The 56,726-nt window shown below is 58.4% G+C and carries 48 protein-coding genes, 1 tRNA gene and 1 pseudogene (1 of these 50 running past the window's edge); 25 read left to right on the top strand and 25 right to left on the bottom strand.

The features are described from left to right. From G5287_RS17160 to G5287_RS17140, 5 genes are all read right to left on the bottom strand, one after another. Window positions 1-1,012, bottom strand: partial view of a bifunctional molybdopterin-guanine dinucleotide biosynthesis adaptor protein MobB/molybdopterin molybdotransferase MoeA gene (locus G5287_RS17160; protein ID WP_421231605.1) — the 5' portion only. The gene continues 752 nt to the left of window position 1, outside the view; 1,012 of the gene's 1,764 nt are visible here — the first part of the coding sequence; its start codon is at window positions 1,010-1,012; its stop codon lies off the left edge, out of view. Then, on the bottom strand, window positions 1,009-1,653 hold the full coding sequence (mobA, locus tag G5287_RS17155) for a molybdenum cofactor guanylyltransferase MobA (RefSeq protein ID WP_111900511.1): 645 nt from the start codon (window positions 1,651-1,653) through the stop codon (window positions 1,009-1,011). Before mobA ends, G5287_RS17160 begins: the two co-directional genes overlap by 4 nt. After that, window positions 1,625-2,320, bottom strand: coding sequence for an energy-coupling factor ABC transporter ATP-binding protein (locus tag G5287_RS17150; protein ID WP_005362120.1), 696 nt, complete (start codon window positions 2,318-2,320; stop codon window positions 1,625-1,627). The genes mobA and G5287_RS17150 overlap by 29 nt, the downstream gene beginning before the upstream one ends. Before the next feature lie 34 nt (window positions 2,321-2,354). Beyond that, complete coding sequence (locus G5287_RS17145) at window positions 2,355-3,056, bottom strand: ABC transporter permease (RefSeq protein ID WP_019446238.1); 702 nt, start codon at window positions 3,054-3,056, stop codon at window positions 2,355-2,357. Window positions 3,057-3,179: 123 nt separating this feature from the next. Beyond that, window positions 3,180-4,022: a substrate-binding domain-containing protein gene (locus G5287_RS17140; protein ID WP_421231604.1), complete on the bottom strand. Its 843-nt coding sequence runs from the start codon at window positions 4,020-4,022 to the stop codon at window positions 3,180-3,182. Between the two features lie 251 nt (window positions 4,023-4,273). Here G5287_RS17140 and G5287_RS17135 point away from each other — a divergent pair, with 251 nt between their 5' ends. Both G5287_RS17135 and G5287_RS17130 read left to right on the top strand, forming a co-directional pair. After that, window positions 4,274-5,629, top strand: coding sequence for a sigma-54-dependent transcriptional regulator (locus G5287_RS17135; RefSeq protein WP_111900509.1), 1,356 nt, complete (start codon window positions 4,274-4,276; stop codon window positions 5,627-5,629). A 25-nt stretch (window positions 5,630-5,654) separates the two neighbouring features. After that, a complete protein-coding gene (locus G5287_RS17130; protein WP_421231603.1) occupies window positions 5,655-7,733 on the top strand; it encodes a sensor histidine kinase in 2,079 nt (692 codons plus the stop codon). An 80-nt stretch (window positions 7,734-7,813) separates the two neighbouring features. On the opposite strand, the gene G5287_RS17125 is transcribed toward G5287_RS17130, so the two are convergent. Together G5287_RS17125 and G5287_RS17120 are read right to left on the bottom strand one after the other, a co-directional pair. After that, the gene (locus tag G5287_RS17125; RefSeq protein ID WP_205759339.1) at window positions 7,814-8,680 is read right to left on the bottom strand and encodes a helix-turn-helix transcriptional regulator; all 867 of its coding nucleotides are present in this window, start codon (window positions 8,678-8,680) and stop codon (window positions 7,814-7,816) included. A gap of 15 nt (window positions 8,681-8,695) precedes the next feature. Further along, window positions 8,696-9,553, bottom strand: coding sequence for a formate dehydrogenase accessory sulfurtransferase FdhD (locus G5287_RS17120; protein WP_167566285.1), 858 nt, complete (start codon window positions 9,551-9,553; stop codon window positions 8,696-8,698). Window positions 9,554-9,799: 246 nt separating this feature from the next. Between G5287_RS17120 and G5287_RS17115 the strand changes: the two genes are divergently transcribed. From G5287_RS17115 to G5287_RS17070, 10 genes are all read left to right on the top strand, one after another. Further along, complete coding sequence (locus G5287_RS17115; RefSeq protein WP_167566283.1) at window positions 9,800-10,843, top strand: hypothetical protein; 1,044 nt, start codon at window positions 9,800-9,802, stop codon at window positions 10,841-10,843. A 445-nt stretch (window positions 10,844-11,288) separates the two neighbouring features. After that, window positions 11,289-11,843, top strand: coding sequence for a DUF3305 domain-containing protein (locus G5287_RS17110; RefSeq protein WP_337072385.1), 555 nt, complete (start codon window positions 11,289-11,291; stop codon window positions 11,841-11,843). Next, a complete protein-coding gene (locus G5287_RS17105) occupies window positions 11,836-12,435 on the top strand; it encodes a DUF3306 domain-containing protein (RefSeq protein ID WP_421231602.1) in 600 nt (199 codons plus the stop codon). Before G5287_RS17110 ends, G5287_RS17105 begins: the two co-directional genes overlap by 8 nt. 103 nt (window positions 12,436-12,538) lie before the next feature. Then, window positions 12,539-14,278, top strand: a complete 1,740-nt coding sequence (locus G5287_RS17100) for a 4Fe-4S dicluster domain-containing protein (RefSeq protein WP_421231601.1) — start codon at window positions 12,539-12,541, stop codon at window positions 14,276-14,278. Window positions 14,279-14,287: 9 nt separating this feature from the next. Beyond that, window positions 14,288-14,905 (top strand): TorD/DmsD family molecular chaperone, encoded by a 618-nt coding sequence (locus G5287_RS17095; protein WP_076491393.1) that lies wholly within the window; start codon window positions 14,288-14,290, stop codon window positions 14,903-14,905. A 117-nt stretch (window positions 14,906-15,022) separates the two neighbouring features. Beyond that, window positions 15,023-15,226, top strand: a complete 204-nt coding sequence (locus G5287_RS17090) for a transcriptional initiation protein Tat (RefSeq protein WP_005303194.1) — start codon at window positions 15,023-15,025, stop codon at window positions 15,224-15,226. 23 nt (window positions 15,227-15,249) lie between these two features. Continuing rightward, window positions 15,250-18,126 carry a formate dehydrogenase subunit alpha gene (locus G5287_RS17085; RefSeq protein WP_421231600.1) on the top strand — a complete coding sequence of 959 codons (2,877 nt, stop codon included), beginning with the start codon at window positions 15,250-15,252 and terminating at the stop codon, window positions 18,124-18,126. A 4-nt stretch (window positions 18,127-18,130) separates the two neighbouring features. Beyond that, on the top strand, window positions 18,131-18,757 hold the full coding sequence (fdh3B, locus tag G5287_RS17080; RefSeq protein WP_005334799.1) for a formate dehydrogenase FDH3 subunit beta: 627 nt from the start codon (window positions 18,131-18,133) through the stop codon (window positions 18,755-18,757). After that, window positions 18,754-19,725: a formate dehydrogenase subunit gamma gene (locus tag G5287_RS17075; protein WP_005334792.1), complete on the top strand. Its 972-nt coding sequence runs from the start codon at window positions 18,754-18,756 to the stop codon at window positions 19,723-19,725. Before fdh3B ends, G5287_RS17075 begins: the two co-directional genes overlap by 4 nt. A gap of 159 nt (window positions 19,726-19,884) precedes the next feature. After that, a complete protein-coding gene (locus tag G5287_RS17070; RefSeq protein WP_235633874.1) occupies window positions 19,885-20,295 on the top strand; it encodes a DNA breaking-rejoining protein in 411 nt (136 codons plus the stop codon). A gap of 87 nt (window positions 20,296-20,382) precedes the next feature. Here the strand turns inward: G5287_RS17070 and G5287_RS17065 are convergent, their stop codons facing one another. Beyond that, on the bottom strand, window positions 20,383-21,147 hold the full coding sequence (locus tag G5287_RS17065; protein WP_421231599.1) for a substrate-binding periplasmic protein: 765 nt from the start codon (window positions 21,145-21,147) through the stop codon (window positions 20,383-20,385). Between the two features lie 274 nt (window positions 21,148-21,421). On the opposite strand from G5287_RS17065, the gene G5287_RS17060 reads away from it, so the two are divergent. Further along, window positions 21,422-23,137, top strand: a complete 1,716-nt coding sequence (locus G5287_RS17060) for an NAD-dependent malic enzyme (RefSeq protein WP_421231598.1) — start codon at window positions 21,422-21,424, stop codon at window positions 23,135-23,137. A gap of 87 nt (window positions 23,138-23,224) precedes the next feature. On the opposite strand, the gene G5287_RS17055 is transcribed toward G5287_RS17060, so the two are convergent. Then, window positions 23,225-23,566: an RT0821/Lpp0805 family surface protein gene (locus G5287_RS17055; protein WP_216953134.1), complete on the bottom strand. Its 342-nt coding sequence runs from the start codon at window positions 23,564-23,566 to the stop codon at window positions 23,225-23,227. Next, window positions 23,563-24,795, bottom strand: a complete 1,233-nt coding sequence (locus tag G5287_RS17050; protein ID WP_421231597.1) for a hypothetical protein — start codon at window positions 24,793-24,795, stop codon at window positions 23,563-23,565. The genes G5287_RS17055 and G5287_RS17050 overlap by 4 nt, the downstream gene beginning before the upstream one ends. 305 nt (window positions 24,796-25,100) lie before the next feature. On the opposite strand from G5287_RS17050, the gene G5287_RS17045 reads away from it, so the two are divergent. From G5287_RS17045 to G5287_RS17035, 3 genes are all read left to right on the top strand, one after another. Continuing rightward, complete coding sequence (locus G5287_RS17045) at window positions 25,101-26,339, top strand: uracil-xanthine permease family protein (RefSeq protein ID WP_005347636.1); 1,239 nt, start codon at window positions 25,101-25,103, stop codon at window positions 26,337-26,339. A gap of 549 nt (window positions 26,340-26,888) precedes the next feature. Beyond that, a complete protein-coding gene (locus tag G5287_RS17040; protein ID WP_216953136.1) occupies window positions 26,889-27,620 on the top strand; it encodes a substrate-binding periplasmic protein in 732 nt (243 codons plus the stop codon). A 40-nt stretch (window positions 27,621-27,660) separates the two neighbouring features. Further along, window positions 27,661-29,187 carry a methyl-accepting chemotaxis protein gene (locus G5287_RS17035; protein ID WP_421203055.1) on the top strand — a complete coding sequence of 509 codons (1,527 nt, stop codon included), beginning with the start codon at window positions 27,661-27,663 and terminating at the stop codon, window positions 29,185-29,187. 154 nt (window positions 29,188-29,341) lie between these two features. Here G5287_RS17035 and G5287_RS17030 read toward each other — a convergent pair whose 3' ends face one another. Then, window positions 29,342-29,764 (bottom strand): GNAT family N-acetyltransferase, encoded by a 423-nt coding sequence (locus G5287_RS17030; protein ID WP_266134392.1) that lies wholly within the window; start codon window positions 29,762-29,764, stop codon window positions 29,342-29,344. 155 nt (window positions 29,765-29,919) lie between these two features. Between G5287_RS17030 and G5287_RS17025 the strand changes: the two genes are divergently transcribed. Beyond that, window positions 29,920-30,420 (top strand): SRPBCC family protein, encoded by a 501-nt coding sequence (locus tag G5287_RS17025; protein WP_005347626.1) that lies wholly within the window; start codon window positions 29,920-29,922, stop codon window positions 30,418-30,420. Between the two features lie 205 nt (window positions 30,421-30,625). On the opposite strand, the pseudogene glk reads toward G5287_RS17025, so the two are convergent. Continuing rightward, window positions 30,626-31,597: pseudogene (gene glk, locus G5287_RS17020) on the bottom strand (glucokinase); the annotation flags it as partial. Window positions 31,598-31,941: 344 nt separating this feature from the next. Between glk and G5287_RS17015 the strand changes: the two are divergent. The 4 genes from G5287_RS17015 to G5287_RS17000 all read left to right on the top strand — a co-directional run bounded on the left by G5287_RS17015 (window position 31,942) and on the right by G5287_RS17000 (window position 38,039). Further along, window positions 31,942-32,799, top strand: coding sequence for a MurR/RpiR family transcriptional regulator (locus tag G5287_RS17015; protein WP_005347620.1), 858 nt, complete (start codon window positions 31,942-31,944; stop codon window positions 32,797-32,799). Between the two features lie 174 nt (window positions 32,800-32,973). Continuing rightward, a complete protein-coding gene (gene pyk / locus G5287_RS17010) occupies window positions 32,974-34,413 on the top strand; it encodes a pyruvate kinase (RefSeq protein WP_421231596.1) in 1,440 nt (479 codons plus the stop codon). Window positions 34,414-34,626: 213 nt separating this feature from the next. Beyond that, window positions 34,627-35,403 (top strand): beta cell expansion factor BefA, encoded by a 777-nt coding sequence (gene befA / locus G5287_RS17005; RefSeq protein ID WP_323912847.1) that lies wholly within the window; start codon window positions 34,627-34,629, stop codon window positions 35,401-35,403. A gap of 224 nt (window positions 35,404-35,627) precedes the next feature. Then, complete coding sequence (locus tag G5287_RS17000) at window positions 35,628-38,039, top strand: YgiQ family radical SAM protein (protein WP_421231595.1); 2,412 nt, start codon at window positions 35,628-35,630, stop codon at window positions 38,037-38,039. A gap of 88 nt (window positions 38,040-38,127) precedes the next feature. On the opposite strand, the gene G5287_RS16995 is transcribed toward G5287_RS17000, so the two are convergent. The 3 genes from G5287_RS16995 to G5287_RS16985 form a co-directional block, all read right to left on the bottom strand. Beyond that, entirely contained in the window at window positions 38,128-39,852 is a 1,725-nt protein-coding gene (locus tag G5287_RS16995) for an NACHT domain-containing protein (protein WP_421231594.1), read from the bottom strand. 441 nt (window positions 39,853-40,293) lie between these two features. Next, a complete protein-coding gene (locus G5287_RS16990) occupies window positions 40,294-40,551 on the bottom strand; it encodes a hypothetical protein (protein ID WP_421231593.1) in 258 nt (85 codons plus the stop codon). A gap of 657 nt (window positions 40,552-41,208) precedes the next feature. Further along, window positions 41,209-42,708: a histidine-type phosphatase gene (locus G5287_RS16985; protein WP_421231592.1), complete on the bottom strand. Its 1,500-nt coding sequence runs from the start codon at window positions 42,706-42,708 to the stop codon at window positions 41,209-41,211. A 345-nt stretch (window positions 42,709-43,053) separates the two neighbouring features. Between G5287_RS16985 and G5287_RS16980 the strand changes: the two genes are divergently transcribed. The 3 genes from G5287_RS16980 to G5287_RS16970 all read left to right on the top strand — a co-directional run bounded on the left by G5287_RS16980 (window position 43,054) and on the right by G5287_RS16970 (window position 45,452). After that, entirely contained in the window at window positions 43,054-44,004 is a 951-nt protein-coding gene (locus G5287_RS16980; RefSeq protein ID WP_216953146.1) for a transposase, read from the top strand. A 208-nt stretch (window positions 44,005-44,212) separates the two neighbouring features. After that, entirely contained in the window at window positions 44,213-44,410 is a 198-nt protein-coding gene (locus G5287_RS16975) for a hypothetical protein (RefSeq protein WP_421231591.1), read from the top strand. Between the two features lie 127 nt (window positions 44,411-44,537). Beyond that, entirely contained in the window at window positions 44,538-45,452 is a 915-nt protein-coding gene (locus G5287_RS16970; protein WP_421231590.1) for a Gfo/Idh/MocA family protein, read from the top strand. Window positions 45,453-45,563: 111 nt separating this feature from the next. On the opposite strand, the gene G5287_RS16965 is transcribed toward G5287_RS16970, so the two are convergent. The 3 genes from G5287_RS16965 to G5287_RS16955 form a co-directional block, all read right to left on the bottom strand. Beyond that, window positions 45,564-45,914, bottom strand: coding sequence for a TusE/DsrC/DsvC family sulfur relay protein (locus G5287_RS16965; protein WP_235463163.1), 351 nt, complete (start codon window positions 45,912-45,914; stop codon window positions 45,564-45,566). A gap of 24 nt (window positions 45,915-45,938) precedes the next feature. Beyond that, a complete protein-coding gene (yccS, locus tag G5287_RS16960; protein ID WP_421231589.1) occupies window positions 45,939-48,092 on the bottom strand; it encodes a YccS family putative transporter in 2,154 nt (717 codons plus the stop codon). A 249-nt stretch (window positions 48,093-48,341) separates the two neighbouring features. Then, entirely contained in the window at window positions 48,342-48,998 is a 657-nt protein-coding gene (locus G5287_RS16955) for a Bax inhibitor-1/YccA family protein (RefSeq protein ID WP_227342215.1), read from the bottom strand. Window positions 48,999-49,206: 208 nt separating this feature from the next. On the opposite strand from G5287_RS16955, the gene G5287_RS16950 reads away from it, so the two are divergent. After that, window positions 49,207-49,294 (top strand) — tRNA-Ser (locus tag G5287_RS16950). 82 nt (window positions 49,295-49,376) lie between these two features. Here the strand turns inward: G5287_RS16950 and chbG are convergent. The 7 genes from chbG to G5287_RS16915 form a co-directional block, all read right to left on the bottom strand. Continuing rightward, on the bottom strand, window positions 49,377-50,141 hold the full coding sequence (gene chbG / locus G5287_RS16945) for a chitin disaccharide deacetylase (RefSeq protein ID WP_421231588.1): 765 nt from the start codon (window positions 50,139-50,141) through the stop codon (window positions 49,377-49,379). 53 nt (window positions 50,142-50,194) lie between these two features. Next, entirely contained in the window at window positions 50,195-51,541 is a 1,347-nt protein-coding gene (locus G5287_RS16940; protein ID WP_421203070.1) for a 6-phospho-beta-glucosidase, read from the bottom strand. 145 nt (window positions 51,542-51,686) lie between these two features. Then, window positions 51,687-52,514: a transcriptional regulator ChbR gene (chbR, locus tag G5287_RS16935; RefSeq protein ID WP_069554568.1), complete on the bottom strand. Its 828-nt coding sequence runs from the start codon at window positions 52,512-52,514 to the stop codon at window positions 51,687-51,689. A gap of 54 nt (window positions 52,515-52,568) precedes the next feature. Then, on the bottom strand, window positions 52,569-52,922 hold the full coding sequence (gene chbA, locus G5287_RS16930; RefSeq protein ID WP_005350025.1) for a PTS N,N'-diacetylchitobiose transporter subunit IIA: 354 nt from the start codon (window positions 52,920-52,922) through the stop codon (window positions 52,569-52,571). Between the two features lie 36 nt (window positions 52,923-52,958). Beyond that, entirely contained in the window at window positions 52,959-54,341 is a 1,383-nt protein-coding gene (locus G5287_RS16925; protein ID WP_421231587.1) for a glycoside hydrolase family 1 protein, read from the bottom strand. Window positions 54,342-54,409: 68 nt separating this feature from the next. Next, window positions 54,410-55,771 (bottom strand): PTS N,N'-diacetylchitobiose transporter subunit IIC, encoded by a 1,362-nt coding sequence (gene chbC / locus G5287_RS16920; RefSeq protein WP_421231586.1) that lies wholly within the window; start codon window positions 55,769-55,771, stop codon window positions 54,410-54,412. A 14-nt stretch (window positions 55,772-55,785) separates the two neighbouring features. After that, the gene (locus G5287_RS16915) at window positions 55,786-56,103 is read right to left on the bottom strand and encodes a PTS sugar transporter subunit IIB (RefSeq protein ID WP_421231585.1); all 318 of its coding nucleotides are present in this window, start codon (window positions 56,101-56,103) and stop codon (window positions 55,786-55,788) included. Window positions 56,104-56,726: the final 623 nt, after the last annotated feature.

Below are 56,726 nucleotides of genomic sequence, written 5' to 3'. Positions count from 1 at the left end.
CGCCAAGCCAGGTTCCGGCCGGGATGGCGACCGCACCTTTGGCGAGATCTTCCCCGGCGAGGCGCACATTCTGCCCTGCGCGGATCGGTGCGGTGACCGTGACCCACTCACCTTCAATCAGCGTCTCTTCCCGCATCACCACGGTATCCACACCGGGGGGCAGCGGAGCGCCGGTCATGATCTGCACCGCCTGACCGGCCAGCACAGGCTCGTGGCGCTGCTGGCCTGCCAGCACTTCCCCCACCAGCTGCCAGCGACCGGTGGCGAGATCGTCGCTACGAAGGCCAATGCCGTCCATCGCCGAGTTGGCGTGGGGCGGCACATTGATGGGGCTTATCAGATCGGCGGCCAGCACGGCGCCGTGGCACTGGGCCAGCGGTTTTTCGGAGCAGGCCGTGCTCGGGGTGAGGGCCGCCAGAATGGCGTTGCGGGCCGCTTCGACCGAGAGAAAGCCCTTGCCCGCCTCCGGCTCCTTGCTCTGGCAGCCGTCAAGCCAGCGGCAGACGAAGTCGGCAATGGCCGCCAGATCGTTGATATCGAGTCGGGGCAGGCTTGTCTGCTGTTGTTCGCCACTCTGTTGGGGCTGATCGCTGGCCAGCGCGATGATGTCGCTGTCTTCGGGGAAGAGCTGCGGCTTGCCAATCTCGGCGCGGTGCAGCTCGATTTTCGGGAAGTGCTCGTGCTTGAACCCCTCTACCAGCAGCAGGTCGAGTTCACTCTGATCAAAGCTTGCCAGCAGCTGGCGAAAGTCGGCTTCGGCCAGTTCCGTCTCAATGATACGGGCATGACGACGACGGGAGGCGACCATCATCTGCTTGGCACCCGCCTTGCGCAGGCGATAGCTGTCTTTGCCCGGCTGGTCGATATCAAAGTCGTGGTGGGCGTGCTTGAGCACCCCGATGCGCAGGCCACGACCCACCAGCAGGGGGATCAACTGCTCCAGCAAGGTGGTCTTGCCGGTGCCGCTCCAGGCGGCGAAGCCTAGCAGGGGAAGAGTGGGGGCCGGGGTCATGAGGTGACTCCTTGTTGGGGGTCGATAGCCGGGGCAAGCAGACGGGCCTCGTAGGCGGCCAGCTCGGCAGGGCTATTGAGATTGATAAAGGCATCCGGCTGATCGGCAAAGCTCACCACCGCCATATTGTGGCGGGCAAACCAGATATCGATTTTGCGCTCTCCCTCTGCCAGCGCGGCGGTGAGGGAGGGGAGCAGGGATTTGTGCAGCAGGGCCACCACGGGTTGCAGCCAGTCGCCATCGTGGGCTACCACCAGCTCGGTATCCGGGGTCAGGGCGGCGCGAAAGCGGCTCATCAGATCCAGCGGCAGGGCGGGGCCATCGCAAGGGACAAACAGCACCCAGTCGTGACGGGCGGCAGCAAGACCTGCCTGCATGCCCGCCAGCGGGCCGAGATAGTCGTTGTTGTCATCGCTGATGACCGGGGCCAGCGCCTGATAGCGGGCCTGACTGCGGTTGGCGTTGATCAATACCTCATCTACCTGGGGGCGCAGGCGCGCCAAAACATGGTCGATAAGAGGGCGTCCCGCCAGTGCTACCCATCCCTTGTCTTCGCCCCCCATCCGGGTGGCGCGGCCTCCTGCCAGGATCACTGCTGATACGGCAACGGGATCAGAGTGGCTGTCGCTTTTTGAAGTCATGTCGCTCGATGATTTTTAAAGGGGTCGTCTCTTGCAGCTGGCCACGGGCGAGGGTCCATTGCCGCTCGCACAGGTCGGTCAGGGCATTGCTCTGGTGGCTGATGACGACCAGGCCGCTGCCATGTTCCCGCAGATCTTGCGCCAATGCGGCCATCAGGGCAACCGAATGTGTGTCCAGATTGGCGGTGGGCTCATCCATCAGCAGAAAGGCCGGTTGCAGCGCCCAGGCGCGGGCCATTGCCAGCCGTTGCCGTTCGCCACCCGAGAGAATGCTGATGTGCTCCCGCGCCAGCCCCTCCAGCTCGACCCGGCGTAGCGCCTCGAACACCCGGATCTCGCTGCCGAGCTGTTTATCGAGCGCCCAGGCCACGTTGTCGTGAACTGTGCGATCGAACAGATAGGGGGTCTGGTGCAGATAGGTGACCCGGCCCGGCCCCAGATCCCGCTTGAGCAGCCGGTTGAGCCGCTGCTGCCAGCGTCCCGGCAGATTGGTGTGGCCGCGGGTGGGGGCCAGCAGCCCCGCCAGGATCTTGAGCAAGGTGGTCTTGCCTACCCCGTTGGCTCCGTGCAGCCAGATGGCATCCCCCGGTGCGATGGCGAGCCGGTCAATCTCGAACAGCTGGCGCTCGCCAAAGCGCATCGTCAGCTGGTGGGCGGTCAGGGCCATGGGGTACTCCTGTTGGTACACAGTGGGGGCATGGTCAGTTCTTCAGATAGCTGTGGCCGCGACAGGCCGTCAGCAGCAGGTTGAGCAAGAGGGCGAGGGTGAGCAGCACTATGCCGAGCGCCACCCCTTGGGTGAAGGCCCCTTTCTGGGTCTCCAGCGCGATGGCGGTGGGGATATTGCGGGTAAAGTGCAGGATATTGCCCCCCACCATCATGGAGCAGCCCACCTCTGTGACGATGCGGCTGAAGGCGCCGATGATGGCGGCCAGCAGACCAAAACGGCACTCGTGCATCAGGCCGATCAGCGCCTTGGGCCAGGAGACCCCCAGGGTCAGGGCGGTCTCCCAGGCGCGCCGGTCACTCTGGACAAACGCCGCATGAGCCATGGTGGCGATCACCGGAAAGGCGATCAGCATCTGCCCCACCACCATCGCCTGCTGGGTAAAAAGCAGCTTCCAGTCGCCAAAGGGGCCGGCCCGCGACAGCAGCATATAGAGCAAGAGGCCAATCACCACGGTCGGCACCGATTGCAGGGTATTGATGCAGGAGAGCCAGAGCCAGCGGCCGGGCAGCGGCAGATAGGCCAGGGCAAAGCCCAGCAGCAAGGCGGGCAGCAGCACCAACAGCAGGGCGATGCAGGAGACGGAGAAGGAGACCCCCACCACCTGCCACAGTTCGGTGTCACCACTGAACAGCAGGGCGAGAGCCGCCAATGTCGTGTCGATCAATGTCGGCATCAGACCTCTCTCTCATCGTGCAGGGCGAGGGCCGTCAATACGGTCGTGTCGAGCAGGGTCGGCATCAGGCGCCTCCCTCAGCGAACCGGGGGAGGGCCATCAAGGTCATCGCAGGGGTTGCCATTATTTCCCGTTGGCATCCGCTACAAACAGCGCCTGACCCGCCACCTTGAAGTCACCGATCAGCTTCTGGCCATGCTCGGAGACCAGCCAGTTCTTCAGGGTGCGGGCCCCTTCGGTGTTGAGATCCGGGTAGCGGTTGGGGTTGACCAGGATCACCTGATAGGGGTTGAACAGGCGCTTGTCACCCTCCAGCAGCACGGCGAGATCCAGCTTGCTCTGGTAGGCGAGCCAGGTGCCGCGGTCGGTCAGGGTGTAGGCACCGAGCTCCGAGGCCATGGTCAGGGTCGGCCCCATCCCCTGGCCGATGGACTTGTAACCGGCAAACTCGGGTTTGACGTCAGCCGCCTGCCACAGGGTCTTCTCCTTGATGTGGGTGCCGGACTCGTCACCGCGGGAGATAAAGATCTGGCCCTGCTCCTTGATGGCTTGCAGCCCCTTGGACGCGTCGTGCAGTTTGCCGAGACCCGCCGGATCTTTCGCCGGGCCGACGATAACGAAGTCGTTGTACATCAGGTGCACCGGCTCGATGCCAAAGCCCGCATCAACGAACTTCTTCTCGGCAGACGGTGCGTGGGTCATCACCAGATCCGCGTCGCCGTTTTCGCCCATCTTCAGGCTCTGGCCGGTACCGGCCGCCATCACCTGCACCGGATAACCGGTCTCTTTGGTGAACTGGGGCAGCAGCCAGCCCAGCAGACCGGACTGCTCGGTGCTGGTGGTGGTGGCGAGGCGGATCGGCGCTTTTGTGGCATTAGTATCCGCTTCGGCGTGGGCCGCACCGGCGATCAGCAGGCTGGCGGCGAGGGAGAGGGCAAAACGTTTGAGGCTGGTTTTAATCGTCATCGTGATGCAACTTTCAGGGTCGGTGAGAGAGGAAACGACCAAGCAAGCGGGGTGCCAAACTGATTCTGATAACAGAGATTAGCTCTTTGCCCTTAAAAAACAGTTATTTAATGGTGGCAATTAGGTGAGCCGGTTATCGCTTTTAATAATTGGTGTTGGTGATTTTGCTGCGGGAAGGACAAAATGTCCCACAAAGGTTCCGGTTATCGGGACATTCTTCGACCTTACCTGTATTCGAGGTACTTTTTTCCATGACAGCCTCTCCCGGTCTCTGGTCTGCCCTCTCCCTGCTTATCGTTGACGATGAGCCCGGCATGCGCAGTTTTCTGGCCAAGGCGCTGGCCAAGCGTTTCGCCCAGATAGAGACAGCCGCCAGTGTGGAGGAGGCGGAAGCCTTGCGCTGCCGCCTTCACTTCGATCTCATCATCGCCGATATCCGGATGCCGGGACGCTCCGGTATCGAGTGGCACGAGGCTATCGAGCCCGGCACCCGTCGCAGCGACATCATCTTCATGACCGGTTTTGGTGATATGGAGACCGCCCTCAAGGCGCTGCGTCTGGGAGCCTGCGACTTTATCCTCAAGCCTTTCAACCTGGAGCAGATGGTGCAAGCGGTGGACAGGGTCATCGAGCGCCGTCAGATGGAGCGGGAGAACCTGCTGTTGCGTCGGGAGGTGAGCAAGCTGTTCCCGCCCACTCTGATCGGCGACAGCGCCAAGACCCGCGAGCTCAAGACCCTGATCGCCAGAGTGGCCCCCTCCAACGCCGCCGTATTGGTGGAGGGGGAATCCGGCACCGGCAAGGAGCTGGTGGCCCGCGCCCTGCATCAGCTCTCTGGCCGGGTGGGGGCCTTTGTGCCCCTCAACTGCGCCTCTATCGCCCCGGAGCTTCTGGAAAGCGAGCTGTTTGGCCATGTGCAGGGGGCCTTTACCGGCGCCCGCAAGGGGCGTGACGGCCTGTTCCGGGTCGCTCATCAGGGGACGCTCTTCTTGGACGAGATCGGCGAGATGCCCCTTGCCATGCAGGCTTCCCTGCTGCGGGCGCTGGAGCAGAAGGCCATTCGCCCGGTGGGGGCCGAGCGCGAATTATCGGTGGATGTGCGCATCGTCGCCGCCACCAATCGCAACCTCAAGGCCGAGGTGGAGGCGGGCCGCTTTCGCGAGGACCTCTTCTATCGCCTCAACGTAGTAGCGCTGCCGGTTGCACCCTTGCGGGATCGCATTGACGACATCCCCGCGCTGGTACACCACTTTACCCGCCAGCTCACCGCCGAGATGGGGATGGGCTCCTTGAGCTGGACCCACGAGGATGTGGTGGCGATGCAGGCCTATCCCTGGCCCGGCAACGTACGCGAGCTGCGCAACCTCATTGAGCGCTGCCTGCTGCTGGGCAAGCCGCCCGCTGAATATTGGCAGAGCGTCAAGCCTGCCGAAGCCGGCGGGAGCGAGGCGGGCTACCCGCTGGAGTGGCCATTGGCGGAGGTGGAGAAGGCTCATATTCTGCAAGTGGTGGCGAGCCATGATGGCAACAAGTCGGCCGCTTCCCGGGTGCTCGGGGTGGCGCGCAAGACGCTGGATCGCAAGTTCAAGGAGTGGGCCATCGAATGATAAAGGGTGATCGGATGGGGTGGCGATGAAACTGACTCTGCTCCCCCGCTGCGTGCGAACCAAAGTGCGCTGGCGCCTGCTGCTGCTCACCTCGGTACCCATCATGCTCACCCTGGTGGGCATGATTGCGCTCACACTCTACTGGACCCTCACCTACAGCTGGCAGAACCTGCTCACCACGGTGCGCAGCGACCTTGGCGTCGCCCATCATGCGGTCAGCGTGCAGCAGCAGCGTCAGGCCGAGCACCTCGAACATCTTCGGGATGCCTGGGCTTTTCAGCTGCGGCTGCGTGAGTCACCAACCCGGCTGGACGAGTGGGTGATGCCGCTGGCTGCCAACTATGGTCTCGATTTTCTGCGCCTGCGTAGCGGCGCCGAGCTTCAGGCTCTGACGGCGCAGGAGCTGACGACCCTGAATGCCGGACGCAGCGTCAGTCACTTCGTGGTCTGGTCGCAGCAGGAGATGCTCGCCCTCTCCCCGCAACTGGCCAAGCGAGCCGTGCTGTGGCAGCGGGATGGCACCAAAGCGGTGGAGAGCCGGGGGCTGATCAGTCTGTCATTGACGCCTGTGATGGGGCGCGACGGATCCCTTTGGGCAGTGCTGGAGGGGGGGGAGCTGATTAACGGCAGCACCCGGCTGGTGGATGAGATCAAGGGTCAGGTGTTTGCCAAAAACACCCTGCCAGAGGGGAGCATAGGTACGGTCACCCTGTTTCTCGATGATCTGCGGGTGAGCACCAATGTGCCGGTCAGCAGCAGCCGTCAGGTTGGCCGGGCGGTGGGCACCCGGGTCTCGCCCCCGGTGCGCGAACAGGTGCTGGGGCAGGGGGATATCTGGATAGACCGCGCTTTCGTCCACGACGCCTGGTATGTCTCTGGCTACGAGCCGCTGCAGGGGGCCAGGGGCGAGCGGCTCGGCATGCTCTATGTGGGCTTTCTCGAGTGGCCCATCATCCGCACTTACCTCACCAATCTGGTGGAGCTGGGCTCGGGCGTGGTGCTGCTGTTGCTGCTCTCCGGCCTGCTGGTCTATCGCGGCGCGCGGGATCTCTTCTCCCCCATCGAGCGGATGCACAAGGTGGTGCGGCAGGTGCAGGCCGGGGAGTCGGCTCGCATCGGCCCGCTGGCCCTCGACCCCGACCACGAGCTGGCCCAGCTCGGTCGCCAGTTTGACGCCATGCTGGACAGGCAGGAAGCGCACCAGCAGCAGATGGCCCGTAGCGCCGATGAGCTGGAGCAGAAGGTGGCCGAGCGCACCCAAAGTCTCGAGCTCAAGACTGCCGAGCTGGAAGATCATATCCATATGCTGACCGAGGCGCGCCAGCAGTTGCTTATCAGCGAGAAGCTGGCGGCCCTTGGCGAGCTCTCGGCCGGGGTGGCCCACGAGATCAACAACCCGCTGGCGGTGATCCTCGGCAATGTGGAGCTGATGAAGCTGGAGCTGGGGGAGGCGGCCGAGCCGGTCAGCGAGGAGCTGGCGCTGGTGCTGGCCCAGATCGAGCGCATCCGCGCCATCACCCGCAGCCTGCTGCAATACTCTCGCCCCGGCGACTATGAGACGGCGCCTGTGTGGCAGCACCTCAATCCCATCATCGAGGAGAGCCTGACCCTGGTGCGCTCCGCCCTGCGTCAGCAGCAGGTGGAGCTGGTGGCCGATCTCAGGGCCCAGCAGCCCATCGAGGCGGATCGCCAGCAGCTGCTGCAGGTGCTGATCAACCTCCTGGTCAACGCCAGCCACGCGCTGGGGGAGCAGGGGGAGATCCGGGTCGAGAGTCGCGACTGGGTCGATGAACTGGGTCAGCTGCGTGGGGCCGAGGTGCGGGTGATCGACAACGGCAGCGGCATCGAGGCGGCCATTATCGACAAGATCTTCGACCCCTTCTTCACCACCCGCGCCACCGGCACCGGTCTGGGGCTGGCCCTGAGTCACCGCATCATCAGCCGCTGGGGCGGGGAGCTCTTGGTGGACTCCACCCCGGGGCAGGGGAGCTGCTTTACAGTGCGGCTGCGCAGCCACGCCCTGCTGCCCAGCGGCAGCGAGCCCGCGAAACTGGAAGGGTGGCGCATCGCCCTCAATGCCGAGGGGCGTGAGACAAGCGATTGATGCTGCTTAAAAAAGGCCCGTTATAAAAACAGCCCGTCAACATGGTTGGCGGGCTGTTTTGTCGGTGGGTGAGTGGTTATTTACTGCGGGCTCCACACCAGCTTGCCGCTCTGGGTCAGGTCATAGCCACCGAGCCGGGCCGCCAGCTCGCGTCCCTCGGGGGATTGCAGCCAGCCGATCAGCTGTTGCAGCAGGGTGCGAAAGAAGACCCCCTGCGGCATCACCAGATCGAAGCACTCCTGCGACAAGGGCATAAAGCCGAGGCCAAACTCGGTAGCTGTGCTCTGGGCGCCGGGCCCGACATCCGCATCGCCGCGGCTGATGGCGGCGGCCAGTTCCCGCTCGCTGTTGACCTCGAGGGTGCGCTCCAGCCGGGTCAGCGACTCCCCTTGCGTTTGCAGCCACTCCTGCAGGGCGCGCTGGCTGCCAGCCCCCTCCTGACGCATGGCCCAGCGCCAGTCGAGCGCCTCTTTCGCCTCCCTGGGTTGCAATCCCTGGCGCAGCACCAGCCCCTGCACCCGCCTGAATCCATGAACGATCACCCATTGCCGGCGGCCCTGATACTGCTGCACCAGCGCCGGATGGCGCAGGTGGGCCTCTTCGGCCTGCCCCCAGTGGATGGCGCAGAGATCCACATGGCCGCGGGCCAGCATCGCTAGCCCCTGACGGGTGCCGCACGGGGTGTAGCCCACCAGTGCCTGGGTGCCGAGCTGCTGGGCCAAGCGGCTGCTGGCGTAGTGCAGCAGCACGTCGTCTGAACCTGCCAGCAGCAGCCGGTCGTTCATCACCCCCTCGTGGCAGCTGCCGAGCAGCCAGCGGTCGAGCAGGGAGCGGGGAAACAGCCACTTGCCGGTCGCCTTGGTGGCGGGGATGCGCGCCTCGTTGGCGAGCTGGTAGACCTTCTTCTCGTTGAGATCGAGGTATTCCGCCACCTGCTTCACGTTCATAAACTCGTTCATGAGTTAATCCCGCATCCCGCGACCAGCCGGACTGGGCGCCAGCACCGGCGGCTTCTCGTCCAGCACCATATGGTCGTGGCCGCTGAATACCTCGAAATGGCGCCCCTTGGCGCGGGCAATCATGGTGATGCCGAGCTGACGGGCCAGATCCAGCCCCATCTGGGTGACACCGGAGCGCGACAGCAGCACCGGAATGCCCATCTGCGCCACCTTGATCACCATCTCCGAGGTGAGCCGCCCGGTGGTGTAGAAGATCTTGTCGTGGCCGCTCTCGCCGCGCATCCAAAGCTCGCCCGCCAGGGTATCCACCGCATTGTGGCGCCCCACATCTTCGACAAAGGAGAGGATTTCGCTGCCGCGACAGATGGCGCAGCCATGGACGGCACCGGCCATCTTGTAGGTTTCGTTATGGGCCGACAGCGCCTTGAGCAGGGCGTAAAGAGTGCTCTGTTTAAGCTCAGGCGCCGCTAGCACGACCCCTTCGAGCTTCTTCATCACGCTGCCATACATGGTGCCCTGACCGCAGCCGGAGGTGACCGTCTTCTTCTCCAGCGCCTTGTCGAGATCGGCTGCCTGCTGGCTGCTCACCACGGCGGCGGCCTCGCTCTCCCAGTCGACGATCACCGATTCGATGGCCGAAATATCCTCGATAAAGCCCTGATTTTTCAGATAACCCAGCACCAGCGCCTCGGGGCGGGCCCCCAGCGTCATCAGGGTTACTATCTCCTTCCAGTTGAGGTAGACCGTCAGTGGCCGCTCACAGGCGATTTGGCGGGTGTTCATTGTGCCCTGTTCATCCATCACCTCGACGGCCATGGTGAGCTGGGCGGCAGCATTGCTTTTGATAAAGGTCGGTGTCATGGGCCCCTCGCGACCGGTTGCCGGGATATAAGGGGAGGGACACAGCAAGTTTTGTTCCAAAAATTTGATAGTTCTTCCAAAGAAAAAGGTTTAAACGTTATTTTGCTGAAGGCGCTTTAAACAAATCAATGGTATAGAGTTCACTATCACTAATCTTTATGGTTATATGGTATTGTTTTGTAAAGATATTTATGGGATGCAATGATTTTGCTTTTTTGAAAATAAGCATGTAAATAAGGATTGTAAATGGAAGCAATGTTAGGTACATCTGAAGGCCTTAAAGAGGCATTACTGTTAAGTGAATCAATTCTAAGTGATATTGAGCTTAATGTTGGGTCTTTAAGTAATATTGCCTTGAAGGCAAGTCGACTTGCCCGTTTAGTTGGCCATTTCGATTATCAGAAAATATTTTTATATGAAGTTGGCGGATATCCAACGACTCCAAATGGAGTGGAAAGTAAAACATGGGAATTGGCACAGAAAGCCGGGCGTATAAACAAAGTAAAAGAGGGTGAAGAGATTTCTGAAAGGGCATCTTTGGATTCTTTGGAGCAGTTGCATTACGATTTGGAGGCTGCAAAAGATAGTCTCGCTGTTGCTCAGGATGCACATATTTCATTAACATCTGCAAATCCTAACCAATTCATTGCTGCGCCAATGGGTAATAAACAAGAACGTGATGCCCTAAGGCGTAGTATTAGTAATAAATCAAAATTTATAGCCACTCGAAGAGCATTCATATATGAATATGTATCTTCTATTCATTATGAGGTTAAGTATTCAGCTATATCTAACGATATTTTTTCAAGAATCCGCTCGCGAGTAGATGAAAAGGTTGGATTGTTAATCCCTGATTCAGTACAGAAGTTCTCTGCAGTTTATGAAAATTTAATATCTAGCAACACAGAAGACTGGTCTAATGCTGTACACAGTTGCAGGAGAATTCTTCAAGATACCGCCGATGTTCTTTATCCTGCAAGGGAACCTAAAAAAATCATGGTGGGAAATAAAGAAAAAACGATAAATTTAGGTGCTGATAACTATATCAACCGCCTAATGGCCTATGTTGAAGAAAATGCATTATCTAAAAGATTTGAAGAAATTGTTGGTTCTCATATGAAGTATCTTGGAGAGCGTCTTGACTCAATATTTCAAGCCGCTCAAAAAGGCTCCCATGATACTATATCTAGTCAGGATGAAGCAGATAGATATGTTATTTATACATATTTGGTTGTTGGTGATATCTTGCAACTGAGAGATGAAGTTGAACATAGTCCAGCGAATTCTTAGCTATCATTTGTCTATACCTATTGGCATATAGATCAACTGTGAATTGAGGTTGGGATTCACAAATTTTGTATGTTGGGCTAATTAGTAGGTTGTAGCTGAATGAAGTGAAGCCCAACGTTTACCGTGAGCAGCCATATAAAGGCAATAATCGGATAATTCGGTGTTATTCGATTATTGCTATCCCTTTTGATTAGGCTGTGGCTGATTGGTTTTACGCCGCATATTGGGCTTCGCTGCGCTCTGCACCAACCTACGCCTGTGCCAACCCATATCCCGCACGACGACCCAACCCGCATCAAAGCCCCCATCAACCATCAAACCGGCCTTGGCCCCACTCTTGCTATGTCTTATCCCATTGTTGGCCGTGGCTGCCCTGAATCTCCTAGTCTGATCTGCCCCAAACGGGGTGGTTCAAGGGGGAGGGCGGCCCGGCAGAGACCTTCTGATGGGAGCCGTGACAGTGCAAGAGACAACCAATACCTTGCCCCCGCAGCGCTGGCTGCAACTGGAGTTAAAGGCCATCGACAGCCAGGTTGGCCGCTGGCAGAGTCGCCGTTTCGAGATTGCGGCGCTCCATCCCGCCGAGCCCGAGGCTGCCGGTGCCTTGCCCCTTACCCTGTTTCGCGATGAGCGGGGGGATTATCGCTTCAATTTGAGCTCCGGCTCGCCCCGCCTCTTTGTCACCGGAAGCCGCGTGGACAGTGGCTTTATGGCCGATGGCCTGACCCTGAGCCAGACCGTGGCCGCCGCCTATATGGATGGCGAGCGGCAGGTGCTCTCCTGCCCGCTGCCCGAGGCGCTGCAAGCCTGGGTGGAGGCCTTTATCGGCCGCCACGGCGAGCTGCTGGAGGCCCGTCGCAAGGGCAAGAAGGGCAAGGGACGGGCGCAGGATCAGCTGGGTGTCGATAGCCAGGATCAAGCCAGCTGCGGCGCCGTTAAAGCCACCGGCCCCGATGGCCGCGAGCGTGGCAGCGACAGCGGAAATCGCGCCCATGAGTGAGTTCCTCAAGCGCTGGTCGTCTCGCAAGAGTGAGGCGCGCAAGCATCAGGCATTGCAACCGAGGGAAGAGGTTAGCCCCGAGGCTGTTGCCACCCCCATCGAAGGCAGTGGCGAAGATGAAACTCCAGATGCCTCGCTGGATAGCCCCGTAGTCAGCGCTGACAAGGGGAGCAGTGAATCCCTTGCTTTTGAGGGGGTTGAGAGTGGCGAACCGCCGCTGAAAACGGCGCAGCCGGGCAAGGCCAAACTCCCCGACAGGGAGGCGCTGCGGGCCATGTTTCGCAGCCACAAGCCGGATGGGCTCGACGACTACACCCAGGATTTCAGCCAGCCCGAATTGCTGCCTGCGGCCTTGACCGCCGGGCTGCGCAACTGGCTGGTGGATCAGGTGATCGCCCCGGAGAGCGAATCGGCCAATCCGGCCAGCGGGTCTGCTGAACCGGTGGCGGTTGCCAGCGAACCTGCCGCCGAGCAACACGAGCTGGCTGATAACCATTCTCAAACCCACACCGACGTTCGGGACATTTTGGTTTCCCGTGGTGGACAAAATGTCCCAACCAAAGATGGGGAAATGGAACCCTCAGGATCCTGACTCCCTGTCAGTCACTTTTTTTCCGGGGGAGTTGGCTCGCCTCTTGCTCTCTCGGCTTACCAACAAGCGCCCATCCCATGAGGTGGCGCGCACAGGAGCGTATGTGAGCACTGAACAAACATTGCCAAATCTGAGCCCAAATCTGGCCCCAAATCTAGCCCGCGAGGCGGGGGCGACCGAGCATAACGCGCGCGCTCGCGCCTATGCCCTGCAGCATACGGTCAAGACCGACAACCTGATCCCGGCCACTGTCTCTTACCAGAGTCAGGGGCGCCTGCTGCTGGTCGGCCCGGAAGATTGCATTCGCCGCGCTGCCAGCCTGCTGCCCGCCGGGGTGAAGCCCACTCTGCTGGTGACCGAAGCGGTCCACGATGCCGAGGCGGCCGATCTCGAAGCCATTTTCGATGCCACCGCATCCCTCGCGGCCCTGACCCTGCGCGAGCCGAGCCTGACAGGGTATCTGGGGCAGTTCCAGCTCACCGGCCTCAATGGTCAGGGTGAGCGGGTTAATCTGGCTGCGCTCTGTTTTACTCAGCAGGCTGCGGAAAATGGCGAACCGCGCTTCGATCTGGTGGCCGATCTGGGCCGCGCCCCGCTCTTTGCGCTGGAGCGTCCGCCGGTCGGTTATCTGCATCTTGCCGATGACCAAGGGCTGGCCGAACGGCTCGCCGAGCTCGGTGCGCTGACCGGTATTTTCGACAAGCCGCGCTATTTTCGCCTCGACCCTGAGGCGTGCGCCTTTACTGCCCGCGGCGTGCCCGGTTGCAGCCGCTGTCTCGATGTCTGCCCGACCGATGCCCTCAAGCCCATCAAAGGTCGCATCCAGATCGATCCCCATCTCTGTCAGGGCTTTGGTAGCTGCGCCTCGGCCTGTCCGACCGGGGCGATTGCCTATCACCAGCCCGATGCCAACACCAGCGGCGACTACCTGCTGCGCTTGCTCAAGCATTATCGGGAGGCGGGCGGCGAAGCGCCGCAGCTGCTGATTGCCGGTGAAAACGAGCGCGAATGGGTAGAAGCTGAACTCACTGCTCTGCCTGCCAACTGGCTGCCGGTCTGGGTGGAGGAGAGCGCGAGCTTAGGCATCGAGAGCTGGTTTGCCGCCCTCGCCTATGGCGCCAGCGCGGTGCGCATTGCACTGGGCGATGATGCCCCCGCAAGCGTCCGTGCGCTGGTTGAGCGGGAACTGGCGAGCGCCGCAGTGCTGTTGGCGGGCGCCGGTCTCTCTGCCGATCGCATTGCTCTGTTTGACGCAGATGCTGGTGAGCCTGTTTCCGGCCAGCCCACCGTTGCCCTGCTGGAGAAGCCGCTGAAAGGAGACAAACGGGAGAAGCTGTTTGCCGCCTTCGATGCGCTCTGGCAGGCCAACGAAGGGAGCCGCGAGCCGCTGGCGGTGCCTCACGGCGCCCCATACGGCAGCGTGGAACTCAAAGAAGCAGACTGCACCCTCTGCATGGGCTGCGTGGCGGTCTGCCCGAGCCGCGCCCTGCATGCGGTTGGGCACACGCCCGGTCTCAACTTTATCGAGCAGGACTGCATCCAGTGCGGCATGTGCGAAAAGGCGTGCCCCGAGCAGGCCATCGTACTGATGCCCCGCCTGCAGCCGGTGCCCGAGGCGCGCCGCACCGTGCAGAGCCTGAAAACCGAAGAGGCAGCCTGTTGCATTCTTTGCGGCAAGCCGTTCGCGCCCGCCTCGATGATCCGCCGCATCCAGCAAAAACTGGCCGGTCACTCCCACTTCCAGAACGAGGCCGCCCAGCGGTTGCTGATGTGCGAGGACTGTCGGGTCAAGGATGTGTTTGCAGCGCTGGCGGCGGATCCCGTCTCCCAGCTCAAGGTGTGAGGGCCAGTGATGAGTGAACAACATAACGAAAAGGCTGGCGAACTGACCATGACCGAACTGGAACAGAGCAGCGCCGATCTCTACGCCCTGCTGGCAAGCCTCTGGCGCGCCGCCCCCCGTGGTGAACAGCTCGCCTGGCTGCAAGGGTTGCAGGCTATGCCGGGCCCCTTTGCCAGAGGGCTGGGGCTGGTGCAGTTGGCGGCCAGCAGCCACCACGAAAACGAGCTTGCCGAGGAGTATCAGGATCTCTTTATCGGGCTCGGGCGCGGGGAGATCGTGCCGTTTGCCTCCTGGTATCTCACCGGCTCTTTGATGGAGCTGCCGCTGGCGGTGCTGCGCGCAGATCTGCAGTCCCTCGGTTTCGAGCGCCAGAGCGGAGTGTGCGAGCCGGAAGATCATCTGGCCGCCCTCTGTGAGGTGATGGCGGTACTGATTGGCGAGCAGCACCCGGAGCGCAACCGCTTCTATGAGCGCCACCTTGCCCCTTGGGTTCTCGCCTGCTGCCGCGATCAGCAACAGGCGAAAGGGGGCAGCTTCTACCGGGCGGTCGGGGCCCTTGCCGAAGATTTCTTCAAGCTGGAAAACGAATTGCGCCTGCCGTTTGGCGCCTGCGTGGTGCCGGGCTGAACGCCCCTGTCTGTGCACAACAAGAGCTGCGCATAACAAAACGAGCAGACGAGATATCCCATTGGACGCGAAGCTGGCGCGCAGGCGCCAGCAAGAACAACAACAGAGGCCACAAGAATGAGCGATGAACAGCTGAAAGACCCGTCCCGCCGCAATCTGATCAAGGGAGTTGGCGTGGTCGCCACCATAGGCGTGCTGGCCGGTGCCACCGGTCGGGTGGTGGGCAAAGAGGTGCTGACCCACGACACCGAGCCTGACAAGGGCTATCGGGAGACCCCCCATGTTCACGACTTTTATCGCACCCTGCGCGGCACCGACTGAGCCGGATCAGTGAAGGAGAACTCATGAAACTGACAAAACGTGCCGAGCAGCCCCAGGCGGGCGAGCAGGGCAATCAGGCTGTTCGCGGTCAGGGGCTGACCCGTCGCGCCTTTATGGTCAACTCCGGTCTGGTGGCCGGTGGCGCAGTGGCCGCCGGTTGGCTGGCACCTGCCATGATGCAGCGGGCCGAAGCCAAAACTGTGGCGGCCGGGGTGCCGGTCGAGGTGAAGCGTACCATCTGTTCCCACTGCTCGGTGGGCTGCGGCGTCTATGCCGAGGTGCAGAACGGTGTTTGGACCGGTCAGGAGCCAGCTTTCGATCACCCCTTCAACTTGGGCGGTCATTGTGCCAAGGGGGCGGCCCTGCGCGAGCATGGCCACGGTGAGCGTCGCCTCAAGTACCCGATGAAGCTGGTGGGCGGCAAGTGGCAGCGCATCAGCTGGGATCAGGCCATCGAAGAGGTGGGCAACGAGGTGCTGCGCCTGCGCAAGGAGTCCGGCCCCGACAGCGTCTACTGGCTCGGCTCCGCCAAGCACTCCAACGAGCAGGCCTACCTGTTTCGCAAGATGGCGTCGCTTTGGGGCACCAACAACGTGGATCACCAGGCGCGGATCTGCCACTCCACCACGGTCGCAGGTGTAGCCAACACCTGGGGCTACGGCGCCATGACCAACAGCCTGAACGACATGCACAACAGCAAGTCGATCATGTTTATCGGCTCCAACCCGGCGGAGGCCCACCCGGTCGCCATGCAGCACATCCTGCTGGCGAAAGAGCGCAACGGCTGCAAGATCCTGGTGGTCGACCCGCGTCGCACCCGTACCGCCGCCAAGGCGGACATGTACCTCTCATTGCGTCCGGGCACCGACGTCGCCTTTATCTGGGGCATGCTCTGGCACATCTTCAAAAACGGCTGGGAAGACAAAGAGTTCATCCGCACCCGCGTCTACGGCATGGACGAGGTGCAAAAAGAGGTGGCGCGCTGGACCCCGGCGGAAGTGGAGCGGGTGACCGGCCTAAACGAGCAGCAGGTCTATGGCGCCGCCAAACTGCTGGCCGACAACCGCCCCGGCTGCGTGGTCTGGTGCATGGGAGGTACCCAGCACACCACAGGCAACAACAACACCCGCGCTTACTGCATCCTCGAACTGGCCCTCGGCAACGTGGGCAAGAGCGGGGCGGGCACCAACATCTTCCGCGGTCACGACAACGTGCAGGGGGCCACCGACTTTGGCGTCACCTCCGACTCCCTGCCCGGCTACTACGGCCTGGAAGAGGGCTCCTGGAAGCACTGGGCTCGGGTGTGGGACGTCGATTACGAGTGGATCAAGGCCCGCTTCGACAACAAGGCCTACAATGGCAAGCTGCCGATGAACAACAACGGCATTCCGGTCTCCCGCTGGGTGGACGGGGTGCTGGAGAACGCCGATCTGATCGAGCAGGGCTCCAACATCCGCGCCATGTTCTACTGGGGCCATGCGGTCAACTCCCAGACCCGCGGCCCGGAAATGAAGAAGGCGATGCAAAAGCTCGACATGATGGTGATTGTCGACCCGTATCCCACCGTTGCCTCGGTGATGAACGATCGCACCGACGGCGTCTACCTGCTGCCGGCCACCACCCAGTTCGAAACCTATGGTTCCGTTACCGCCACCAACCGCTCCATGCAGTGGCGCGACAAGGTGATAGAACCCCTGTTCGAATCCAAGGTCGATCACGAGATCATGTATCTCTTGAGCAAGAAGCTCGGCTTTGCCGACCAGCTGTTCAAGCACATCAAGGTGGAGAACAACCAGCCACTGCTGGAAGACATCACCCGCGAATACAACCGCGGCATGTGGAGTGTGGGCTACACCGGCCAGAGCCCAGAGCGGCTCAAGGCGCACCAGCAGAACTGGCACACCTTCCACAAGACCAACCTCAAGGCCGAGGGCGGCCCGGTCAGTGGCGAAGTGTACGGTCTGCCGTGGCCCTGCTGGGGCACCCCGGAGATGAAACATCCCGGCAGCCACATCCTCTACGACACCAGTATTCCGGTGTCGGAAGGGGGCGGTGGTTTCCGCGCCCGCTTCGGCATCGAGTATCAGGGCGTCTCGCTGCTCGCCGAAGACTCCTGGCCGAAGGGAAGTGAAGTAGAAGACGGCTATCCCGAGATCACTGCCGATCTGATGAAGCAGCTCGGCTGGTGGGATGAGCTGACCGAGGCCGAGAAAAAAGAGGCCGAGGGCAAGAACTGGAAGACTGACCTCTCCGGCGGTATCCAGCGGGTCGCCATCAAGCACGGCTTCGTCCCCTACGGTAACGCCAAGGCGCGCTGCGTGGTGTGGACCTTCCCGGATCAGGTGCCCAAGCACCGCGAGCCGCTCTACACCCCGCGCCGCGACTTGCTGGCCGACTACGCCACCTGGCCTGATTCGAAGAGCCTGTGGCGCCTGCCGACCCAGTACGCCTCGGTGCAGGAGAAGGACGTCAGCAAGGAGTTCCCCATCATCCTCACCTCCGGCCGTCTGGTGGAGTACGAGGGGGGCGGTGACGAGACCCGCTCCAACCCCTGGCTGGCTGAATTGCAGCAGGAGATGTTCGTCGAGATGAACCCGACGGATGCCAACGACGTCGGCGTGCGCGACGGTCAGGATGTGTGGGTCGAGGGGCCGGAAGGGGGCCGGGTCAAGGTGAAGGCGCTGGTGACCCCGCGGGTCAAACCGGGGCTTGCCTTTATGCCGTTCCACTTCGGCGGCCACTTTGAGGGCAAGGATCTGCGATCCAAATATCCGGAAGGGTCTGACCCCTATGTGCTGGGGGAGTCGGTCAACATAGTCACCACCTATGGCTATGACCCGGTCACCCAGATGCAGGAGACCAAGGTCACCCTGTGCCGTTTTCGCAAAGTAGGAGCCTGATCCCATGGCCAGAATGAAATTCATGTGTGACACCAAGCGCTGCATCGAGTGCAACGGCTGTGTGACGGCGTGCAAGAACGAGAACGACGATGCCCTCGAGTGGGGCATCCAGCGCCGCCGGGTGGTGACCCTCAACGACGGCCTGCCGGGGGAGACCTCCATCTCGGTCGCCTGCATGCACTGCACCGACGCCCCCTGCATGGCGGTCTGCCCGGCCGACTGCTTCTATCACACCGACGACGGCATAGTGCTGCACAACAAGGATCTCTGCATCGGTTGCGGCTACTGCCTGTTTGCCTGCCCGTTTGGTGCCCCCCAGTTCCCGAAGACCGCTGCCTTTGGCGATCGGGGCAAGATGGACAAGTGCACCTTCTGTGCCGGCGGCCCGGAAGAGGATCACAGCGAGGCGGAGCGCCAGAAGTACGGTGCCAACCGTATCGCCGAGGGCAAGCTGCCCATGTGTGCCGAGCTCTGCTCCACCAAGGCGCTGCTGGCGGGGGATGCGCAGGTGATCTCCGATATCTTCCGCGAGCGGGTCGCCTATCGCGGCGCCAAGGATGCGGCTTGGGGTAATGGCGATGAGCTGTTCCACGATGCCAGCAAGCTGAACAAGCAGGGAGGGGCGGCATGAAAACCTGGCTAATGGCCCTGTTTGCTGCCCTGCTGCTGGTGAGTACCGCAAGTTTCGCCGATGCCGAGAAAGAGGCGGTCGGCTTTGCCGGCGCCGATTACTGGCGGGCGGTGAAGGATGGGCAGGAGGGGGTGACCACCTCCCGCTCACCGGAGCACGGGGTGCTGATCTCGGTGCCGGGCCAGCTCTGGTTTGAGGTGAAGACCAAGTGGGTGTCGCCGCTCGGCGCCATCGCCATTTTCGGGTCGCTCGCCATGTGTGGCCTGATGTATCTGGTGGTGGGGCAGACCAAGCTCTCCAAACCGCGCACCGGGCGCAAGCTCAAGCGCTGGAGTCGGCTGGATCGGGCGCTGCACTGGACCACGGCGGCCATGTTCCTGACCCTCTCCGGGTCGGGGCTGGCCATCATCTACGGCAAGTACTTCATCAAGCCGGTGGTGAGCCTCGGGGTGTGGGAGAACTGGATCTGGTTTGCCAAGGTGTTCCACAACTATGTGGGGCCGCTCTTCTTCCTCTGCTTGATGGGGGTACTCATCAAGTGGTTCCGCCACAACATCGTCAATATGGTGGATGTGCAGTGGTTCATGAAGTTTGGCGGCATGCTCGGCAAGCACAAGGGGAGTCACCCCTCGGCGGGCTTCTCCAACGGCGGCGAGAAGGCGATCTTCTGGCTGCTGATCTGGTTTGGCGGCATTGTGGTGGCGACCGGGCTGTTCCTCGACTTCCCCATCTTCGGCCAGCTGCGCCGCCAGATGGAGTGGGCCAGTTTTATCCATATCGTAGGCGCCTTGATCCTTATCTGCGGTTTTATCTTCCATATCTACATGGGCCTGTTCCAACTGGAAGGGGCGCTGGAGGGGATGGTGACCGGCGAGGTGGACGAGACCTGGGCCAAGGAGCACCACGACCTCTGGTATGAAGAGGTGAAACATACCCTCGATGAGCCCAAGGCAGGCAAATCAAGCTGATGGTCGACAAAGAGTAAAGAGAAGGGGCGCTGTGGCGCCCCTTTTGATGGCGGGTCGATGGTGATGGCAAATTGATTGAGCGATGCCGCAAACGGCGATGTTTTTTTGGGCCACCTTGAGCAACAGTAACAGGGGTTCCATTCACACAAGGGATGACAAATGATGAGAAAAGCATGGCTGGCAGCGGTATGTGCATCTGCGCTATTCGGTGGTATTGCGGGCGTGGCGCAGGCGGCTGACGGGATCAAGACCCAGCAGGTGCAGTTCAAAAAGGGGGAGTCAGGGGCAACCATCAACGGCACCATTCAGGGTAGCCAGACCCTCGATTACAAGCTGACGGCCAACAAGGGCCAGAGCATGGTGGTGATCCTGACCGGCAAGCCCTACTTCAATATTTTGCCGCCGGGCAGCAAGGGGGAGGCGATGTTTATCGGCTCTACGGAAGGGAACAACTTTGAGACAACCCTGCCCGCCAAGGGCACTTATACCATTCGGGTCTACCAGATGGGGGCGGCCGAGAGCAGCAAGGCCAAGACGCCGTTCAAGCTGGAGGTGGGCATCAGCGGCTAATGCCAGCAGCTGACAAGCATCATGGCGGTGGCGGCCACAAAGGGCCGCCACCGTTGTTTTATCCTCTCTGTTTTTGCCTCGCCAAGGTCAATATTCCCCCCGGGAAAGCCGTTCGAAGTAGCGCTGATAACGTCCGCTGGCGATGGCCTGCTGCAACTGCTGATTGAACTGATCCCGCAGTTTGGCTGAATCGGGCATCTTGCGCGGGAACATCACGAAGCTGTCGTTGCGCAGAAAAGGGGTCTGACTGTGGGTGATGAGTGCCGCGCTGGCGGGGTCGAGCTGGCTCTGCAACTCGGCCAAACCGACTCGCAGCTCTTGCGGATAGAGGTCGATCCGCCCGCGCAGCAGCTTGCCGAAATTCTGCTTCACGTCGGTGACTTTCTGTTGGGTTACCTTGCCATCGGCCACCATCTTGTCCAGCTCGGGCCCGTAGCTATAGGCGATATCGCCCCCCAACCGCATACCGATGATCTGCTCAAGGCGCTCGGCTTGCAGCTGCCGTGATTTGAGGGAGAAGAAGACAAACTGCTCCTGCAGCACCGCTTCGCTGAACAGAAAATCCTGCTCCCGCTCCGTTTTGTGCATCCAGACGGCGGTGGCGTCGTAGAGCTGGCTGTTGGCCGCCAGCGAATAGACCCGACCCCAGGGAGCGAAGTGGAACTTCACCTGATAGCCCGCCTCCTTGAACAGATCGCTGATGAGGTGGGCCACTGGCCCGTGCTGTTTTGACTGCTCGGAGACGAAAGGGGGCCATTCACCCACGATGATGTTGAGCACCCGGCCCGGTGCGGCGAGAGCCGATTGGCTGGTCAGAAACAACCACAGAGCAAGCAGCGGGATCAGGCGCATGGCAGAAAGAAGGGGACGCAGGCTGGCAGAGGCGAGGGCATCAGGTCACTCCCGGCTGTTATGCGGTGAAAGGGGCTGGGTTGCCCGCAATGCTAACATGAGTCTCATTCCTTGCCGTGGATATTTGTCTCGTCGGGGCCGCCGGGCGCCTATTTTGGCCGCAGGGTATGCCCAAGCTCACAAAACCGATCGAATAAACGTCATATGATTGATTTCATTATGAGTCTTGCTCTCCTGCCGAACGGCAATTTCACGTAAATCAAAGAGAATGACTATGGCTACCGGACAATATCTGCTGTGGAAAGATGCACAGGGGCAGGATTTTCGCCCCGTTGCACTGACCGGCACTGATCTGCTTAACAATCGATACCTCAACAAGGGCACAGCCTTCACCGAACAGGAGCGGGCCGATTTTGATCTCGATGGTTTGCTGCCGCCTCAGGTGCAAACTTTTGAAGCCCAGCTCGAGCGAGTGTATGAGGGGTTCAAGAGCGCTTGCAGCGATATCGAGAAGTACCAGAACCTGCGTGCCCTGCAGGATCGCAACGAGACTCTCTTCTATGCCCTGTTGTCACGCCATGTAGAGGAGATGACTCCCTATATCTATACCCCGACTGTGGGCAAGGCGTGTCAGGAGTTCAGCCACCGCTTCCAGAAGCCGCGCGGCCTCTACATCACCCCGGACAACGTGGATGATATGGGCAGTCAGGCCCGTCACTTCGATGCCAAATCGATCCGCATCATAGTCGTCACCGACAGCCAGGGCATTCTGGGGATCGGCGACCAGGGTGTTGGTGGCATGGGGATCCCCATCGGCAAGCTGGCGCTCTATACCCTTGGGGCCGGTATTCACCCCGCCTGCTGCATGCCCATCGCGCTGGATGTGGGCACCGACAACCAGAAACTGCTCGATGATCCCATGTATCTGGGCCGCCCGCACAAGCGCATTCGCGGCAAGGAGTATGAAGAGTTCATCGACAAGTTCGTGCAGGGGGTCAAGCGCCACTTCCCCAATGCCGTGCTGCAGTGGGAAGACTTCAGCAAATCCAATGCTTTCAACAATCTGGCCCGCTACCAGCAGGCACTGCCGTCATTCAACGATGATATTCAGGGCACCGGTGCCGTGGTGCTGGCCGGTATCATCGGCGCGGTCAAGGTCAAGGGGGAGACCCTGGGTCAGCAGAACTATCTGGTCTACGGTGCTGGCGCCGGCGGGGTTGGCGTCGCGGATCAGATCTGCGCGGGGATGATCCGCGAGGGGATGGATCCGCAGGCGGCCCGCGATCGCATCTACATCCTGGATACCCAGGGGCTGGTGTGCGACAACCGGGATGGGCTCGACGAGTACAAGCGCCGCTATGCCAAGCCGGGGCTGCTGCTGGCGGGCTGGGATACCGAGGTGCCCGGCAAGGCCAATCTGGCCGATGTGCTGCGTCATGTGCCCATTACCGTGTTGCTGGGTACCAGTGGCTCGGGCGGCGCCTTCCAGGAAGAACACATCCAGCTGATGCTGCAGCATTGCGAGCGCCCCATGGTGTTCCCGCTCTCCAACCCGACCGCCAACTGTGAAGCGCTGCCGGAGGATATCTACCGCTGGAGCAAGGGCAAGGCGATCGTGGCGACCGGTAGTCCCTTCAAGGATGTGAGCTACGAGGGGCAGGAGTTCAGGGTCGGGCAGGGCAATAATGTCTTTATCTTCCCCGGTGTAGGTCTGGCGGCCATCGTCAGCCAGATCTGCGAGATCACACCCGATGTCTTCACGACCGCCGCCTTTGCGCTGGCCGAGTGCGTGAGTGAGGTGGACCTGGCTAAAGGGGCCGTCTATCCCCGCATTCGCGAGCTGCGCAGCATCTCGGTGCATGTGGCGACCGCCGTGCTCAAGGATATCGTGCGCCGGGATCCCTCCCACCCGCTGATCGGTCAGGATCTGCAGCAGCATATCCTCAACCACATGTGGGAGCCGGTTTACCTGCCCTATCGTCGGGTATAACCGCGTATTCACCGCTCGGATAACGGGTCGGAAAAGATGACAAGGGGGTAGCGCTGCTACCCCCTTTCGTTTATCCCGTGGCATTCACTAAGTTCGCAATGGCCGCCAGCGCCCTTGCTGATTGCGACAGGCGGTATCCTGCCACTGCTGACTGGCCTGGCCGATATAGAGTTGCTCGCGATAGTCGCGACACCACTCCCCGCTGGCATGACGGAAGGTGCGTAGCGGCGTGACGCTGCCCGAGTGACGATTAGCCGGATTGAACCAGGTGAGGCTCTGCCCTTTGGTACGGGTTTCCAGCGCCTTGGCAAGGGCCTGATTGGCCAGTTGAACATCTGCCTTATCCATCTGATGGTAAAGCGGCGGAGTGTCGACCGTGGCGCAGCCAGTGAGGCCGAGCAGGAGGAGTGGTAACAGATATCGCATCATGGTTGCCCCTGTTGGCGAAAACCGTTGTTGAGCAGCACCCGCTCCTGCTCATCGGTAAGCACTTGCTGGCGATCATCGACCGTGCCGTCACCTCTTAGTTTGTTGCCGTTGGCATCGACAGCATCCACACCGTTGTCATCGACCGTGCCATCACCTCTTAGTTTGTTGCCGTTGGCATCGACAGCATCCACACCGTTGTCATCGATGGTTCCATCCCCCCTGAGCTTGTTGCCGTTGGCATCGACGGCATCTACGCCGTTGTCATCGATGGTGCCATCGCCTCTGAGCTTGTTGCCGTTGGCATCGACGGCATCCACACCGTTGTCATCAACGCCATTGCCAAACCCGCGGCCACCCCCATGGCGTTCTCCCCCTGCATGTTTTTCTCCACCAGCATGCCGTTCACCTCCACCATGCTGCTCTCCGCCGGCATGCTCGCCTTGGCCGCCACTGTCATCGCTGCCCCCATCGCTGCCACCGCCGCTGTCGCTGCCTCCGCCGTTGTTGCTGCCTCCGCCGTTGTTGCTGCCTCCGCCGCTGTTGCTGCCTCCGCCGCTGTTGCTGCCTCCGCCGCTGTTGCCACCACCACTGCTGCTGCCCCCACTGCCACCATCGCCATCTTTGTTGTGAACGATCAGCTCATTGGCGATGTAGCTGTGGCTGCCATCGAGCAGCAGATTGAAGAGTGCGGTAGTGGGAGGCGCCTCGATCCAGCAGAGTGACTCAACCAGCAGTAATTCCGGCTGGGATTGCAGGGCCAGATTGCCCGTCACCATGACAGGTGCCGGGCGACACATTATCTGCATGCCGGTAAATAGCGGCAGCACTGCCAGTTGCGGGTTTTCGGTTCGTGTCATGGCCGGTGAGATGGCTGCCCAGCCCCGCGTGGTCAGCAGAGGGTGTTCTGCGGTAAAGAACGGGGGCAGATCATTGATCCCGTAGAGTCTGCGTTTGCCCAGTATGACCCGTTCGACCGCCAGGATCCGGTTACTGCCGCCGTGTTGATCCAGCACTCGTTCACCGACCCGGAGCGTCTCTATGGGGCGGGTGGAGCCATCGGCCATCGTGATGCGAGTGCCGGCGATAAAGCAGGACTTGGCATAGGCCTGATTCATTTGCCACTCATTGTGGGCGAAATCATAACTGAACGGGTTTGCAAACAGGGCGAGTGCGATGGCCGAGCCAATAAGCAATCTGCGCTGGCTGGCCTTGAATGGGGGCTGTGACATGGGGACTCCTTGTCCATCTTGATTCACAGGATCCATTATAGAGCGCCCCCTGGCGGTGGCATCTTTGACCATGAACACAATAAACATGATGGAAAAACGATTGGCGTTCGTCACAATAATGCGTAAAATCGCATACTCGATGCTTGTAGCAACGAATCCCGCCTAAAAAGCCAGTTTCATGCCCCTCCCAAGCAGTAAAAGGTAACAGGTGACGCATTTGTGTTCATTTTGTGCCTTGAAAAAGTCTTGTGATGACTGAAAAGTGATAAATATCCCCATCAGTTATCAAAAAATTAAGGACATCCATGTTTTCCTTAGTCAAGCAAAGTGTCGCCGGGCTGCAAATCCTGTTTGTCGCCTTCGGTGCCATGGTTCTGGTGCCCCTGCTCACCGGACTGAACCCCTCCATGGCCCTGCTTGGCGCCGGTGTGGGCACCCTGTTGTTCCAGCTCTGCACCCGCCGCCAGGTCCCGATTTTCCTCGGTTCCAGCTTTGCCTTTATCGCTCCCATCATCTACGCCACCCAGACTTGGGGATTGCCATCCACCATGTTTGGCCTGTTTGCCGCCGGTTTCATGTATTTCATTCTGGCTGCGCTGATCCGGGCAAAAGGGATGGGTTTTGTGCACAAATTGCTGCCCCCGGTGGTGATTGGCCCGGTGATCATGGTGATCGGTCTTTCTGTGGCGCAGGTTGCCTGCAACATGGCGATGGGCCGCGCCGGTGGTGAGCAGGTGGTTCCTGCGGGGACTGCGCTGACGCTGGCCGGTATCTCGCTGGCGGTCACCCTGATTGCAGCTGTGTTCTGCAAGGGGTGGATCAAGCTGATCCCCATCCTGTGCGGTGTGATTGCCGGTTATGTCTCGGCGGTGTTCATGGGCCAGGTGAGTTTCGATGGCATGGTGAACGCCCCCTGGCTGGCGCTGCCCCACTTCGAAACCCCGGAGATCAACTGGGCTGCTGCGTTGTTCATGTTGCCGGTAGCCATCGCCCCCTGTATCGAGCATATCGGTGGCGTGTTGGCGATTGGTGGCGTGACTGGCAAGGATTACACCAAGGATCCGGGTTTGCACCGTACGCTGGCCGGTGATGGCATCGGCGTCTGCTTCGCCGGTTTCATCGGTGGCCCACCCGTGACCACCTACGCCGAAGTGACCGGTGCCGTGATGATCACTCGTAACTTCAATCCGGTCACCATGACCTGGGCTGCGGTGTTTGCCATCATTCTGGCCTTCTTCGGCAAGTTCAATGCGCTGCTCACCTCCATCCCGATGCCGGTGATGGGCGGTATCATGCTGCTGCTGTTCGGATCCATCGCTGCCATCGGTCTCAAGACGCTGGTGGAATCCAAGGTGGATCTGGGGCTGTCACGCAATATCGCCATCGTCGCCGTGACTCTTACTGTCGGTGTCGGTGCGCTGGAGATGAAGATTGGCGACTTCGCGCTGGCCGGTGTTGGCCTGGCCTCCGTTGCCGCCATCCTGCTCAACCTGATCCTGCCTGCGCACTCCGAAGAGGGTGTGATGGACGCGGCCAAGGATTGAGTTTCACCAGACGTTCACGTTGACTTGTAGAAGGCCACCTCGCGGTGGCCTTCTCTGTTTCGGTTATCTAGCGCCACTTTTCGGCTCGGCGGAGCTCATCTGGAATCTAATTTGGAAGCAGATGAGGGGGTTAGCATTCTCATTTGACGTATCTCTTTTCGTGACCTTAGCTAAAGGACAGGTTTGGCTCTGAGGTCTCCTCGAGCAGTATGGGAAAATGGATGTTGGCGTTTTCTATCATTTCTCTCCCAGACCCTGGTCATTAAACGATGCGCTTCTGCTTCGCCACAGCGCTGTTGTATGGCAGAGGTTTATCCGCCCCCTCCACACTCCCCTCATGCTGCCCTGGCATGTTTCCACCTCGATTTGTCGTGAGCCTCCCCCGCCGATTGCGTTTCGTTGCGCACTGGCAAAATCCGGATCTGTTTGCTGCTGCACATGGGTGGGCGGCGAGCCGTGAAAGCCGGCATGACCCCAGCGGGTCAGATGTGCACCGCCATCGGTAACGGCGGATGTTCAGGGATGAATGGCAAGCAAAGCGAGGTTGCAATGAACTATCAACTGCTGTGGAAAAGTGCAATTTTTTCAGTCTCTTCCATGATGGCGATAAGCGCAGTTCAGGCTGCGCCACTGAACGTGATGACCGAGGATTACCCTCCGTTCAACATGCAGGGGGAGGGGGGCAAGATTGTCGGGCTATCGACCGAGGTGGTCGAAGAGCTGCTCAAGCGTGCCGGCGTCGAATACAAGCTGACCCTGATGCCCTGGAAGCGGGCGTATGAAGATACCCTCAGCACTCCCAACACCGCACTCTACTCCACGACTCGTACCCCGGAGCGTGAGGCGCTGTTCAAATGGGTGGGGCCGCTGGTCAATAACAACTGGGTGTTCTTCTCCAGCTCGACGGCCAATATCACAGTCTCTTCACTGGAAGAGGCCAAGCAGTATTCGGTGGGGGGCTACAACGGTGATGCGGCAGCCGAGTATCTCAAGGCACAGGGATTTGCCAAGTTGCAGCTGGCAGCCAATGACACCGCCAACGTGAAAAAACTGGAGGCCGGTCGTATCGATCTCTGGGCAACCGGCCAATATCTGGCCCCCTATTTGGCCAACAAGGAGAAAGTGGCCTCACCCAAGCCGGTCTTCGTGTTCAAGGAAACCCAGATGAGTTTGGCGTTTAACAAGGATACGCCCGATGAACTCATCAACAAGCTCAACGAGGTTCTGGCAGCCATGAAAGCCGACGGCACCATCGAGAAAATCAACGCCAAGTACCAGTAAGTTGTACTGTTCCTGCTGCCGTTAATACCGGGAGGAAGTCATGGATTGGAAAAGTCTGAAGTTCAGGATTGCCGTACTGACTTCCCTCTCGGTGAGTCTGCTATTGGTACTGTTTGGTGGTTATAACTACAGCTCGGTGAGGGAAGAGAGCTACAGCAAACAGGCTCAGCTGGTCGAGCAGGCGATCAAGCGACTGCAGCTCTCCTTGCCTGGCCCTTTGTGGAATTATGAGTCGGCCTTTATCGAGGCATCGCTCAAATCCGAGCTGGCGGCCGATATGCTCAGCACACTGCTGGTGGTCAACAAGGAGAAGCTGGTGGCCGGGTTTGCCCGCGATGCAGCGGGCACTATTTCCCCTGTAGCGGCCATACCCGCCGATACGGCGGCCTATGGTGGGTATGATCTGGTCTACGACGACAGCGGCCAGAAAAATACCGTGGCCAGATTGCTGGTCGAAACCAGTGATGCGGCCATTCAGGCCAACTTGCGCCAGCAGTTGATCACCACTGTCTGGCAGATCCTGGTACTTGATATCTGTATCATTGCCTTGTTGATGGTACTCATTCATCGCAATGTGCTGAGACCACTTCATCAGATGAATCTGGCGGTGTTCGATTTGGCCAGGGGAGAGGGGGATCTGACCCGGCGTCTCAAGATCCTCCGTCAGGATGAGATGGGCGCGCTGGCCACCAACATCAATCACTTTATTGCCAAGCTTCAGGAGATGGTGGCCGAAATCAACGAGCTCTCTGCTGGCGTGCTGCAGACCGCGGAACGTTGTGACACCCTTGCGGCGGATACTCGGGGCGCCAGTGATGCCCAGCAACTGGAGCTGGATCAGGTCGCGACTGCCATTACCGAGATGAGCCAGGCGGTGCAGGAGGTGGCAGGTAATGCAGTGAAGACTGCTACGGCGACCGATGAGGCCAACCTTTATGTCGAGCAGGGCTACAATCTGGCCGGTCATGCCAATCAGGCGATTCATCAGCTGGTGGGAGAGGTGGAACGGGTGGCGGGGCTGATGCGCTCCCTCTCTACCGAGAGCAGCAGCATCGGCAATATTATCGAAGTGATCAATGGTATTGCCGAGCAGACCAATCTGCTGGCGCTCAATGCCGCCATCGAGGCGGCGAGGGCTGGGGATCAGGGGCGCGGTTTTGCGGTGGTGGCCGATGAAGTGCGAACCCTCTCGGGGCGCACTCGTCAGTCGACCGAAGAGATCAGTGCCAGCATCAAACGGCTGCAACAGGCGACCCAGAATGTCGGTGCCGGGATGCAGTTGAGCCAGGAGCAGGCCTCTCGTGCGGGCGCCGAAGCCGCCGATGTACAGGTATCGGTGGAGAAGATAAAAAACCAGGTCAGTCTGATCCGCGAGATGAACATGTATATTGCCCAAGCCTCGGAAGAGCAACACTCGGTAGCGGAGGCGGTGAGTCATAGCGTGAACCGGATTGCCACCCTCAATAGCGAGAGCGCGGCCAGGGTGGTGCAAGTGGCTGAGGCCAGCAGCGATTTGCGCCAGCTCTCCGGTCAGCTCGATACCCTGCTCAAGCTGTTTCGGGTCTAGAGAGCACATACGCCCTGCGGGGGATCCTCGGTGCGAGCGGTGGTCGCGATCACGCGCGCAACGGGGGTCGTGGTGTTCTCATATTCTGCCATGCAATCCCGGATCGATATTTTCCCTTTACGGGCCCATGCATGACAGTCTGGAGAGCTGTTGTCTACTCACGACACAGCTTGCACCAGGGACCGGTGAGCTCGCAGTACCCGGTCTCGTCGCCATGCTGCCAGCCAAGCCGATGATAGAAGGCCACGGCCGCCGTATTGCGGGTTGCCACCTTGAGTGATGCCGTGCGGGGATTATTTGCCAGACCATGTTCGAGCAGCGCTCGCCCAATCCCCTGACCATGCCAGTCGCTCGCAACGTACAAATGATGCACAAAGTGATCGGGTTGCCATACGGCGATAAATCCGCAGAGCGTCCCCCCTCGCTCAGCCACCCATATCTCTTCTCCCCGGGTCTGCTCGATAAAGTCATCCAGGTGAAACAGGGAGGGGTCTACCCAGTGAAAGGTTTGTCTGCGGCCTTGTAAAAACAGCTTGGCCAGCGGGGTGATATCACGTTCTTCCATGCGCCTGATCATCATGCTCTCCCAAGGGCGGTCACTGTTCCCTGTTGCACGCGGGCAAGGTTATCTGGGGCAAATGACAAGGGTGTGATTAAGGGCTGTCCAATACATTTGTCATGGGGCTATACTGCCGAAGTCCCCTGTATGGATGGCGTGAGGATTGTTGATTTATGGACAATAAACAGATTGAAGGCAACATTTTTGTTCCGGCTCATATCGATGACGTGTGGCACGCCTGGACGACAGAGAGTGGTCTGCGCAGTTTTCTGGCTCCCGAGTGTTTGATGGTAGCCGAACCGAATGGCCCCTTCGAAATCTACTTCAGGCCGGATGCTCCACTGGGTGAACGGGGCAGTGAAGGGTGCAGGGTCATGGCCGTCATGCCCTATGATTTGCTCAGCTTTAGCTGGAATTTTCCGCCCAGCCTACCCCATATTCGTCAGCAGAAGACTCAGGTTTGTCTGCGCTTTGTGCCGGAAGGGCAGGGCACTCGCCTCTACTTCCTGCAAACCGGTTGGGCCAATGATCCTGACTGGAATCAGGGGTATGCCTACTTTAGGGAAGAGTGGCTGGAGACCAGCTTGCCACGGTTGCAGTACCGCTTTACCCATGGCCCCATCGACTGGAACAACCCGCCCGACAAGACACAGTTGAAGGCGCTGGCCCAGTAGTGTCCGATCTCAGAGATAAAAAAAACCGGCCAGAAGGCCGGTTGAAACAGTTCAGGCTTGTCAGGTGACAAACGTATCCAGCGGATGAGAGTCGCTTTCCACTCCTTGTGAAGTGCGGCCCTCTTGGTTACGTGCTGCTACTATATGCCATCCACACTGAATCGATGCTGAACCACGGATGTTCCAGCTTCACTCCACTTTCCAATCAGATGGTAATCCCCATCGACTGGCGCAGGTAAGCGCCAGCGCCGAGCAGGCCAGGCCCTTCATGGGTGATCAGGAATACCGGAATATCCTTGAGGTAGGATTTGAAACGGCCCTTGTCTTCAAAGGCAACCCGGAAACCGGAACTGGTGAAGAACTCCTGGAAGCGCGGCACTATGCCCCCTGCGATATAGACGCCGCCAAAGGTACCCATATTGAGCGCCAGGTTGCCGGCAAAGCGGCCCATCAGCACGCAGAACAGGCTCAGGGTGCGGCGGCAATCCAGACACTCGCCCGCCAGCGCACGTTCGGTAATGTCTTTAGGGGCGAACGGCTCCGGCTCACGACCATCGGATTTCACCAGCCCGCGATAGAGATTGACCAGGCCCGGGCCGGATAAGAAACGCTCGGCCGAGACATGGCCCAGTTCGCCACGCATCACCTGCAGCACCGCATCTTCCTCTTCGGTGTTGGCGGCAAAATCCACATGACCCCCTTCGCCCGGCAGGCTCAACCACTGATCGCCCGCCTTGACCAGATGCGCAACCCCAAGGCCGGTGCCCGCTCCATAGATGGCGATGGGTTTGCCAGCCACCGGTGCGGCGCCGCCCAGCTGGATGCGATCCGATTCGGCCAATACCGGTACCGCCATCGAGACCGCGGTAAAGTCGTTGATTACTTGCAGGCGTGCCAGCCCGAGATTGTTCTGCATCTCGCTGATGGAGAACTCCCAGCTGTGGTTGGTCATGGCGACCCAGTCACCATTTATGGGGCAGGCGATGGCGATGCAGGCTTCAGCCACCTCGACCTTGTGTTCCTCCAGATAGAGGCGAACCACGGCTTCAAGGCTGGGATGGGCCAGACCTGAGTAGGTCTTTGCCTGAGAGATAGTACCGGTGGCCAGCTCACACAGGGCCAGACGCGCATTGGTACCGCCGACATCGCCGACCAGCGCATGGGTATGCTGCATAACAACTCCTTCGTTACAGGATGGGGACGACTGTGGTGTCCCGACATTATTGTTGGATTATGACGGCCCATTCTATCCGAGCTCAGGCTCACTCACCCGCCGGATCGATACAAACGTGCGCCTGCTCACAGTGTTGTTGCTTTGCAACATTTGTAAGCGGTTTCACAGCGAGGTGACGTTTTGTAACGAAAAGTACGAAATAATTAGAGATGAGTCATACTTTGTACGGCAGGCGTTAGTTGCGATAACCGCTTGTCTTGTATAGTCATCAGCTTGATTGGAAACCTGCTTAGCCGTAGATTTAGTGCAAAGACACTGAAGCTAAATTACAAAAACGTCTGGTGGTGATGATGAATACCCTTGATAAAATTACGAACAACCTGGAAAGTTTCAGTAAATCAGAACGCAAGGTTGCCGAGGTGATCCTGGCGTCTCCCCAGACCGCCATCCACTCCAGCATCGCCGCCCTGGCCAAAATGGCCGACGTCAGTGAACCGACCGTCAACCGTTTTTGCCGTCGCCTCGATACCAAAGGCTTCCCCGATTTCAAACTCCATCTGGCCCAGAGCCTGGCCAATGGCACTCCTTACGTCAATCGTCATGTGGAAGCAGAAGACGGCCCCGATACCTACACGGCCAAAATCTTCGAATCCACCATGGCTTGTCTGGATGCCGCCAAGAACAGCCTGGATATCTCGGCCATCAACCGCTGTGTCGATATCCTGACCCAGTCCAAGAAGATCAGCTTCTTTGGTCTTGGCGCCTCCTCAGCCGTTGCCCGCGATGCCCAGAACAAGTTCTTCCGCTTCAATATCCCGGTGGTGAGCTTTGACGATATCGTCATGATGCGCATGAGCTGCATCAACAGCAGCGAAGGGGATGTGGTGGTGCTGATCTCCCATACCGGCCGCACCAAGGCGCTGGTCGAGATCGCCGCGCTGGCGCGCGAGAACGACGCCACCGTCATCGGCATGACCGCCAAGGATTCCCCACTGGCGCGCGAGTGCAACCTGGTGCTCTCCATGGATGTGCCGGAAGATACCGATGTCTACATGCCGATGGCTTCCCGCATCGCCCAGCTGGCGCTGGTGGATGTGCTGGCAACCGGATTTACCCTGCGCCGGGGGATGAAATTTCGTGAAAACCTGAAGAAGGTAAAAGAGGGATTGCGCGAATCCCGCTTTGAAACACCACACTCTTCCTGAATCGTCGGGGGCTTTGGCCCCCGACTGTCTATGCCACCCTCCTTGGTGTAGTCTTGATGTGGTATTGTAACTTAATAACAAAAACCACCCGGATGGTTTGCAAGCGGGTGCATCGAGCCATCGGTTTGATGGGGCAGAATCTCAAGTTATCTCAACTTCATATTGGAGTCTTTCATGCCTAGACGTACAAAGATTGTAACCACACTTGGTCCGGCCACCGACCGCGAAGGGATCCTCGAAGGGATTATCCGCGCTGGTGCCGACATGGTGCGGATGAACTTCTCTCACGGCACTCCTGAAGATCATATCCAGCGCGCCAATCAGGTGCGTGACATTGCTGCCAAGCTCGGCCGCCACGTTGCCATCATGGGTGACCTGCAAGGCCCGAAAATCCGTGTATCCACCTTCAAGGATGGCAAGATCTATCTCGCCATCGGTGACAAGTTCGTGCTGGATGCAGCCCTAGGCAAGGGTGAAGGCTGTCAGGAGCAGGTTGGTATCGACTACAAGAGCCTGCCAAACGATGTAGTGCCGGGCGATATCCTGTTGCTGGATGATGGCCGTGTGCAGCTGAAAGTAGAGAGCGTCGAAGGCACACGTATTCTGACCACTGTCACCGTGGCTGGCCCGCTCTCCAATAACAAGGGCATCAACAAGAAAGGGGGCGGTCTCTCCGCGCCGGCGCTGACCGAGAAGGACAAGGAAGATATCAAGACTGCTGCCCGCATGAACGTGGACTATCTGGCGGTCTCCTTCCCCCGTTGCGGCGATGACCTGCGTTATGCCCGCGAGCTGGCTCGCGAAGCTGGCTCCAATGCCAAGATCGTGGCCAAGGTCGAGCGCGCTGAGACCGTCGCCACTGACGAAGCGATGGAAGATATCATCCTCGGCTCTGATGCCGTTATGGTTGCCCGTGGCGATCTGGGCGTCGAGATCGGTGACCCCGAGCTGGTTGGTGTACAGAAGAAGCTGATCCGTCACTCCCGTCGTCTCAACCGTGTGGTGATCACCGCCACCCAGATGATGGAATCGATGATCAACGCGCCGCTGCCGACTCGTGCCGAAGTGATGGACGTCGCCAACGCCGTGCTGGATGGTACCGATGCGGTGATGCTCTCTGCCGAAACCGCTGCCGGTCAGTTCCCCATCGAGACGGTCACCTCCATGGCGAGCGTCTGTGTCGGTGCCGAAAAGCACCCGAGCCTGAACGTCTCCAACCACCGCATGAGCTACACCTTCACCTCGGTGGAAGAGGCGGTTGCCATGTCCACCATGTACGCAGCCAACCACCTGGAAGGGGTCAAGGCGATCGTGGCGCTGACCGAATCGGGCACCACTCCGCTGCTGATGTCCCGTATCAGCTCCGGTCTGCCGATCTTCGCCATGTCCCCCCACAACAAGACCCTGGCCTGGGCCAACCTCTACCGTGGTGTGACCCCGGTGCTGTTCGACGGTGACGAGACCAAACCGGTCTACGAAGTGTGCCGCGACGCGCTGGCCGTGCTCAAGGATAAGGGGCTGCTGCAAAGCGGGGACATGGTACTGCTGACCCACGGTGACAAGATGGAAACCGTCGGCAGTACCAACACCTGCAAGGTGATGATGGTCGAATAAGCCCGTCCGGTTTCACAGTGTTCAACAAGGCTGCTCCTCTCTGATGAGCAGCCTTTTTATTAACGGCTGTCGCGCTTTGGCGGGATAAACAGGACTCAATGATTGCTTAACCGGATTCCCCTTCCGATAATGCGGGAGTGATTTTCACCGGGTAGCCCGTTGTAGGGGATCGCACCGGGTAACCCAGACACTCGACAATACGGGAGTGAAAAAATGAACAAGCGTAACTGGTTGCTGGCCCTGTCACTGACGTTGGTGGTGTCACCCAGCCATGCCGACTGGGAGAAACTGAAGGCTGCCGCCGCCGATCTCGGCACCGCCGTGAGTGAGACTAGCAAGGAGGTATGGCAGGATGTCAGCGACTTCTCCAAAAAGAGCTGGGCCTCCATCTCTGCCTGGGGTGAAGAGGCGTTCAATACCGCCGGGGTCTGGACCGACAAGAGCATCGCCACTGGCAAGGAGTGGCTGAAGGTAGCCGACAAGAAGCTCGACGAGATGCTGGAGCCCAAAACCCCGCAGGAGGCGCGGGTGGCGCTCAACACCATGGCCGACACGGCACTGGTGCGCCTGTTCAATGAACAGCCTTCAGCCAAGTTGCTGTTTGACAAGGCGTATGGCTACGCAGTATTCGATTCGCGCAAGTTCTCCCTGATGCTGCATACCAATCAGGGCGCCGGGGTGGCCATCAATCGCAAGAGTGGCAAACACACCTATATGAAGATGTTTGGCGCGGGGCTGGCGGCCGGTATCGGTGGCAAGTTCTATCAGCAGGTGATCCTGTTTGAAGACAAGGCCAGATTCGATGCCTTCGTGACCCAGGGTTGGGAGGCGACTTCCGAAGTGGGTGTGGTAGCTGGCAAGGAGAGCGCCGAGCTTACCGCCAAATACAACGGCGGCATGGCCATCTACCAGATCGGCGAGAAGGGATTGCTGTTCGATGCCAACATCTCCGGCTCCAAATACTGGATCGACAAGGATTTGAGTCAGTAACCATTCAGGCGGTGAGCCCTCGGCATTTGCCCTGCTCACCGTGCGGCAGTTGCAGTCAAAGATCGCCCGCACTCATCCTGCGGGCGTGCTTGTTTGTGGTGGCGTGATGCGGGTGTTGGATGGCAAAGCGCCTTTTCCCGCGCGAATGCTGGGGACAAAAAGCCATCGCTCCCCTTGGCCGCAACCGGTATAATGCGCGACCCGAATTTTTCCAGGTGTTCAAAATGCAGCCGGTACCCAACCTTTTCTCCTATCCCCGCTATTGGGCCGAGTGCTACGGCACGGCGCCCTTCCTGCCCATGTCCCGCAAAGAGATGGACAAGCTGGGTTGGGACAGCTGCGATGTCATTCTGGTGACGGGGGATGCCTACGTGGATCACCCGAGCTTCGGCATGGCGGTCATCGGCCGAATGCTGGAAGCGCAGGGCTTTCGGGTCGGCATCATCGCCCAGCCGGACTGGTCATCGAAGGATAACTTTATGCGTCTGGGTAAACCGAACCTCTTCTTCGGGGTGACCGCGGGCAACATGGACTCCATGATCAACCGCTACACCTCTGATAAAAAGCTGCGCCACGACGACGCCTACACCCCGGGGGATGTGGGCGGCAAGCGGCCGGATCGCGCCACTCTGGTCTATACCCAGCGCTGCAAGGAGGCCTTCAAGGAGGTGCCGGTGGTTATCGGCGGCATCGAGGCATCCCTGCGCCGCATCGCCCACTACGACTACTGGTCCGAGACCATCCGCCGCTCCATTCTGCTCGATGCCAAGGCCGATATCCTCATCTACGGCAACGCCGAGCGGCCGCTGGTGGAAGTGGCCCACCGCATCGCAGCGGGGGAGAGCATCGACACCATGCAGGATATTCGCGGCACCGCCGTCATCCGCAAGGAGCCGCTGCCGGGCTGGAAAGGGGTGGATTCGAGCAAGCTCGACCAGATTGGCCGCATCGATCCCATCATGAACCCCTATATGGAAGGGGCACCCTGCTCGGACGATGCCACCGACGCGGCCCCTGCCGCGCAGGAAGCCCAGCCTGTGCTGGTGCAGCCGCCCAAGCCCAAGCCGTGGGAAAAAACCTATGTGAAGCTGCCGGCGTTCGAGCGGGTCAAAGAGGACAAGGTGCTCTACGCCCACGCCTCGCGCATTCTGCACCACGAGACCAACCCCGGCTGTGCCCGCGCCCTGTCACAGGCTCACGGCGATCGCATCGTCTGGGTCAACCCGCCCGCTTTCCCGCTGGAAACCGAGGAGATGGACGGCGTATTCGGCCTGCCCTACCAGCGGGTGCCGCACCCGGCCTATGGCAACGAGAAGATCCCGGCCTTCGAGATGATCAAGACCTCGGTCAACATCATGCGTGGCTGCTTTGGCGGCTGCTCCTTCTGCTCCATCACCGAGCACGAAGGGCGCATCATCCAGAGCCGCTCGGAAGAGTCGATCTTGAAAGAGATCGAAGATATCCGCGACAAGGTGCCGGGCTTTACCGGGGTCATCTCGGATCTGGGCGGCCCCACCGCCAACATGTACAAGCTGCGCTGCAAGAGCCCCAAGGCCGAGCAGACCTGCCGTCGCGCCTCCTGTGTCTGGCCCACCATCTGCCCGCACATGGACACCGACCACAGCCCGACCATCAACCTCTATCGCAAGGCGCGCGACCTCAAGGGGATCAAGAAGATCCTGATCGCCTCCGGCGTGCGTTACGACATCGCGGTCGAAGATCCCCGCTATATCAAGGAGCTGGCCAAGTACCACGTCGGCGGCTACCTCAAGATCGCGCCGGAACACACCGAGGAGGGCCCGCTCTCCAAGATGATGAAGCCGGGCATGGGCAGCTACTACCAGTTCAAGGAGCTGTTCGACAAATACTCCAAAGAGGCGGGCAAGCAGCAGTACCTGATCCCCTACTTTATCTCTGCCCACCCGGGCACCACAGATGAAGACATGATCAATCTGGCGCTCTGGGTCAAAGAGAACCGCTTCAAGCTCGATCAGGTGCAGAACTTCTACCCGTCGCCGCTCGCCAACGCTACCACCATGTATTACACGGAGAAAAACCCGTTAAACAAGGTGAGCCGCACCGGTGGCGATGTGTTTGTCGCCAAGGGCGAGCGCCGTCGCCGTTTGCACAAGGCGCTGCTGCGCTACCACGACCCCGCTGGCTGGCCGATGATCCGCGAAGCCCTGCTCGCCATGGGCAAGGGCCACCTGATTGGCAATGGCCCCGGCTGTCTGGTGCCGCCAGAAGGTAGGAATGAGCGGCGCAACGAACACGCCGCCAGCGGCAAGGGGCTAAAACCGGCCCTGACTCGCCACAGTAACATTGCCCATCAGCGCGGCAATGGGGCGGGCAACAAGGCCGCCCGCAGCGAGGCTGGAGCAGGCAATGCCCCGTCAACTAGCAGAAATGGCGGCAAGGTGGGCAATGGCAAACCGGTCGGCTCTCAGCTCCAGAAAGGCTCGGGCAACGGCAAGCCCGCTGCGCAGGGCACTGGTCAGGGCAAACCTGCCGGAAAACCAGCCCATAAGGGCAAGGCACCGACCCGCGCAGGCTCTGCCAAGCCGGGGGCCAAACCCGCCGCTCAGGGCAGCAAGCCTGCGGCCAAAGGAAATGGTGCCAAGCGACCGGCGCGGTAATATTTCCTGATTGGAAAGCGATAGAAATAAAAAGGCGACCGGATGGTCGCCTTTTAACAAGATTGAAAAGTATAATTTTCTATGGGAATTAAAAGCAAAGGTCAGATATTAATTTGTTTTTTTGTTCTAATTTCACTTTTATCTCAGCGCGATATTCAAAAATCTCTTTTATGTAGTTATTAGCTGCTAATTCAAAGTCGTTAGTGAGTCCAAGTATATCGATCACATCTAAAGCAGACATATATTGCTGATGTTCTTTATTATCAAAATCAGAAATGTAAAGTGTGTCAATAATATCTCTTAGAAAATTGTTTCTAAGTTGCCGCATGTATATGAAGTTTAGAATTTTAAGATGTCCAAGAGAAACAGAGTGGATTAAGTTATGTTCTTTTTCGCTAAAATATACGGTAACACCAGATAGCACATCCTTTAAATTTACACTGCGCAAATTCTCCCCAATATTTACTTCTAAGAGCATCTCGTTGTATGAAGGTAATAAAAAGTATTTTTGAAAATAGTGATCATCTATAACTTTGAGGAAATCTAGTTCAACTTTATATCTGTATGGGTTTTCCTTTGCTATCGTATAAAACTTTTCCTTTAACTCAATAGGACTTGAACTGATGAATCTTGATGCATGATATTCTCTAATACTTTTATGAATGTAATGGTATCGAAATCCCTCTTCTAACAGAAGGCATGTGTTTTTAATGCAGTCATTTAAAAATGAAAAATCTGAACTTGGCGTCACTCTAGTAAATTGAATTGATCTTTTACTGATAGCTAGAGCTTCTTGTCTAGAAAGAGAGGTTTTGTCTTCTATTGTACAATAAAAACAAAATGCACAGAATAACTCTTCCAGCTGCTTTTCATTTAGGCCTGACTTATATTCTCTTCTAAATCCAGGTTTTGTGGAGTCATGTCTATTAACCAGAAGGTAAAAGATGTTTTCATAAAACTCATGTAGCTGTGATGGTATTTTTGTATAGGTCTTATAGGTGACAGCTAGTAAAGTAAGTAGCAGTGGAGTTGTAATTAATCTGGCTATTTCACTGCTGTTTTCGTGTAGGGATTTGAGTATCTGATGAACAGTTGCTTCGTTTTTATTAAAAAACTTTAGCAAAATAGGTTTGAAGTCACTTGGTTGTAAAGGCTCTAGGTCATATACTGAAAAGAATGAAATTTTTTGAATATCAGCACCTGGGCGTGAGCTAATTATAATTTGTTGGTTTCGATATTTTGAACACAGGCTGTCCAAGTAACTTAATGTTTCTCGCAAGCATGTTTCTGGTATTTCGTCGAAAGCATCAAGTAATAATGTAAATTTATTAGAGGAATAAATAAGGTCCAAATCTTTTTCTTCAATATTAAAGCCAAGGTCATTAATTGAACTTACAATTGTAGATTGAATACTATTTTTCTCTGTTATTTTCATTAGCTCAATAAAAAGAGGAATAGTTTTTCCTTCTTTTAGTCTTGCACCGGCTAGGTATCGCAATAAGATTGACTTTCCTTGTCCGGCAGTTCCTTGGATGACTACCTTGCAATTTTCAGGGAATATATCTAAGGAGTGAACGCTAATGATGTTTCCATCTACAGTGATTTTTGATGGGTAATAAAATTCGTTAAGATTAACACTCTTGTCAATTTGCCAAAAAGTTTTTACGTTTTCAACATTTGCTGCTTTTTGATAAATATCAATTGTGTTTATTTTGTCTAGTTTTTTGAATGCACTAGACTTAGCTTTAAGAAAACTGATGGCTTCTGAAATAGTTGCTTTGAAGGTTTCGGTTACTAATATGTTTTCTAGCATGTTCTAATTTCTTTTTAATTTGTTTGATTAAGGGTGATTTTATAAAGGACTCGTACACACGCCTTTCTGTTTGGGGCGTTACTCCACAAAATCTCACGCTGCTGCTAATAGATCAAAGCTTCCAATTTACGAAATTGACCAGCGAGGTCAACAGGTATTAGATGGCTATGAGATAAGCCAAGTTAAAATGTTAAAACGAATCTTACAATTATAAGAATATAATGCTTTAACTTGTTCTATAAATAAGACCAAAGGCTGTGTTTTTAGTCAGGGGATAACTGGATCAAATCAGCCACAACCTTATTTGTTATTTTTCTGGCTAAACAGCTGAAGTCTGAATAGACTACTTTTTATCTTAATAATGGTGTTAATATAAGGCCCCTAGAGCCTAGAGTAGTAATGCCTTCGGGGCTAAACATGGAGAACTAATTCTATCTAATATCAAACTCCAAATTGGGGCTTGCCATATTTCAATAGTAGTTCTTCAATAAAGTCTGAGTCTTTAGATAGGGGTGTTGTTTCTTCGGTAACCTCTGGTTTTGCACCAATAGCTCCAACGTACACTTTCCGGTATGCTGTCAAAACAGCATCTTCAGGAACAGCAATATCTCGAGTACCTTGAAAGTCTAGCTTCATACTTCCTTGTACCCAACCTGATGGTGTTAGATGCATGTATTCCCATTCATTACTAAGTGGCATAATTCCCTCTCTATATTAACGATGTTAACTATATATTTTTCAACATAGAAGAAATTTGGGGCACCCACCTTTTTGTGTGAGGTGTATCATTATCAAATCCCATGCTACCGCTCATGGATGACAGCTTCCAATATGCCCCTTTGACTGGTAATGGGCAGCAACCCATAACCAGTCAACAGGTTCTGGATGGCTATGGTAAGCCAAACGAAACTACCGAGACGAGAGATTAAATGATGAATTTGTCATAAGAGCCTAATTTTTTGACCTCTACCAAACTCCTCATTTTCTGTGACCTTGCAGCTAACCGGACGGTGATCGGTGGCCATCCTGCGAAATCTGAGACACCTACCTTTCTGTATGAATCTCACGCTACCGCCCGTGGATTACAGCTTCCAATATGCTCAATTGACCCGCGCTGGCAGTAACCCATCGCAGTTCAACAGGTTCTAGATGGCTATGGTAAGCCAAACGAAACTGCTGAAGCGAGTTAATAAATGAGGCAACTATCAGAAATTAATCGTTTTTTGAGCTTGATCAGCAAATGGAGCCGGAAGGCGGCTTTATAGCCATATCCCGCTTTGACAAGCAGGGAAGGGGAGTGGATTGGGGCGACCTGCTGGTCGCCCTTTGTGATTGCCATATCCGGCGCGCTAGGGGTTAGCCGTTATAGCCGTAGCAGCGCTTGAGCTCCTCGAAGTCGTAGTAGTGGCTGCCGCTCTGGTAGGGCTGGCAGCCGGTTTTAAAGGCGATCTCCTTTTCGTTGTAGAGCATCTTGACCAGCACCTGCCGCTGCCCGTTCTGGTAGATATCCCACTGAATATTGGCGGTATAGGGGGAGACCCAGCCGCCGCGCCACTCGTTGTTTTGCTGGCTGAACAGCTGATCCGGGCTGGCCCCCTGACGGCTCCCTTCCAGCTTCATCAGGGCGGCGAGGGGGATAATGGCTTCGGCGTGGGCAAAGCGCAGGGTGGCCCGTCGGCTCTGCTCGCCCTCCACTACCTGACGCTGCACCTCGCCAAACAGGCCGTCGAGCAGCGGCTGGGCAATGGCGTAGGGGGCGCTCTGGTTGGCAAAGCTCGGCCCCTTTTCGTAGAAATCTTCCGCATCGGAGAGGTAGGAGAACCAGGCCGACTCTTCCGGGGTGAGGAACTGCTCCAGCGCCCAGGGTTCGCTGCCCTGTGCCTGCGCTTCGCGGATCATGCCGGGGCCGATGATAAAGAGGTTGTAGAGCATCAGGGCCGCATCCACCTCGTCGCGCACATAGGTCATGCCGCCATCTTCCGGGTTGACAACGACAAACTCGACGCCGCCCGCCAGATAGTCGACAAACCCCTTGCTGTAGATACGCTCCAGCATGCTGCGAGCCATCTCTTTGGTCTTGCTCAGGTTTTTAAGCTGATCCAGCACCCTGGCCAGCTCGGGGGCCGGGGCGATTCCGGCATCTTCGTCGCCGATAAAGCGCAGGTAGCTCTCATAGGCGGGCAGGTAGCGGGCGTAATCCCCTTCGGGCGTAGTCTTGTGGAAGTAGAGCTCGAACTTGTTGACCAGCTTTTTGTCGATCTTCGAGGGGTCATCTTGCGTGAGGTAGCACTGCGCCGAGTCGCTGACATAGTTCACGTCGCGCTTGAGGCTCTCCATAAAGTAGAAGGCGCTTTCGTTGGCCCTGTCCTTGCCCGAGGTGACCACCTTGATGCAGTGGGGCTCGCTGCTGTTGAGCAGGGTCGGCAGCCGCGCCGCCAGCCGGGTGGCGAGATTGGCGTGCTCCTCCTTGCCCAGCGCCGAGAGCAGGCCGTAACCCAGTTTCTGGTTGGCGGCCGTCACCAGATCGACCTTGCCTCCCAGCCCCTGCCCGAGAGTGGTGAGCGCCCCCTGACGCTGCGCCTCTTCCCAGACCAGCTTGGTCAGCACATCATATTTCGGGCTGGAGAGGGAGCGCGAGCCGTGGCGCGCCACCATCTCGGTAAAGACCGGGCTGAACCCCTGGGGCGCTGGCTCGTAGCTCTCCGCCTGCTGCTGCGGGCTGTAGACCGCTTTGGTGCTGTATTGGTAGGCGGTTTTGTCCTGGCTGTCGGCAGACGATTCGTTCTCTGACTGGCAGCCACCAAGCAAGACCAGCGAGACGGCCAAAGCCACATAAGAAGAGCGCGGGAAAGTCATGATGTTCCTTATCTATCCATATGAAAAATAAGTGAAAAACTCTATGGCTTGAAAATGACCGCGGGATGTCAGCCAGATGACAGGCTGATGACTTCTGATAAAGCAGTAAGCAAAGGGAGAGAATCTCTTTTTCGGAACCCCCACCTTGTTGATGCAAAAAGCCCCGAGAGCTGGCGCTTTCGGGGAAGAGGAAAAACATCGACAAGGCATTACAAAGGCATTCGGTTCACACCTGAACCGTATCAGGCATCGACATAGAGCACTTCATTTTTTCGGGACACCCACCTTTTTGACAGTGGCGTAGGGCTGTTCTTGACTTAAGAGGTCACCGTTGAGGGATGTGCCATGACCATTGCCCGTTCACGTCAAATCAGCTTGCAGGATACGCCTTACTACCATGTGGTCAGCCGCTGTGTGCGGCGAGCCTTTCTGTGTGGTGACGATGCCCATTCTGGCCAGAGTTATGAGCATCGGCGTCAGTGGGTGGTCGACAAGTTGGGGCAACTATCGCGGCTGTTTGCAATTGGCATTTGTGCTTATGCGGTGATGAGCAATCATTATCATCTGGTGCTCAAGGTGGAGCCCGATACCGCAGCCAACTGGAGTGAGCGGGAGGTGGCTGAGCGCTGGGCGGCGCTATTCCAGTGGCCGCATTTGGTCAGGCGCTGGTATCAGGGGGAGATGTTGATCGAGCCTGAGCTGGCTGTCGTGCAGCAATTGCTGGCCCAATGGCGGGAGCGGCTTCACTCCATAAGTTGGTTTATTCGGCTACTCAATGAAAATCTGGCCCGTCAGGCCAATCAGGAAGATGGTTGCAAGGGCCATTTCTGGGAGGGGCGCTTCAAGAGTCAGGCTTTGCTCACCGAATCCGCCTTGTTGGCCTGTATGGCGTATGTTGACCTCAATCCGATACGAGCTGCGTTGACCGATCGGCCAGAGCAGAGTGAATACACCAGTATCAAACAGCGCCTTGACGCGCCTGCTACTACTGAGGTTTTGCCACCACTTTTGCTGCCGTTTGCCCGCCAGGGTAAGCCTGAAGAGCTGCCTTATGCCTTCAGCGACTACCTGATGCTGGTTGATTGGACTGGTCGTGCTATTCGGCCCGACAAGCGGGGTCATATTCCGGCCCAATTTGGACCCATTCTGGAACGATTGGGACTCGATGCTGTTCGCTGGTTGAAGCAGGTGACGCTGTTCAGGCGACAAGGGATCAGAGTGGTGGGAGACAGATATCAATGTCAGCAGTTTGCCCGCCACTGTGGCCAGCGACGATGCCATCAACCAAGGCTGTGATAGCTTTGCATCCACCCTGCTGATAGCTCCGGGTATTGCACATAGTCCAATAAATGGCTGTGCAGGGGCTGTTGCTTTCTAAACCTGACAATCTCTCCCACCAGCCTATTTTTGCAGGCATCAGCTCGGATACACACCCCTTATTGGGCCTGCAAGTAGCCTAATAGTGGCTTGCTCCAAAAGGTGGGTGTCCCAATTTGATTCTCTTATGTCGGTCAATGACGTAGCGGCCTGCATTCCGTCGGCCATCGCCACCCTCGGCGATTTTCGCATGCTGGAGCTGGCCGGGGCGCCGCAGCAGTTCGAGGTGGTGGTTGGCAGACACCGCAAAAGTCAGGGCAATCTCGCCATCGAGTGGCTGGCCGAGGTGATCAAGTCGGTCTGCGATCTTGCCATGCCCAAATAACGTTGCCGTTTGCACAGAGCGGCCGCCACCAGCGAACGCGCTAACGGCAGGCTGGATCTGCGGGACAAATCCTGCGATGGTGCGGGCAGTTATCCGCTTGTCCGTTATCGAGTGAAAAGGAGTTGAGATGCGCATTGCCATGATTGGTCTGGGGGATATCGCCCAGAAAGCCTATCTGCCGCTGCTGGCGAGCGACGAGCGGATCACCCCGCTGCTCTGTACCCGCAATCCGGCGGTGCTGGAGAAGCTGGCCCGCCAGTATCGGGTCGCCGAGTGCTTTACCGATGTGGCGGCCCTGCTGGCCAGCCGTCCCGACGCCGTGATGATCCACGCCGCTACCGCCGTTCACCGCGAGCTGGCCGAGCAGTGCCTGCGCGCAGGGATCCCCACCTTTGTCGACAAGCCCCTGTGCGACAATCTGGCCGAGGCCGAGGGACTGGCCAACCTCGCCATCGCGCAAGACTGCGCCCTCTTTACCGGTTTCAACCGCCGCTATCTGCCCGCCATGGATGCTGCCCGTGCCCAGCCGCTCACCGAGCTTAACTGGCAAAAACACCGCTTCGCTCTGCCGGGCAAGGCGCGGGATTTTCTGTTCGACGACTTTATCCATGTGCTCGACAGCCTCTGCTTCTATGGCGCCGTGCCGGGCGGCGACGTTCATGCGGTATTGCGCCCCTGTGCGCAGGACAACAGCTTGCTGGCCGGGGTAAGCGTCAGCTGGCAGAGCGGCGATCGTGCCATCAGCGGCAGCATGAACCGCAGCGCCGGGATCACCGAGGAGCGCATCGATGCCTACGGCGACAACCTCTCCCTGCACCTTGAGAACTGCACTCGCGGCATCATCGCCCGCGATAAGCAGGCCGAGATGCTTAGCCCCAGCGACTGGCAGCCGGTGCTGGCCCAGCGCGGCTTTGCCGCCATGCTGGAGCACTGGTATCAGCAGGTTGAAATCGGCAAGGCGGATAGCGAGCTGATCGCCTCCTACCTGCATGGTCACCGGCTGGCGGAGCAGCTGGTCGTGCTGGCTGACAAGCGGGGATAAGGCTGGCTGGAAGTGCGCGTGGCATGAATGCGCGGTGCGTGAGAAAGACGCATGAAAAACAACGGGGGCCGCAGTTTCGGCCCCCGTTGTTATGGGATGAGATGCATGGGATCAGATGCACTTTACCGGCTTGGGCAGGCCGCCAATCTTGGTCGCCTGCTTGGCGGGCCCTTCCGGGAACAGCTTGTAGAGGTAGCGGCTGTTGCCCTTCTCGGGGCCGTACTGCTTCTCCATCGCCTTGACCAGCGCGCGGATGGCGGGGGAGGTGTTGAACTCCAGATAGAAGGCGCGCACAAAGCGCACCACTTCCCAGTGCGGCTCCTCAAGCGTGATCCCCTCCTGCGCAGCCAGTACCAGCGCCAGCTCCTCGCTCCAGTCGTTGCTGTTGAGCAGGTAGCCCTTGGCATCGGTCTCGATGAGTTGGCCGTTGAATTCCAGCTGATGTTTTTCGGGCGCAGACATGAGGGCTCCTCGCTAATGGGGCTATCAGGATTGGGCGGGCATGGTAGCGCCTTGATCCCCGGTGAGCAACCGACTCTCGTTGGCCAGATGCAGCAGCTGATCCGCCAGCTCGCTGATCAGGTTGAGCTGCTGGGTCAGCATCAGCTGCTCCTCGCTGCTGTCCGGACTTATCACCGGGCACTGACCACCGATGGAACTGGAGGGGTTGCCCGCCAGATGTCCGGCGGCCTGCTCCAGGGTGTGGCAGATGTGGTGGCGCACCTCATCCAGCCCGCTGATGGCCTCCAGCTTGTCGCGATGGGCCCCCAGCGCCGAAATGTAGGAGAGCAGGGCATGGTTGCGCCAGGTGAGGGTAAAGCAGAGATCGAGGAAGCGGCGGCGCTTTTGCGGCTCCACCAGCATGCTCTGCCAGGCGGTGGCCAGCTCGCTGTCTGCCAGATGGGCGCTCTTGCGCGCCACCCGATAGTCGATGGACTCGTCTCGCTGCTGCTTGAGGCTCGCCAGCACCGCTGAGAGGTAGCGGGCGTTGGCCGAGAGCGAATTGGCGATAAGCGTCGGCAGCCGCTTGTACTGCCAGTCCGGCCAGAGCCAGGCCACCAGCCCGTAAGAGATCAGGCAGCCGAGCAGGGTATCGAGCAGCCGTGGCCCGAGAATGGCAAAGCCGATGCCATCGAGCAGATTGAACGCCATCAGCACGTAGAGGGTGATAAAGCAGACCGCGGCGCTGTAGTTGTTGCGCACCTGGGTAAAGAAGAGGAAAGCGGCCAGCCCCATCACCACCAGCTGGACGTGCAGCTCGGGAAACAGCCAGAGCACCGGAATGCCCACCAGTATGCCGGCGAAGGTGCCGAGCATCCGCTGCACCAGTCGGCGGCGGGTGGCGCTGTAGCTGGGCTGGCAGACAAACAGCACGGTCAGCAAAATCCAGTAGCCCTTATCCATATCAAAGGTTTGCAGTATGCCGTAGCCGATCACCAGTCCGAGCGACAAACGCAGCGCGTGGCGAAACACCATGGAGTGCAAGGTGAGGTGCTGCTTGAGCTGGGCTAGCAGCGGCAGGCGGAGGGGGCGCGCCAGCGCTGGCAGATCCTGCTCCGGCTGCTCGGGGTTTTGCAGCACTTCGGCGCTGCCCAGCAACTGGTTGATGCTGGCCAGATTGCGGCGCAGGAATTTCATCGGCGTCAGCAGGGTTTTCGGGTAGTGCTGCTTGAGATTGGTGAACTCCAGCTGATCGCCTAGGGCCTCCAGCGTCCAGTGGATGCGCTTGTTATGGGCGTAGGGCTTGTGCACCAGAATGGCGTAACCGAGCCGCTGGCATGCCTCGGAGAGTTGCAGGAACACCTCCTGAAATCCTTCCAGTACGATGCCTTGCTTGAGCTCCGCTTCCAACCGGCTGTAGGGATAGTGGCTGGAGGTGGCGCGCTCGTGAATCTCCAGCGCCAGAAGATAGAGGCGCAGCAGGCTGGCCAGCTCGGGGCTCGCCGGATGGCGGCGGCTCAGGCGGGCGTTGAGGGCCGACTTGGTGAGGGTCAGCGCGCTCACCAGATTGATGTTGAGCTGGGCCAGATTGTGGCGAATGGCCTGGGCGCCGTGCTCGTCCGCCGGGAAGAAGCGGGACTTTTCCAGCAGGTAGCGGCCAAGGGCGAAGTAGCTCTGGGCCAGTTGCTCGTGCAGGGTCTTGTAGGGCAGCAGCCAGAGCCAGATAAACGAGACCAGCCCGTACCAGAGGGCGCCGGCGCCGAGTGCCAGCGGCTGGTAGAAGAGATCCGGCGCCTTGGCGGCCCCCAGCATGGTGTAGATGGCGATCAGCAGCGAGCCAAAGCTGATGGTGGCGTAGCGGGCACCGAGGGCCCCCACCATCACAAAGATAAAGGTGGAGCTGGCGAGCCCAATGGCAAACAGCCAGGGGGTGGGGTAGAGATACTGCACGCACAGGGACGCAAACATGAAGCAAATCAGCGTCATGGCGAGGTTTTTAAGGCGTCCCCACAGGCTGTCGTCGGTTTCGGCAATGGCACCCGCCACGACCCCGAGGGAGAGCAGCACGGTGAGCTGGATATTGCCGGTGGCCAGGGTGAAGGCGAGCAGACCGAGAATGGCCAGCAGCACCTTGAGGGCGAAGTAGATGTGACTATCGGTCAGCAGTCGGCGTAACAAACCGGAGAATTCCATGGGCATGCTAGGCACCACCCTTGAGCGAAGCAAAATCGATGTGACTATCAATCAGCAGTCGGCGCAGCAGGCCAGAGAGATCCATCGGCATGAGACAGGTGAAACCCTTGATCGAAACGAGAGCGAGATAGTAACCCGCCAAGCGCGAAGTGGCCCTGATCCAAATCAGGGCCACTTCGCTTCATATCCTTGATTTACAACTTATCCTGACAAAAATCGGCGCCAATAAAAACCCCGCCGAAGCGGGGTTTCTGATTAGTTGCGGTTGCCGCCAAGCAGGCTCAGCAGGCTCAGGAAGATGTTGTAGATGGAGACATACAGGGTCACGGTGGCAGAGATGTAGTTGGTCTCGCCGCCGCGCACGATCTGCTGGGTAGTCAGCAGGATGGCGCCGGAGGAGAAGAGCATGAACATGGCGGACAGTGCCAGGCTCAGGGCGCTCATCTGCAGGAAGATGTTGGCAATCATGGCCACCAGCAGTACCCAGAAACCGACGAACAGCATGCCGCCAATGAAAGAGAGGTCACGCTTGGTGGTCAGGGCATAGGCCGACAGACCGAAGAAGGTGAGCGCGGTGCCGCCAAGGGCGGTCATCACGATCTCGCCACCACCATTGTTCATGTACATGTTGATGATGGGGCCCAGGCTATAGCCCAGCAGACCGGTCAGGGCGAAGGTGAAGACCAGCCCCATGCCGTTGTTGCGATTCTTCTCGGTCAGGAACATCAGACCGTATACGCCGATGAGGAAGATGGCCCAGTGCAGCGGCGGCATGTTCATTACGGTCGCGATGCCCGCCACCACGGCAGAGAAGCCCAGAGTGAGGGAGAGCAGCATATAGGTGTTACGCAGCACCTTGTTGGTATCGCGTACGGCACTTTGGGTGCCAGTGTAGATAGAACGGGTATCCATCTTGGGTGTCCTCTTGATGTCCGGGTGAGACGGCGAGCAGCCGCCTCGTGATCGCTGTTTGTTACTGCATGTTTACGCATTGTATGTAGAACAAATAGGGATGACGAGGAACAATTTCAAGCCACCTGCCATTTTGCTCCCGCACACTATCCCACAGGAAATATGTATTGCATATGAACAAGGGCTTAGCGTAGTATGCACGCCGTTCGGAGGGGTGGCAGAGCGGCTGAATGCACCGGTCTTGAAAACCGGCGATGGGCGACCATCCGTGGGTTCAAATCCCACCTCCTCCGCCATATTCAAAGAGAAAGCCCAAGCGGTCACCCGCTTGGGCTTTTTGCATCTGCGGTTTTTACCGGTCCACCTGATGGCCTGCGGCTATTGCCACTCCCGATAGCTGGCGAGGCGGTAACCGCGCTCGGCGATAAGGGCGGGCAGGGACGGGTCGGTCAGGATCGCCAGTTCGTTGAGGCGGGGCTGGCAGTAGGAGCTGCCCTGCATTTCAAGATCGACAAAGGAAGGGTGGCACATGATCTCGAGCGAATGGGCCCCCAGTTCACTGGTCTCATCGAGCAGTTGCAGCAGGCTGGCTTGGGTCAGCTGCGCGCCGTAGAAGCGGTCGTCGAACCGATCGCAGCTCTGCGGGTGGGTGACGGTCAGGCCGTGGCGGGCTATTTCGCCCCGGTCGATGCGAAGGGGCAGGCCATGCGCCTTGGCGAAAGCCTCCACCAGCGGGTAGAGTGTCGGCAACATATGAACATGGTGGTGGCTGTCGATATGGGTCGGCTGCTTGCCGAAAATCGCGACAAAGCGCTGATACTGACTCGCCAGCTCACCGGATATCTCGGCCAGATCCAGCTCTCCCGCCTCGCTCTTGTGCCAGATCCCCTTGTTGAGCTCGCCCTGCTCGTTCACCAGCGAGGTGAGCGGCGTGAGCGGCTTCCCCCAGCTGAGCATAAAGTGCAGCCCGACTGGCAATTCGGGGAAGCGTTCGGCCAGCCAGGCGGCGTGTGCGATAGCGGGGGAGGTGACGATGGCGCTGGTGGAGCTGACGACCCCGTGCTCGAACGCCTCTACGATGCCGTAGTTCTGGGCGCGGCAGAGGCCGAAATCGTCGGCGTTGATGATCAATCTCTTGCTCATGGCAGTCCTCTTGCGGTTAAGCGCCCCGCCGGTTCGGGCGGGGCGTGCTGGCCTCAGGCGAGGGCGTCGATGGCGGCGGCGAAGTTTGGCAGGTGTTCGCGGTGGGCCAGCAACAGCTCGCGGGCGACGATGCGGGCATCGTTGTCGGAGTGGATCAGCGGGTTGAGGTTCATCGCCAGCAGCAGGTCATCGAAGTCGCCACTGATGGCAGCCTTGGCGGCGGCTATCTCGAAGCTCTTGATGAGGTGCACCAGCCCGTTCACTTTGTCGTCAAAGCGGGTGAGGCGCGGGTGGGGGATGGCACCGTCACGCCCGATAAGGCAGCTCATCTCCACCGTCCAGTCGGCCGGGATATTGGTGACATGGCCCTGATGGGGCACGATGACGTAGTGCTCGCTCTGCTTGTCGTTGTAGATGGCGCTGATCACTTCGCAGGCTGCATCGGAGTAGTAGGCGCCGCCACGCAGCTCCAGCTCCTTGGGCTTTTCGCACAGATCGGGGTTCTGGTAGAGCTCGAACAGCTTCTTCTCGACCTGCTGCACCACTTGAGCCCGGGCACCGCCCTTGTAGAACTCGCCCATCTCGATCCCCAGCATCTCTTTCTCCTTGAAGTAGTAACGCAGGTAGGAGCAGGGGAGCAGGCGCAAGCCGCGGATAAAACCGGGGTCGAACGGCAAATCGAAGATGTTCTTGACCGAGCTGGCGCGGGTCAGGCTGCCATCGGCGACCCCTTCCAGCAGCTCGTCAAAGCGGGATTCACCGTTGACCAGCACATCGCCGATAAAAACCAGATGATTGAGGCCGAACAGATCCATGGAGAGGTGATCCTGCTCGGTCAGTTTGAGGGCATCGCGCACGAACATCTGCATACCGACCGGAATGTTGCACACCCCGATAAAGCGGCGGAAGTTGGTATGACGGCGCACCGCTTCGGTCACCATGCCGGCCGGATTGGTGAAGTTAATCAGCCAGGCATCCGGGCAAAGCTCTTCGACGTCTCGGATGATGTCGAAGATGACCGGTATGGTTCGCAGCCCCTTGAACAGGCCGCCTGCGCCGTTGGTCTCCTGCCCCAGCATGCCGTGACTGAGCGGGATGCGCTCATCCTTCTCCCGCGCCTGCAGCTGGCCGACGCGAAGCTGGGTGGTGACGAAGTTGGCACCCACTAGTGCCTCGCGGCGATCCAGGGTTTTGTGCAGGGTCATGGGGATGCCTGCCTGGCGGATCATCCGTTGGCACAGGTCGAAGATGATGTTCAGTTTCTCTTCGCCAGCGGGAATATCCACCAGCCACAGCTCGCTGATGGGCAGCTCGGCATAGCGCTTGATGAAACCATCGACCAGCTCGGGGGTGTAGCTGCTGCCGCCGCCAATGGTGACTACCTTGATCTTCTCGCTCATAAATCCCTCTTCATCGATCTTTCTAGGTTTGATGGTGGCCGCTCTGTCTTCATGGTGAGAGGGGCCGCAGCCGCCTGTGGCAGGGGCTGGTCACAATGGATTGGTTCTCTTGAACCGGGTTGTTTAGGTCAGCAAGTCGCTGGTCTCAGGCTGAACTTTCGAATTTCGGATAGAGATATTTGCGGTAACTGCCCGGGGTAAACGAGGTGAGCTTCTTGAAGTTTTTGATAAAGAGGCTGACGTCGTTGTAGCCGGTCTCGAAGGCGATATCGGCCACCGAGTTGTTGGTCACCTCCAACTGCATCTTGGCGTAGTTGATCCGGATCTCATTGATGATCTGCATCGGCGTCTTGTTGTAGTAACGCCGGGTGGCCCTGGTCAGATACTCCTGGCTCTTGCCACAGAGGGAGACCATGTTGGCCAGCGCATCCTCGGCAAAGAGGGGGCGATCGTGCATCCGCTCCACGGTTTCGTGGAGCCAGAGCGGAAGATCATCGCTGGCGGAGGTGTCCTTGTAGTGACGCAGCCGGTTCATCACCGCGTAGGTCACCACTTCGAGAAATTCGGTCAGCGCCTCTTCCCTAAACCCCGGCGAGACCAGCACCGACTCGATGTAGCTGAGGAACTCGCTCTTGAGCGGATAGGCCTGTGAGGCGACGAAGTGTTCCGGCAACAGGTATTTGAAGTGCTCGTCAAAATAGGTACGGGTGATCCCGACGTTAAAGATGCGGGTGGTGCCGAACTCGTAGAAGCTCTGATGGCGGGAGCCGAGCGGGATAAACACCACGTCCCCCCGCTCCAGCAGCACCCGCTTGCCGTTGACCTCCTGATAGTAACGACCGGTCAGTACCAGGGTGAACTCGTAGTAGTCATGCTGGTGCAAACCGGTTCCGCTCACCTGTTTGTTGTAGATGAACATGTGGAACGGTTTGTTGTTAAACAGTTCGGTTTCCCGGATTGTTTTAACGCTCATGAGTCGCTTCCTGATCTGCGGGCAGATGACGGGGCCTCTCGCCCCGTCCGGAGGTTATTGGTTCTGCAGCTTTTCGTGCAGCTCGATCAGTTCGCTGATCAGCTCACGGGCCAGCATGGAGGTCATCAGGTGATCCTGGGCATGGACCAGCACCAAGGTGACCGGGATCTTGCCTTCCCCCTGATCGTCCTCGATCAGCTGGGTCTGCACCAGATGGGCGGCATTGAGCGCCTCGCGGGATTGTGCCATCAGCTGGTGAGCGGCAGCCAAGTCCCCCTCCTTGGCCTTTTTCAGCGCGGTATAGGCGAGACTGCGGGCCTGCCCGGAGTTGATGATAAGCCCCATTACCACCTCTTCCAGATCGTTGCTGGTGGTGGCCTCTTCAGTGATGTTGTCCAGATCGAACATGTGTCGTTCCTTGCGTAAATGCGTTAATTGAAACCGTTAATTAAAACCATGGTTGCGCGCTACCTCGGCAAACCAGTAGCCGCTCTTCTTGATGGTGCGCTGCTGGCTCTCCAGATCGAGGCGGACGAAGCCGTAACGGTTCTTGTAGGCGTTGAGCCACGACCAGTTGTCGATAAAGGTCCACAGGTGATAGCCGCGACAGGCGCTGCCCTCTTCCAGTGCGCGATGCAGCCACTGGAGGTGCTCGCGAATGAACTGGATGCGGTAGTCATCCTCCACCCGTCCCTCGGGACCGATAAAGCGCTCTTCCCCTTCGACCCCCATGCCGTTTTCCGAGATGTAGCAGGGCAGGTTGCCGTAGTTGACTCGCAGGTCGGTGAGGATGTCGTAGATCCCTTTTTCGTAAATCTCCCAGCCGCGGTGGGGGTTCATCTTGCGGCCCGGCATCTCGTAGTAGTCGAACAGATCTTCCGGCGTGCGCGGTACACCCTGCCACGCCACCTCTTTGGCCTTGACCCGGCGCGGCTGGTAATAGTTGATGCCGAGGATATCCACCTTGCCGGCGGCGAGCAGCGCCTTGTCACCCTCTTCGATCTGCGGCAGCAAGTCGTACTGCTCTAGCAGCGCGACCAGCTCGGGGGCGTAGCTCCCCTTCAGGGCAGGATCGAGGAAGCTTTTGTTGAGCAGCAGATCCGCGATGCGGGAGGCGGCGAGATCTGCCGGATCCTGCGAGCGGGGATAGGTCGGGCTCAGGTTGAGGATGATGCCGATCTCGCCATCATGCTGGCAGGCGCGATAGGCCTGCACGGCACCGGCATGGGCCAGAGCGGTGTGGTAGGCGACGGTAGCCGCCCGACCAAAATCGACCACGCAGGGGTAGTGGTAGTGGCCAAGGTAGCCGCACTCGACCGGCACAATCGGCTCGTTGAAGGTGAACCAGTGCTTGATGCGACCGCCAAACAGGTCGAAGCAGCGGGTGGCGTAGCGCACATAGGCGGCCACCACTTCCCGGCTCTCCCAGCCGCCACGCTCCTGCATGCACATCGGCATGTCGAAGTGGTAGAGGTTGATAAGCGGGGTGATCCCCTCGGCCAGCAGCCGGTCAAAGACGGCGTTGTAGAAGCTGACCGCCTCCTGGTTGATTTCGCCCACCCCGTCCGGGATCAGCCGTGACCAGGAGATGGAGGTGCGAAAACTGTTGTGCCCCAGCTGCTTGAGCAGCTTGATGTCGCTCTCGAAGTTGTCATAGAAGGTGGAAGTGTCGGTCGGGCCGACCCCGTTGTGGAAACGCTGCGGTTCGATGGAGAACCAGTAGTCAAAGATATTGGTGGATTTGCCGCCGCGGTTGGCGGCGCCTTCCATCTGCGGGGCCGAGCTGGCGCTGCCCCACCAGAAGTTATCCGGAAAACGATACTGCATGGGTTACTTCTCCAGGCTGTTAGGGGAGGAGTTTTGCTCCTCCCTTGCTGTCATTGGAATGGCTGTTATCAGAACTTTAGAGCCAGAGCGATATCCTCTTCGCTCTCCTCTTCTTCATCGATGACGTTCTGCGCTTTGTTGGCAATCAGCACGAAGGGGATATACATCATGGTCGCGACACCTAGGTTGAATATCGCCAGACAGAAGGCGGCCACGCTGCCGTTGGTGTTGAAGAAGGCACCCAGGCCGGTCGGCATGGTCCATGGCGCTATGTTGGTGATGGGAGGGATGATCCCGGCGTAGTAGGCCGCCATGGTGATCCCCATCAGTACCGGGTGCACCAGGATGAAGGGCACCAGCAGGATGGGGTTCATGATGACCGGCAAGCCGAACAGGATGGGCTCGTTGATCTGGAACAGACCGGAGGGCAGGCCCAGCTTGGCCACCTGACGGTAGTCATCGCGGCGTGAGACCATAAAGATGGCCAGGATAAGGCCAAGGGTGGCACCGGTACCGCCGAGGAAGACGAAGGAGTCGGTGATCGGCTTGGCCCAGAAGTGGAACTGCTTGCCTGCCTCCAGCGCCGCTTCAACCGAGCCGTACTGGTTGTAGAGGGCGACGTTTTCCAGGGCGAAGGGGAACAGAATGCCGGATTCCAGCGCGGTGAGCGCCAGCATGCCGTGTACCCCGAAGAACCAGAGGAAGGAGGAGAACACCACATAGACCCAGCCGACCAGACCGCTCATATTGGACAGCGGCTTGGCGATGCTGTCCATGATCAGCTGGTGGAAGTTGGTGCCCGCATCGTTCAGCAGATAGGAGATGACCCCCATGATGGAGAGGATGATAAAGCCTGGAATGAGCGCGGAGAACGAGCGGGAGACCGAGGCCGGCACGCTGTCAGGCAGGGTGATCACCCAGTTGCGACGGACGATAAAGGCGAACATCTCGGCCACGACGATACCGATCAGCATGCCGGAGATGATGTTGGCTCCGCCCAGCCAGTTGGCGCCCACCGCATAGGCGTCGCCCACGCTGAACGGCGTGACGGTCATAAAGGCCGCTACCGAGAGCAGGCCCGATGCCAGGGGATCGCTCTTGCGCTCTTCGGCCAGCGCCAGACCGATAAAGAAGGGGGCCATCAGGGACATGATCCCCAGAGTGCCGTTATAGACGTTGCCACCGATGCTTTTGAGGCCATCCAGGGTGGCGATGGTGGCAGGATCGATCCGCACGCCGATGGAGTAGAAGAAGGAGCCTTCGCCAAAGCTCAGGAACACGTTGTTGATCAGTACGAACATGGCCCCGACCAGTGTCAGGGGCATCATCTTGATAAAGCCGTTCTTGATGGCGTTGACATGAGGCTGTTTGCCCAGCTTGACGGCAATGGGCAGTATGACCTTCTCCAACGATGCGATGATGTTGCTCACAGGGATCTCCTTACCTATGCGAGGCTCTTCTTGATGGAGGCGACGGCGGCTTTCAGCACGCCCAGCCCGTCGACCTTGCCGTAGAGCAGGGTGTCAATCACCTCGACCGGTTTGCCCGGCAGCTGTTGCTGGATCTCCGGCAGCATGTATGCGATTTGTGGCCCCAGCAGCACCAGGTCGGCATCCTGTCCCTTCTCGCCAGCCAGGGTCTCCGGGTAGGCATCGATCAGCACCGGCACATCATATTTTTCCGCTTGGGCCCTCATCTTTGAGACCAGCAGTGATGTGGACATGCCCGCAGAGCAAAACAGGTAGATACGCTTCTTTTCCATAACCCTTCCCTCAACGCTTGAAAACCAAATGAACAGATCGGTCGAGATGCGTGTCTGTCGTGCTAGCAAGACAAATCAATCATCTCCTATTGACATGATTGTAATGAATTACTGGATTTACCTGGTATTTCAATACTTAAATCAATAGTGTCTAATTGACATTTGGTGTTGCCACTGTTCACACTTTTGATGGCGGATATCAGAATAAGAACACGTAAAACAGTCGGTGCAGGGGATGTGATAGATTTATAAGTTGTTTTATTTCAATTAATTATAATTTCTTGTGAGGTGTGTGAGCCTCTTTTTTTTAAAAAAAGAAATAATTGGTGAAATGTCACAATTTTTAAGTAATGCAACGTGGTTGATGTTTCTGTTTTTTTGGTCAGGAGGTTGGCCTTGCTATTGAAGTGTGTGCAAATTGACTAATCTGTTTGGCTTCGCTTTTGTGCCTAACAGAGATTGGCGACCTCGTTGTGATGTATCGACGGCGCAAGATGGTTGACAATGAGAAGAGGGAGGTATCACACCTCCCTCTTTTAGCTTTATGTGTCCCGTCCTGAATATGGTTTACACCTTTCCCCCCAATAAATGGAGAGCCCGATGGGACAAGGTGTGAAACGGAC

The sequence above is a fragment of the Aeromonas sp. 603079 genome, assembly GCF_049172135.1.
Classification (GTDB): domain Bacteria; phylum Pseudomonadota; class Gammaproteobacteria; order Enterobacterales; family Aeromonadaceae; genus Aeromonas; species Aeromonas veronii.
Note: the sequence above shows the minus strand (reverse complement) of the source record. Positions and strands in the feature narration are given on the sequence as shown.

What these genes read in the sequence shown, in the direction of transcription:
- G5287_RS17070 (WP_235633874.1), top strand. Translation starts at nt 19,885, where the DNA reads ATGATGAGAAAAGCATGGCTGGCAGCGGTATGTGCATCTGCGCTATTC.
- G5287_RS17065 (WP_421231599.1), bottom strand. Translation starts at nt 21,147, where the DNA reads ATGCGCCTGATCCCGCTGCTTGCTCTGTGGTTGTTTCTGACCAGCCAA.
- G5287_RS16985 (WP_421231592.1), bottom strand. Translation starts at nt 42,708, where the DNA reads ATGACTTTCCCGCGCTCTTCTTATGTGGCTTTGGCCGTCTCGCTGGTC.
- G5287_RS17130 (WP_421231603.1), top strand. Translation starts at nt 5,655, where the DNA reads ATGAAACTGACTCTGCTCCCCCGCTGCGTGCGAACCAAAGTGCGCTGG.
- G5287_RS17140 (WP_421231604.1), bottom strand. Translation starts at nt 4,022, where the DNA reads ATGACGATTAAAACCAGCCTCAAACGTTTTGCCCTCTCCCTCGCCGCC.
- G5287_RS17125 (WP_205759339.1), bottom strand. Translation starts at nt 8,680, where the DNA reads ATGAACGTGAAGCAGGTGGCGGAATACCTCGATCTCAACGAGAAGAAG.
- G5287_RS17055 (WP_216953134.1), bottom strand. Translation starts at nt 23,566, where the DNA reads ATGATGCGATATCTGTTACCACTCCTCCTGCTCGGCCTCACTGGCTGC.
- fdh3B (WP_005334799.1), top strand. Translation starts at nt 18,131, where the DNA reads ATGGCCAGAATGAAATTCATGTGTGACACCAAGCGCTGCATCGAGTGC.
- chbR (WP_069554568.1), bottom strand. Translation starts at nt 52,514, where the DNA reads ATGAGCGTTAAAACAATCCGGGAAACCGAACTGTTTAACAACAAACCG.
- G5287_RS17045 (WP_005347636.1), top strand. Translation starts at nt 25,101, where the DNA reads ATGTTTTCCTTAGTCAAGCAAAGTGTCGCCGGGCTGCAAATCCTGTTT.
- G5287_RS17025 (WP_005347626.1), top strand. Translation starts at nt 29,920, where the DNA reads ATGGACAATAAACAGATTGAAGGCAACATTTTTGTTCCGGCTCATATC.
- G5287_RS17040 (WP_216953136.1), top strand. Translation starts at nt 26,889, where the DNA reads ATGAACTATCAACTGCTGTGGAAAAGTGCAATTTTTTCAGTCTCTTCC.
- G5287_RS17015 (WP_005347620.1), top strand. Translation starts at nt 31,942, where the DNA reads ATGATGAATACCCTTGATAAAATTACGAACAACCTGGAAAGTTTCAGT.
- G5287_RS16975 (WP_421231591.1), top strand. Translation starts at nt 44,213, where the DNA reads ATGTCGGTCAATGACGTAGCGGCCTGCATTCCGTCGGCCATCGCCACC.
- G5287_RS17150 (WP_005362120.1), bottom strand. Translation starts at nt 2,320, where the DNA reads ATGGCCCTGACCGCCCACCAGCTGACGATGCGCTTTGGCGAGCGCCAG.
- G5287_RS17145 (WP_019446238.1), bottom strand. Translation starts at nt 3,056, where the DNA reads ATGCCGACATTGATCGACACGACATTGGCGGCTCTCGCCCTGCTGTTC.
- G5287_RS17105 (WP_421231602.1), top strand. Translation starts at nt 11,836, where the DNA reads ATGAGTGAGTTCCTCAAGCGCTGGTCGTCTCGCAAGAGTGAGGCGCGC.
- G5287_RS16955 (WP_227342215.1), bottom strand. Translation starts at nt 48,998, where the DNA reads ATGGATACCCGTTCTATCTACACTGGCACCCAAAGTGCCGTACGCGAT.
- G5287_RS16915 (WP_421231585.1), bottom strand. Translation starts at nt 56,103, where the DNA reads ATGGAAAAGAAGCGTATCTACCTGTTTTGCTCTGCGGGCATGTCCACA.
- G5287_RS17035 (WP_421203055.1), top strand. Translation starts at nt 27,661, where the DNA reads ATGGATTGGAAAAGTCTGAAGTTCAGGATTGCCGTACTGACTTCCCTC.
- chbA (WP_005350025.1), bottom strand. Translation starts at nt 52,922, where the DNA reads ATGTTCGATCTGGACAACATCACTGAAGAGGCCACCACCAGCAACGAT.
- G5287_RS17075 (WP_005334792.1), top strand. Translation starts at nt 18,754, where the DNA reads ATGAAAACCTGGCTAATGGCCCTGTTTGCTGCCCTGCTGCTGGTGAGT.
- G5287_RS16995 (WP_421231594.1), bottom strand. Translation starts at nt 39,852, where the DNA reads ATGCTAGAAAACATATTAGTAACCGAAACCTTCAAAGCAACTATTTCA.
- G5287_RS16980 (WP_216953146.1), top strand. Translation starts at nt 43,054, where the DNA reads ATGACCATTGCCCGTTCACGTCAAATCAGCTTGCAGGATACGCCTTAC.
- G5287_RS17110 (WP_337072385.1), top strand. Translation starts at nt 11,289, where the DNA reads ATGGGAGCCGTGACAGTGCAAGAGACAACCAATACCTTGCCCCCGCAG.
- G5287_RS17090 (WP_005303194.1), top strand. Translation starts at nt 15,023, where the DNA reads ATGAGCGATGAACAGCTGAAAGACCCGTCCCGCCGCAATCTGATCAAG.
- pyk (WP_421231596.1), top strand. Translation starts at nt 32,974, where the DNA reads ATGCCTAGACGTACAAAGATTGTAACCACACTTGGTCCGGCCACCGAC.
- G5287_RS16990 (WP_421231593.1), bottom strand. Translation starts at nt 40,551, where the DNA reads ATGCCACTTAGTAATGAATGGGAATACATGCATCTAACACCATCAGGT.
- yccS (WP_421231589.1), bottom strand. Translation starts at nt 48,092, where the DNA reads ATGCCCATGGAATTCTCCGGTTTGTTACGCCGACTGCTGACCGATAGT.
- G5287_RS17050 (WP_421231597.1), bottom strand. Translation starts at nt 24,795, where the DNA reads ATGTCACAGCCCCCATTCAAGGCCAGCCAGCGCAGATTGCTTATTGGC.
- G5287_RS16965 (WP_235463163.1), bottom strand. Translation starts at nt 45,914, where the DNA reads ATGTCTGCGCCCGAAAAACATCAGCTGGAATTCAACGGCCAACTCATC.
- G5287_RS17135 (WP_111900509.1), top strand. Translation starts at nt 4,274, where the DNA reads ATGACAGCCTCTCCCGGTCTCTGGTCTGCCCTCTCCCTGCTTATCGTT.
- G5287_RS16970 (WP_421231590.1), top strand. Translation starts at nt 44,538, where the DNA reads ATGCGCATTGCCATGATTGGTCTGGGGGATATCGCCCAGAAAGCCTAT.
- G5287_RS17115 (WP_167566283.1), top strand. Translation starts at nt 9,800, where the DNA reads ATGGAAGCAATGTTAGGTACATCTGAAGGCCTTAAAGAGGCATTACTG.
- mobA (WP_111900511.1), bottom strand. Translation starts at nt 1,653, where the DNA reads ATGACTTCAAAAAGCGACAGCCACTCTGATCCCGTTGCCGTATCAGCA.
- chbG (WP_421231588.1), bottom strand. Translation starts at nt 50,141, where the DNA reads ATGAGCAAGAGATTGATCATCAACGCCGACGATTTCGGCCTCTGCCGC.
- G5287_RS17060 (WP_421231598.1), top strand. Translation starts at nt 21,422, where the DNA reads ATGGCTACCGGACAATATCTGCTGTGGAAAGATGCACAGGGGCAGGAT.
- G5287_RS17000 (WP_421231595.1), top strand. Translation starts at nt 35,628, where the DNA reads ATGCAGCCGGTACCCAACCTTTTCTCCTATCCCCGCTATTGGGCCGAG.
- G5287_RS17120 (WP_167566285.1), bottom strand. Translation starts at nt 9,553, where the DNA reads ATGACACCGACCTTTATCAAAAGCAATGCTGCCGCCCAGCTCACCATG.
- G5287_RS17095 (WP_076491393.1), top strand. Translation starts at nt 14,288, where the DNA reads ATGAGTGAACAACATAACGAAAAGGCTGGCGAACTGACCATGACCGAA.
- G5287_RS16940 (WP_421203070.1), bottom strand. Translation starts at nt 51,541, where the DNA reads ATGAGCGAGAAGATCAAGGTAGTCACCATTGGCGGCGGCAGCAGCTAC.
- G5287_RS17030 (WP_266134392.1), bottom strand. Translation starts at nt 29,764, where the DNA reads ATGATCAGGCGCATGGAAGAACGTGATATCACCCCGCTGGCCAAGCTG.
- G5287_RS16925 (WP_421231587.1), bottom strand. Translation starts at nt 54,341, where the DNA reads ATGCAGTATCGTTTTCCGGATAACTTCTGGTGGGGCAGCGCCAGCTCG.
- befA (WP_323912847.1), top strand. Translation starts at nt 34,627, where the DNA reads ATGAACAAGCGTAACTGGTTGCTGGCCCTGTCACTGACGTTGGTGGTG.
- G5287_RS17085 (WP_421231600.1), top strand. Translation starts at nt 15,250, where the DNA reads ATGAAACTGACAAAACGTGCCGAGCAGCCCCAGGCGGGCGAGCAGGGC.